At 44.3% G+C, this 56,699-nt stretch carries 66 protein-coding genes and 1 pseudogene (2 of these 67 cut by a window edge); 48 read left to right on the top strand and 19 right to left on the bottom strand.

Annotated elements, in window-relative coordinates:
* From fusA to DC094_RS17755, 32 genes are all read left to right on the top strand, one after another.
* Positions 1-699, top strand: the final stretch of a protein-coding gene (gene fusA / locus DC094_RS17910; protein ID WP_116688495.1) for an elongation factor G. The gene continues 1,398 nt to the left of window position 1, outside the view; the window shows 699 of its 2,097 coding nt (coding positions 1,399-2,097); its start codon lies beyond the left edge, outside the window; it ends in the stop codon at positions 697-699.
* A 26-nt stretch (positions 700-725) separates the two neighbouring features.
* The gene (gene tuf / locus DC094_RS17905; protein WP_116688494.1) at positions 726-1,949 is read left to right on the top strand and encodes an elongation factor Tu; all 1,224 of its coding nucleotides are present in this window, start codon (positions 726-728) and stop codon (positions 1,947-1,949) included.
* A gap of 200 nt (positions 1,950-2,149) precedes the next feature.
* Positions 2,150-2,461, top strand: coding sequence for a 30S ribosomal protein S10 (rpsJ, locus tag DC094_RS17900; RefSeq protein ID WP_116688519.1), 312 nt, complete (start codon positions 2,150-2,152; stop codon positions 2,459-2,461).
* A gap of 48 nt (positions 2,462-2,509) precedes the next feature.
* Entirely contained in the window at positions 2,510-3,154 is a 645-nt protein-coding gene (gene rplC / locus DC094_RS17895) for a 50S ribosomal protein L3 (RefSeq protein ID WP_116688493.1), read from the top strand.
* Positions 3,155-3,167: 13 nt separating this feature from the next.
* The gene (rplD, locus tag DC094_RS17890) at positions 3,168-3,788 is read left to right on the top strand and encodes a 50S ribosomal protein L4 (RefSeq protein WP_116688492.1); all 621 of its coding nucleotides are present in this window, start codon (positions 3,168-3,170) and stop codon (positions 3,786-3,788) included.
* On the top strand, positions 3,785-4,078 hold the full coding sequence (gene rplW, locus DC094_RS17885; protein WP_116688491.1) for a 50S ribosomal protein L23: 294 nt from the start codon (positions 3,785-3,787) through the stop codon (positions 4,076-4,078). Before rplD ends, rplW begins: the two co-directional genes overlap by 4 nt.
* Before the next feature lie 14 nt (positions 4,079-4,092).
* Positions 4,093-4,920, top strand: a complete 828-nt coding sequence (rplB, locus tag DC094_RS17880) for a 50S ribosomal protein L2 (RefSeq protein ID WP_116688490.1) — start codon at positions 4,093-4,095, stop codon at positions 4,918-4,920.
* Between the two features lie 13 nt (positions 4,921-4,933).
* Positions 4,934-5,212 (top strand): 30S ribosomal protein S19, encoded by a 279-nt coding sequence (gene rpsS, locus DC094_RS17875; protein WP_116688489.1) that lies wholly within the window; start codon positions 4,934-4,936, stop codon positions 5,210-5,212.
* Between the two features lie 13 nt (positions 5,213-5,225).
* A complete protein-coding gene (gene rplV, locus DC094_RS17870) occupies positions 5,226-5,558 on the top strand; it encodes a 50S ribosomal protein L22 (RefSeq protein WP_116688488.1) in 333 nt (110 codons plus the stop codon).
* Positions 5,559-5,569: 11 nt separating this feature from the next.
* Positions 5,570-6,280 carry a 30S ribosomal protein S3 gene (gene rpsC, locus DC094_RS17865; RefSeq protein WP_116688487.1) on the top strand — a complete coding sequence of 237 codons (711 nt, stop codon included), beginning with the start codon at positions 5,570-5,572 and terminating at the stop codon, positions 6,278-6,280.
* A 13-nt stretch (positions 6,281-6,293) separates the two neighbouring features.
* On the top strand, positions 6,294-6,707 hold the full coding sequence (gene rplP / locus DC094_RS17860; protein ID WP_116688486.1) for a 50S ribosomal protein L16: 414 nt from the start codon (positions 6,294-6,296) through the stop codon (positions 6,705-6,707).
* On the top strand, positions 6,707-6,898 hold the full coding sequence (gene rpmC / locus DC094_RS17855) for a 50S ribosomal protein L29 (RefSeq protein ID WP_116688485.1): 192 nt from the start codon (positions 6,707-6,709) through the stop codon (positions 6,896-6,898). Before rplP ends, rpmC begins: the two co-directional genes overlap by 1 nt.
* Positions 6,898-7,158 (top strand): 30S ribosomal protein S17, encoded by a 261-nt coding sequence (gene rpsQ, locus DC094_RS17850; protein WP_116688484.1) that lies wholly within the window; start codon positions 6,898-6,900, stop codon positions 7,156-7,158. The genes rpmC and rpsQ overlap by 1 nt, the downstream gene beginning before the upstream one ends.
* Positions 7,159-7,275: 117 nt before the next feature.
* Positions 7,276-7,644 (top strand): 50S ribosomal protein L14, encoded by a 369-nt coding sequence (gene rplN / locus DC094_RS17845; RefSeq protein ID WP_116688483.1) that lies wholly within the window; start codon positions 7,276-7,278, stop codon positions 7,642-7,644.
* A gap of 14 nt (positions 7,645-7,658) precedes the next feature.
* The gene (gene rplX / locus DC094_RS17840; protein ID WP_116688482.1) at positions 7,659-7,970 is read left to right on the top strand and encodes a 50S ribosomal protein L24; all 312 of its coding nucleotides are present in this window, start codon (positions 7,659-7,661) and stop codon (positions 7,968-7,970) included.
* Between the two features lie 12 nt (positions 7,971-7,982).
* Complete coding sequence (rplE, locus tag DC094_RS17835) at positions 7,983-8,522, top strand: 50S ribosomal protein L5 (RefSeq protein WP_116688481.1); 540 nt, start codon at positions 7,983-7,985, stop codon at positions 8,520-8,522.
* Between the two features lie 9 nt (positions 8,523-8,531).
* Entirely contained in the window at positions 8,532-8,837 is a 306-nt protein-coding gene (rpsN, locus tag DC094_RS17830; protein WP_116688480.1) for a 30S ribosomal protein S14, read from the top strand.
* Positions 8,838-8,855: 18 nt separating this feature from the next.
* On the top strand, positions 8,856-9,248 hold the full coding sequence (gene rpsH, locus DC094_RS17825) for a 30S ribosomal protein S8 (RefSeq protein WP_116688479.1): 393 nt from the start codon (positions 8,856-8,858) through the stop codon (positions 9,246-9,248).
* 13 nt (positions 9,249-9,261) lie between these two features.
* Positions 9,262-9,795 carry a 50S ribosomal protein L6 gene (rplF, locus tag DC094_RS17820; RefSeq protein ID WP_116688478.1) on the top strand — a complete coding sequence of 178 codons (534 nt, stop codon included), beginning with the start codon at positions 9,262-9,264 and terminating at the stop codon, positions 9,793-9,795.
* Positions 9,796-9,804: 9 nt separating this feature from the next.
* Entirely contained in the window at positions 9,805-10,158 is a 354-nt protein-coding gene (gene rplR, locus DC094_RS17815; protein WP_116688477.1) for a 50S ribosomal protein L18, read from the top strand.
* Between the two features lie 11 nt (positions 10,159-10,169).
* Positions 10,170-10,673 (top strand): 30S ribosomal protein S5, encoded by a 504-nt coding sequence (rpsE, locus tag DC094_RS17810; RefSeq protein WP_116688476.1) that lies wholly within the window; start codon positions 10,170-10,172, stop codon positions 10,671-10,673.
* Positions 10,674-10,677: 4 nt separating this feature from the next.
* Entirely contained in the window at positions 10,678-10,863 is a 186-nt protein-coding gene (gene rpmD, locus DC094_RS17805) for a 50S ribosomal protein L30 (RefSeq protein ID WP_116688475.1), read from the top strand.
* Between the two features lies 1 nt (position 10,864).
* Positions 10,865-11,299, top strand: coding sequence for a 50S ribosomal protein L15 (gene rplO, locus DC094_RS17800; RefSeq protein ID WP_116688474.1), 435 nt, complete (start codon positions 10,865-10,867; stop codon positions 11,297-11,299).
* Positions 11,299-12,624 carry a preprotein translocase subunit SecY gene (gene secY / locus DC094_RS17795; RefSeq protein WP_116688473.1) on the top strand — a complete coding sequence of 442 codons (1,326 nt, stop codon included), beginning with the start codon at positions 11,299-11,301 and terminating at the stop codon, positions 12,622-12,624. Before rplO ends, secY begins: the two co-directional genes overlap by 1 nt.
* Before the next feature lie 25 nt (positions 12,625-12,649).
* Positions 12,650-12,766, top strand: a complete 117-nt coding sequence (gene rpmJ, locus DC094_RS17790; protein WP_116688472.1) for a 50S ribosomal protein L36 — start codon at positions 12,650-12,652, stop codon at positions 12,764-12,766.
* Positions 12,767-12,861: 95 nt separating this feature from the next.
* On the top strand, positions 12,862-13,218 hold the full coding sequence (gene rpsM / locus DC094_RS17785; RefSeq protein ID WP_116688471.1) for a 30S ribosomal protein S13: 357 nt from the start codon (positions 12,862-12,864) through the stop codon (positions 13,216-13,218).
* 15 nt (positions 13,219-13,233) lie between these two features.
* Positions 13,234-13,623 carry a 30S ribosomal protein S11 gene (rpsK, locus tag DC094_RS17780; protein ID WP_116688470.1) on the top strand — a complete coding sequence of 130 codons (390 nt, stop codon included), beginning with the start codon at positions 13,234-13,236 and terminating at the stop codon, positions 13,621-13,623.
* Positions 13,624-13,640: 17 nt separating this feature from the next.
* Positions 13,641-14,261: a 30S ribosomal protein S4 gene (rpsD, locus tag DC094_RS17775; RefSeq protein ID WP_116688469.1), complete on the top strand. Its 621-nt coding sequence runs from the start codon at positions 13,641-13,643 to the stop codon at positions 14,259-14,261.
* A 24-nt stretch (positions 14,262-14,285) separates the two neighbouring features.
* On the top strand, positions 14,286-15,278 hold the full coding sequence (locus DC094_RS17770; RefSeq protein ID WP_116688468.1) for a DNA-directed RNA polymerase subunit alpha: 993 nt from the start codon (positions 14,286-14,288) through the stop codon (positions 15,276-15,278).
* 36 nt (positions 15,279-15,314) lie between these two features.
* Positions 15,315-15,710, top strand: a complete 396-nt coding sequence (gene rplQ, locus DC094_RS17765; protein ID WP_116688467.1) for a 50S ribosomal protein L17 — start codon at positions 15,315-15,317, stop codon at positions 15,708-15,710.
* A 140-nt stretch (positions 15,711-15,850) separates the two neighbouring features.
* Positions 15,851-16,498 carry a tRNA (adenine(22)-N(1))-methyltransferase TrmK gene (locus DC094_RS17760; protein WP_133245608.1) on the top strand — a complete coding sequence of 216 codons (648 nt, stop codon included), beginning with the start codon at positions 15,851-15,853 and terminating at the stop codon, positions 16,496-16,498.
* A gap of 81 nt (positions 16,499-16,579) precedes the next feature.
* Entirely contained in the window at positions 16,580-17,266 is a 687-nt protein-coding gene (locus DC094_RS17755) for an E3 ubiquitin protein ligase (protein ID WP_116688465.1), read from the top strand.
* Positions 17,267-17,412: 146 nt separating this feature from the next.
* Here the strand turns inward: DC094_RS17755 and DC094_RS17750 are convergent, their stop codons facing one another.
* From DC094_RS17750 to DC094_RS17700, 10 genes are all read right to left on the bottom strand, one after another.
* Positions 17,413-17,874, bottom strand: coding sequence for a YehS family protein (locus DC094_RS17750; RefSeq protein ID WP_116688518.1), 462 nt, complete (start codon positions 17,872-17,874; stop codon positions 17,413-17,415).
* Between the two features lie 126 nt (positions 17,875-18,000).
* Positions 18,001-18,471 (bottom strand): hypothetical protein, encoded by a 471-nt coding sequence (locus DC094_RS17745; protein ID WP_116688464.1) that lies wholly within the window; start codon positions 18,469-18,471, stop codon positions 18,001-18,003.
* 557 nt (positions 18,472-19,028) lie between these two features.
* Complete coding sequence (uvrA, locus tag DC094_RS17735) at positions 19,029-21,854, bottom strand: excinuclease ABC subunit UvrA (protein WP_116688462.1); 2,826 nt, start codon at positions 21,852-21,854, stop codon at positions 19,029-19,031.
* A gap of 149 nt (positions 21,855-22,003) precedes the next feature.
* Complete coding sequence (locus DC094_RS17730; RefSeq protein ID WP_158527382.1) at positions 22,004-23,587, bottom strand: S53 family peptidase; 1,584 nt, start codon at positions 23,585-23,587, stop codon at positions 22,004-22,006.
* A gap of 333 nt (positions 23,588-23,920) precedes the next feature.
* Entirely contained in the window at positions 23,921-25,567 is a 1,647-nt protein-coding gene (locus DC094_RS17725) for a hypothetical protein (protein ID WP_158527381.1), read from the bottom strand.
* Between the two features lie 31 nt (positions 25,568-25,598).
* Positions 25,599-26,141 (bottom strand): hypothetical protein, encoded by a 543-nt coding sequence (locus DC094_RS17720; RefSeq protein WP_116688459.1) that lies wholly within the window; start codon positions 26,139-26,141, stop codon positions 25,599-25,601.
* 231 nt (positions 26,142-26,372) lie between these two features.
* Positions 26,373-27,218 (bottom strand): CsgG/HfaB family protein, encoded by an 846-nt coding sequence (locus DC094_RS17715; protein ID WP_116688458.1) that lies wholly within the window; start codon positions 27,216-27,218, stop codon positions 26,373-26,375.
* A 21-nt stretch (positions 27,219-27,239) separates the two neighbouring features.
* Positions 27,240-27,665: a curli assembly protein CsgF gene (locus DC094_RS17710; RefSeq protein WP_116688457.1), complete on the bottom strand. Its 426-nt coding sequence runs from the start codon at positions 27,663-27,665 to the stop codon at positions 27,240-27,242.
* Positions 27,666-27,683: 18 nt separating this feature from the next.
* On the bottom strand, positions 27,684-28,103 hold the full coding sequence (locus DC094_RS17705; RefSeq protein ID WP_116688456.1) for a CsgE family curli-type amyloid fiber assembly protein: 420 nt from the start codon (positions 28,101-28,103) through the stop codon (positions 27,684-27,686).
* A 32-nt stretch (positions 28,104-28,135) separates the two neighbouring features.
* On the bottom strand, positions 28,136-28,945 hold the full coding sequence (locus tag DC094_RS17700) for a helix-turn-helix transcriptional regulator (protein ID WP_116688455.1): 810 nt from the start codon (positions 28,943-28,945) through the stop codon (positions 28,136-28,138).
* 365 nt (positions 28,946-29,310) lie between these two features.
* On the opposite strand from DC094_RS17700, the gene DC094_RS17695 reads away from it, so the two are divergent.
* The 3 genes from DC094_RS17695 (at position 29,311) to DC094_RS22735 (ending at position 31,975) form a co-directional block, all read left to right on the top strand.
* On the top strand, positions 29,311-30,669 hold the full coding sequence (locus DC094_RS17695) for an MFS transporter (protein ID WP_116688517.1): 1,359 nt from the start codon (positions 29,311-29,313) through the stop codon (positions 30,667-30,669).
* A 140-nt stretch (positions 30,670-30,809) separates the two neighbouring features.
* Positions 30,810-31,523: a single-stranded DNA-binding protein gene (ssb, locus tag DC094_RS17690; protein WP_116688454.1), complete on the top strand. Its 714-nt coding sequence runs from the start codon at positions 30,810-30,812 to the stop codon at positions 31,521-31,523.
* A 329-nt stretch (positions 31,524-31,852) separates the two neighbouring features.
* Entirely contained in the window at positions 31,853-31,975 is a 123-nt protein-coding gene (locus tag DC094_RS22735; RefSeq protein ID WP_255420945.1) for a hypothetical protein, read from the top strand.
* Positions 31,976-31,990: 15 nt separating this feature from the next.
* Here DC094_RS22735 and DC094_RS22905 read toward each other — a convergent pair.
* Positions 31,991-32,035 (bottom strand): annotated as a pseudogene (locus DC094_RS22905) (hypothetical protein); the annotation flags it as partial.
* Positions 32,036-32,456: 421 nt separating this feature from the next.
* Between DC094_RS22905 and DC094_RS17685 the strand changes: the two are divergent.
* Positions 32,457-35,483, top strand: coding sequence for an Ig-like domain-containing protein (locus DC094_RS17685; protein ID WP_116688453.1), 3,027 nt, complete (start codon positions 32,457-32,459; stop codon positions 35,481-35,483).
* A 270-nt stretch (positions 35,484-35,753) separates the two neighbouring features.
* The gene (locus DC094_RS17680) at positions 35,754-36,092 is read left to right on the top strand and encodes a Fic family protein (RefSeq protein WP_206605695.1); all 339 of its coding nucleotides are present in this window, start codon (positions 35,754-35,756) and stop codon (positions 36,090-36,092) included.
* A 103-nt stretch (positions 36,093-36,195) separates the two neighbouring features.
* Here the strand turns inward: DC094_RS17680 and DC094_RS17675 are convergent, their stop codons facing one another.
* Positions 36,196-36,789 carry a hypothetical protein gene (locus DC094_RS17675; RefSeq protein WP_116688452.1) on the bottom strand — a complete coding sequence of 198 codons (594 nt, stop codon included), beginning with the start codon at positions 36,787-36,789 and terminating at the stop codon, positions 36,196-36,198.
* Positions 36,790-37,185: 396 nt separating this feature from the next.
* Between DC094_RS17675 and DC094_RS17670 the strand changes: the two genes are divergently transcribed.
* Entirely contained in the window at positions 37,186-38,382 is a 1,197-nt protein-coding gene (locus DC094_RS17670) for a hypothetical protein (protein WP_158527380.1), read from the top strand.
* 471 nt (positions 38,383-38,853) lie between these two features.
* Here the strand turns inward: DC094_RS17670 and DC094_RS17665 are convergent, their stop codons facing one another.
* The gene (locus DC094_RS17665) at positions 38,854-39,360 is read right to left on the bottom strand and encodes a hypothetical protein (RefSeq protein ID WP_116688450.1); all 507 of its coding nucleotides are present in this window, start codon (positions 39,358-39,360) and stop codon (positions 38,854-38,856) included.
* A 321-nt stretch (positions 39,361-39,681) separates the two neighbouring features.
* On the opposite strand from DC094_RS17665, the gene DC094_RS17660 reads away from it, so the two are divergent.
* Entirely contained in the window at positions 39,682-39,990 is a 309-nt protein-coding gene (locus DC094_RS17660; RefSeq protein ID WP_116688449.1) for a DUF1272 domain-containing protein, read from the top strand.
* 94 nt (positions 39,991-40,084) lie between these two features.
* On the opposite strand, the gene DC094_RS17655 is transcribed toward DC094_RS17660, so the two are convergent.
* On the bottom strand, positions 40,085-42,463 hold the full coding sequence (locus DC094_RS17655) for a YgiQ family radical SAM protein (RefSeq protein WP_116688448.1): 2,379 nt from the start codon (positions 42,461-42,463) through the stop codon (positions 40,085-40,087).
* Between the two features lie 222 nt (positions 42,464-42,685).
* Here DC094_RS17655 and DC094_RS17650 point away from each other — a divergent pair, with 222 nt between their 5' ends.
* A complete protein-coding gene (locus DC094_RS17650) occupies positions 42,686-43,438 on the top strand; it encodes a type 1 glutamine amidotransferase (RefSeq protein ID WP_241504089.1) in 753 nt (250 codons plus the stop codon).
* Positions 43,439-43,488: 50 nt separating this feature from the next.
* Here DC094_RS17650 and DC094_RS17645 read toward each other — a convergent pair whose 3' ends face one another.
* Positions 43,489-44,232 carry a hypothetical protein gene (locus DC094_RS17645; protein WP_116688447.1) on the bottom strand — a complete coding sequence of 248 codons (744 nt, stop codon included), beginning with the start codon at positions 44,230-44,232 and terminating at the stop codon, positions 43,489-43,491.
* Positions 44,233-44,866: 634 nt separating this feature from the next.
* Here DC094_RS17645 and DC094_RS17640 point away from each other — a divergent pair.
* The 3 genes from DC094_RS17640 to DC094_RS17630 all read left to right on the top strand — a co-directional run bounded on the left by DC094_RS17640 (position 44,867) and on the right by DC094_RS17630 (position 48,186).
* On the top strand, positions 44,867-45,628 hold the full coding sequence (locus DC094_RS17640) for a DNA/RNA non-specific endonuclease (RefSeq protein WP_206605694.1): 762 nt from the start codon (positions 44,867-44,869) through the stop codon (positions 45,626-45,628).
* 404 nt (positions 45,629-46,032) lie between these two features.
* A complete protein-coding gene (locus DC094_RS17635; RefSeq protein WP_116688445.1) occupies positions 46,033-46,536 on the top strand; it encodes a TDE2712 family protein in 504 nt (167 codons plus the stop codon).
* A gap of 159 nt (positions 46,537-46,695) precedes the next feature.
* A complete protein-coding gene (locus DC094_RS17630; protein ID WP_116688444.1) occupies positions 46,696-48,186 on the top strand; it encodes a carboxypeptidase M32 in 1,491 nt (496 codons plus the stop codon).
* A gap of 55 nt (positions 48,187-48,241) precedes the next feature.
* Here the strand turns inward: DC094_RS17630 and DC094_RS17625 are convergent, their stop codons facing one another.
* Positions 48,242-49,330, bottom strand: a complete 1,089-nt coding sequence (locus DC094_RS17625; protein ID WP_116688443.1) for an FAD-binding oxidoreductase — start codon at positions 49,328-49,330, stop codon at positions 48,242-48,244.
* A 190-nt stretch (positions 49,331-49,520) separates the two neighbouring features.
* A complete protein-coding gene (gene hcp, locus DC094_RS17620) occupies positions 49,521-51,173 on the bottom strand; it encodes a hydroxylamine reductase (RefSeq protein ID WP_116688442.1) in 1,653 nt (550 codons plus the stop codon).
* A 254-nt stretch (positions 51,174-51,427) separates the two neighbouring features.
* On the opposite strand from hcp, the gene DC094_RS17615 reads away from it, so the two are divergent.
* Positions 51,428-52,138, top strand: a complete 711-nt coding sequence (locus DC094_RS17615; protein WP_116688441.1) for a GAF domain-containing protein — start codon at positions 51,428-51,430, stop codon at positions 52,136-52,138.
* Here the strand turns inward: DC094_RS17615 and DC094_RS17610 are convergent.
* Positions 52,135-53,541 (bottom strand): hypothetical protein, encoded by a 1,407-nt coding sequence (locus DC094_RS17610; RefSeq protein ID WP_116688440.1) that lies wholly within the window; start codon positions 53,539-53,541, stop codon positions 52,135-52,137. The genes DC094_RS17615 and DC094_RS17610 overlap by 4 nt on opposite strands.
* Before the next feature lie 112 nt (positions 53,542-53,653).
* On the opposite strand from DC094_RS17610, the gene DC094_RS22185 reads away from it, so the two are divergent.
* Together DC094_RS22185 and DC094_RS17605 are read left to right on the top strand one after the other, a co-directional pair.
* Entirely contained in the window at positions 53,654-53,815 is a 162-nt protein-coding gene (locus tag DC094_RS22185; RefSeq protein ID WP_158527379.1) for a hypothetical protein, read from the top strand.
* On the top strand, positions 53,785-54,003 hold the full coding sequence (locus DC094_RS17605; RefSeq protein WP_206605693.1) for a hypothetical protein: 219 nt from the start codon (positions 53,785-53,787) through the stop codon (positions 54,001-54,003). Before DC094_RS22185 ends, DC094_RS17605 begins: the two co-directional genes overlap by 31 nt.
* A 232-nt stretch (positions 54,004-54,235) precedes the next feature.
* Here DC094_RS17605 and DC094_RS17600 read toward each other — a convergent pair whose 3' ends face one another.
* Positions 54,236-54,859 carry a LysE family translocator gene (locus DC094_RS17600; RefSeq protein WP_116688439.1) on the bottom strand — a complete coding sequence of 208 codons (624 nt, stop codon included), beginning with the start codon at positions 54,857-54,859 and terminating at the stop codon, positions 54,236-54,238.
* Between the two features lie 183 nt (positions 54,860-55,042).
* Here DC094_RS17600 and DC094_RS17595 point away from each other — a divergent pair, with 183 nt between their 5' ends.
* Both DC094_RS17595 and cuyB read left to right on the top strand, forming a co-directional pair.
* Positions 55,043-55,978, top strand: a complete 936-nt coding sequence (locus DC094_RS17595; RefSeq protein WP_116688438.1) for a LysR family transcriptional regulator — start codon at positions 55,043-55,045, stop codon at positions 55,976-55,978.
* A gap of 175 nt (positions 55,979-56,153) precedes the next feature.
* Positions 56,154-56,699: the 5' portion of a cysteate racemase gene (gene cuyB, locus DC094_RS17590; RefSeq protein ID WP_206605692.1), read on the top strand. It continues 168 nt past the right edge of the window; the window shows 546 of its 714 coding nt (coding positions 1-546); its start codon is at positions 56,154-56,156; the stop codon falls past the right edge of the window.

Genomic DNA, 56,699 nt, shown 5'->3' with positions numbered 1-56,699 from the left:
ATCTTGGTTGATCGCATGCGTCGTGAGTTCAACGTTGAATGTAACGTTGGTAAGCCTCAGGTTGCCTACCGCGAAACTATCCGTAAGGCAGTTGAGTGTGAAGGCAAGTTTGTACGTCAGTCTGGTGGTCGTGGTCAGTATGGTCACGTTGTCCTGAAGATTGAGCCAAACGAGCAAGGCGCTGGTTTCGAGTTCATCAACCAGATCGTTGGTGGTTCTGTTCCTCGTGAATATATCCCAGCGGTCGCTAAGGGTTGTGAAGAGCAGTTGGAGAACGGTGTTATCGCCGGTTACCCAGTGCTTGACGTTAAAGTAACCCTGATTGACGGTTCTTACCACGATGTTGACTCTAACGAAATGGCATTTAAAGTTGCCGGCTCTTTAGGTATCAAGAATGGTTGTAGCCAGGCGAGCCCAGTACTGCTTGAGCCAATGATGAAGGTTGAAGCGGTTACCCCTGAAGATTACATGGGTGACGTAATGGGCGACCTGAACCGTCGTCGCGGCATCGTTCAAGGCATGGAAGATACTCCATCCGGTAAAACGATTGATGCCGAAGTACCGCTGTCCGAAATGTTCGGATATGCAACTGATTTGCGTTCCATGAGTCAAGGCCGTGCCAGCTACTCAATGGAATTCAGCAAGTATGCCGAGGCGCCTAACAGCGTGGCCGAAGCAATTATCAAGAAAGACTCATAAGTAGTCGATTGTAGAGGTTTTGAACCGTGTCTAAACAAACATTTGAACGTAACAAGCCCCATGTAAACGTGGGCACCATCGGCCACGTTGACCATGGTAAAACCACCTTAACTGCAGCCCTTACTCGCGTTTGTGCTGAAGTTTGGGGCGGCGACGCTGTAGCATTTGACGGTATCGATAATGCTCCAGAAGAGCGTGAGCGCGGTATTACTATCGCTACTGCTCACGTTGAGTATGAATCAGAAGTTCGTCACTACGCACACGTAGACTGCCCAGGTCACGCCGATTATGTTAAAAACATGATCACTGGTGCTGCGCAGATGGACGGCGCAATTTTGGTATGTGGCGCGACTGACGGCCCAATGCCTCAGACTCGTGAACACATCCTGCTTTCTCGTCAGGTTGGTGTTCCATACATCGTAGTATTCCTGAATAAAGCTGACTTGCTGGCAGAAGATTGCGGCGGAGCGGACAGCGAAGAATATGCTGAAATGCTTGAGCTGGTTGAAATGGAATTGCGTGAGCTGTTGGGTGAGTATGACTTCCCAGGCGACGACACTCCAATCATTGCAGGTTCTGCATTGATGGCGTTGAACGGCGACGATGCTAACGAAATGGGTACTACCGCTGTTAAGAAGCTGGTAGAAACTCTGGATACTTATATCCCAGAGCCAGAGCGTGCAATCGACGGCGCATTCATCATGCCAATCGAAGACGTATTCTCAATCCAGGGTCGTGGTACTGTTGTTACCGGCCGTGTTGAGCGTGGTATCGTTAAGATGGGTGAAGAAGTTGAAATCATCGGTATCAAAGATACTGTGAAGACAACTTGTACTGGTGTTGAAATGTTCCGCAAGCTGCTTGACGAAGGTCGTGCAGGTGAGAACGTTGGTGTGTTGTTGCGTGGTACTAAGCGTGAAGACGTTGAGCGTGGTCAGGTATTGGCTAAGCCAGGTTCTATCAACCCACACACTACATTCCAGTCTGAAATCTATGTATTAGGTAAAGACGAAGGTGGTCGCCATACTCCTTTCTTCAAAGGATATCGTCCACAGTTCTACTTCCGTACTACTGACGTGACCGGTACTATCGAATTGCCAGAAGGCGTTGAGATGGTAATGCCAGGTGACAACATTCAGATGACGGTTGAGCTGATTGCACCAATCGCTATGGATGAAGGCCTGCGTTTCGCTATTCGCGAAGGCGGCCGTACCGTAGGTGCAGGTGTTGTAGCTAAGATTCTGAAGTAATAGCTAACACATCTGAAAAAGCTGTGTTATAGTCGCCGCCTCTGCTGATTAGGCAGGGTGGCGACGCAGCTTTTAAGTTGCATAGCTAAATCATACAGCTGCCCCGATTTGGGTGCGGAATGTTTTTAAAAATGTCGCTCCTTTACCAGCAAGGTGAAGTGATGCGATGGTTTTTTTTATTTGTTTGGAGTGCGGTAGACATGTCCAACCAACGGATTCGGATTCGTCTTAAGGCATTTGATCATCGCCTGTTAGATGCTTCCACCATGGAAATCGTGGAAACGGCAAAGCGTACTGGCGCACAGGTTCGCGGTCCAATTCCGCTGCCTACTCGTAAAGAGCGTTTTACGGTGTTGGTTTCCCCGCATGTTAACAAAGACGCGCGGGACCAGTATGAGATTCGCACACATAAACGTGTAGTGGATATCGTTGAGCCAACTGATAAAACAGTTGATGCGTTGATGAAACTGGACCTGGCAGCAGGTGTTGACGTGCAAATTAGCCTTGGCTGATTGCAGAATCACTGCTCTATATACAGTGAAAGATAAGAGGTTTCGATAATGGCTATTGGACTGATCGGTAAGAAATGCGGCATGACCCGTGTGTTTACCGATGAAGGCGTATCTATCCCTGTTTCTGTCATCGAGGTCGAGCCTAACCGGATTACTCAGATCAAGACTGAAGAGACTGATGGATATCGCTCTGTTCAGGTAACTACTGGCAGCCGTAAGGCAAGCCGTGTTACGAAGCCTGCTGCGGGTCATTTTGCGAAAGCAGGTGTCGAAGCAGGACGTGGTTTGTGGGAATTCCGTCTCGATGCGGAAGAGGGTCAAGACCTTGAAGTAGGCGCTGAACTAACAGTTGGGCGTTTAGAAGCAGGTCAGAAAGTTGACGTAACGGGTACATCTAAAGGTAAAGGTTTCGCTGGTGTTATTAAGCGTCACAACTTTGCTATGCAGGATGCAACTCACGGTAACTCTCTGTCTCACCGTGCCCATGGTTCTACAGGTCAGAACCAAACTCCGGGTCGTGTATTCAAGGGTAAGAAAATGGCTGGCCAGATGGGTAATGCTCGCGTAACCGTGCACACTTTAGAAGTTGTACGTGTAGATGCTGAGCGTAATCTTGTGCTGGTTAAAGGTGCGGTTCCTGGTGCTACTGGTTCAGACGTAATTGTCAAACCAGCAGTCAAGGCTCGTGGCTAATAGGAGATAGATTGTGGAACTGAATCTGGTTGCTCCAGCAGATGGCGCTGCTCAAGGCACAATCGAAGTATCCGAAGCGTCATTCGGCCGCGACTTTAATGAAGCTCTGGTTCATCAGGTAGTCGTGGCGTATTTGGCTGGCGCTCGTCAGGGTACTCGTGCCCAGAAGAATCGCGCTGCTGTTAGCGGTGGCGGCATTAAGCCGTGGCGACAGAAAGGTACTGGCCGAGCACGTGCTGGTACTATTCGTAGCCCGCTATGGCGTAAAGGTGGTGTGACTTTCGCGGCTCAGCCGCAAGATCACAGCCAAAAAGTTAACCGCAAGATGTATCGCGGCGCAATCCGCTCCATCCTGTCTGAATTGATTCGTCAAGATCGTCTGGTAGTAGTACCAGAGTTCACGATTGAGTCACACAAGACTAAGGATCTGGTAGCGAACTTAAAGGCCCTAGGCCTGAAAGAAGTGCTGATCGTTACTGAAGCAGTTGACGAGAACTTGTTCTTGGCATCCCGTAACCTGCATAAGGTTGAAGTATTGGATGTTGAAGGCGTTGACCCGGTAAGCCTGGTTAACTTCGACAAGGTGGTGATGACTGTAGCTGCTGTTAAGCAGTTCGAGGAGAAATTGGCATGAATCAAGAGCGTCTTTTAAAGGTTCTTCTTGGTCCACATATTTCCGAGAAAGCTACCGTCATAGCTGAGAAGAATAACCAAGTTGTCTTCAAAGTCGTCAAAGATGCAACCAAGCTTGAAATTAAAAAAGCTGTGGAATCACTCTTTGATGTGAAGGTGAAGTCTGTCCGAACTCTAGTAGCGAAGGGCAAGACCAAGCGTACTGGCGCGATCATGGGACGCCGCAAGGACTACAAGAAAGCATATGTAGCTCTAGCGGAAGGTTCTGAGATCGAATTCGCCGGCGAATAACAGGGGTTTAAAGCATGGCTCTGGTTAAATGCAAACCGACGTCCGCTGGTCGTCGATTTGTTGTCAAGGTGGTCAATCCCGAGCTCCATAAAGGAGCTCCGCATGCGCCACTGCTGGCAACCAAGAAGAAGAGTGGAGGTCGTAACCATAACGGTCGCATCACTACTCGTCACATCGGTGGTGGCCACAAGCAGCACTACCGTATGATTGATTTCAAGCGGAATAAAGATGCTATCCCAGCACGCGTTGAGCGTCTGGAATATGATCCTAACCGTAGCGCATTCATTGCTCTGGTTCTGTATGCAGACGGCGAACGTCGTTATGTCATTGCAGAAAAGAACATGACCGCAGGTACTGAATTGATGAACGGCGTAACTGCCCCAATCAAGCCAGGTAACTGCATGCCGCTGCGTAATATTCCGGTTGGTAGTCAGATTCATTGCATCGAGATGAAGCCTGGTAAAGGCGCTCAGCTCGCTCGTTCTGCAGGTGCCACCGTGCAGCTGTTAGCGAAAGATGGTGCATATGTCACTTTACGTTTACGCTCTGGCGAAATGCGTAAGGTGTTGGCAGATTGTCGCGCAACCATTGGCGAAGTATCCAATTCCGAGCATAGCTTACGCTCACTCGGTAAAGCAGGTGCTTCTCGCTGGCGCGGTATCCGCCCAACTGTTCGCGGTGTAGCTATGAACCCGATCGATCACCCACATGGTGGTGGTGAAGGGCGTACATCTGGTGGCCGTCATCCGGTTTCACCATGGGGTACTCCTACTAAGGGTTACAAGACTCGCAGCAACAAGCGTACGGATAAGCTAATCGTACGTCGTCGCAACCGGAAATAGGTAGAGGGTCGACATGCCTCGTTCACTGAAAAAAGGACCGTTTGTAGACCTTCACCTGATTCAGAAGGTTGAAGCAGCGGTTGAAAGTAAAAACCGTCGTCCTATCAAAACCTGGTCACGCCGTTCCATGATCCTACCGGAAATGGTTGGTCTGACTATCGCTGTACACAATGGTCGTCAGCATATCCCAGTACTTGTTACTGAAGATATGGTAGGCCATAAGCTTGGCGAATTTGCTCCTACCCGTACTTATCGTGGCCATGCCGCCGATAAGAAGGCCAAGAAGCGATAAGGCGGAGATGACGATGGAAACTGTAGCCAAGTTAAAAGGCGCGCAGATCTCTGCGCAAAAAGTTCGTCTCGTTGCAGACCAGGTCCGCGGCTTACCAGTGGATCGCGCTTTGGAACTTCTGACATTCAGCACCAAAAAGGCTGCTGTATTGATTAAGAAGACTCTAGAGTCAGCGATTGCTAACGCCGAGCACAATGATGGTGTAGACATTGACGAACTCCGTGTCAGCACTATTTTTGTTGACGAAGGATCGACGCTGAAGCGTATTCGTCCTCGTGCCAAAGGCCGTGCGAATCGCATCCTGAAGCGCTCCAGTCACATCACTGTGACAGTGTCTGATAGCTAGGGGATAACGAGATGGGTCAAAAAGTACATCCGACGGGTATCCGCCTGGGTATCGTCAAGGACTGGGCCGCTCGCTGGTATGCTGACAGCAAGGATTACGCGAATTTTCTGGCGCAAGATCACCAGATTCGTGAATTCCTGACTAAGGAGCTGAAAAATGCTTCTGTTGGTCGCATTCAGATCGAACGTCCAGCTCGCGCACTGCGTATCACGATTTTCACTGCTCGCCCCGGTATTGTTATCGGTAAGAAAGGTGAAGATGTTGAGAAGCTGCGCAAAAAGGTTACTGCACTGACTGGCATCCCAGCCAACCTGAGCATTGAAGAGATCCGCAAGCCGGAACTCGACGCAATGTTGGTTGCTGAAGGTGTAGGTCAACAGTTGCAGCGCCGTGTAATGTTCCGTCGCGCTATGAAGCGTGCGGTTCAGAATGCCATGCGTTTGGGCGCTAAGGGTATCAAAATCGAAGTATCTGGCCGTTTGGGCGGAGCTGAGATTGCTCGTAGCGAATGGTATCGCGAAGGTCGCGTACCTCTGCATACCTTACGTGCTGACATCGACTATGGCACTTACGAAGCTCTGACCACATACGGAATTATCGGTATTAAGGTTTGGATCTTCAAAGGTGAAGTATTGGGTGGCCAACTTCCTGTAGCTGAAGAAAAGCAGCAACAGCCGAAGAAGCCTGCACGCAACCGGAAGAAGTCCGGTGGCGGTAAGTAAGGGGTAGCCAAGCATGTTGCAACCAAAACGGATGAAATTCCGCAAGATGCATAAAGGTCGTAACCGCGGAACAGCAATTGCCGGTGGCAGTGTTAGTTTTGGTGAGTTCGGTCTGAAGGCGACTGGCCGTGGTCGTATGACTGCACGTCAGATTGAAGCCGCGCGTCGTGTAATTACTCGTCACGTTAAGCGTCAAGGTCAATTGTGGATTCGGGTATTCCCTGATAAGCCAATTACTGAAAAGCCGCTGGAAGTTCGTCAGGGTAAAGGTAAAGGTAATGTTGAATACTGGGTTGCCCAGATTCAGCCTGGCCGTATGCTCTACGAAATTGAAGGTGTGTCGGAAGAAGTAGCTCGCGAGGCGTTCCGCCTAGCATCAAACAAGCTGCCGATTTCAACAATTTTCGTGACTCGGACGGTGATGTGATGAAAGCAGAAGAACTTCGTCAGAAAAGCTCCGATGAGCTGAAGACCGAGCGTCTTGAGCTGCTGAAAGAGCAGTTCAATCTGCGCATGCAGAAGGCGACTGGCCAACTGGCTAAGTCCCACCTTCTGAAAGGTGTGCGCAGAAATATTGCGCGGATCGAAACCGTGCTGAAGCAAAAGGCAGGTGAGTGATGACTGAGCAAGCAAAATTGGTTCGTCACGTGACTGGCCGCGTTGTCAGCGACAAGATGGATAAAACCGTTGTTGTCATGACCGAGCGTAAGGTGAAGCACCCGATCTACGGCAAGTTCGTAACTCGCTCAACCAAGCTGCACGCGAACGATCCCGAGAATACTTGTAAGATCGGCGATCTAGTCACAGTGAAAGAATCCCGTCCTTTGTCTAAGACAAAGAGCTGGGAACTGGTTGAGGTTGTCGAGCAAGCTCGATAACTCTTGTTACCAGCACCGGGTCTGGTGAGATGCCGGAACTGGTGTTACAATCCTGCGCCATTTGAGGCTCGTCGTGTTGGCGAGCCTCTGCGTGGGTACTAGCGGAGATTTCCCAAAATGATTCAGATGCAGTCTGTGCTTGACGTTGCAGACAACAGTGGTGCACGTCGAGTTATGTGTATCAAGGTATTAGGCGGTTCTCACCGTCGTTATGCCGGCGTCGGAGACGTAATCAAAGTCAGCGTAAAGGAAGCGATCCCGCGCGGTAAGGTTAAGAAAGGTGACGTGCATAACGCAGTAGTTGTGCGCACTCGCAAGGGTGTTCGTCGTCCTGACGGTTCCGTGATTCGCTTCGATGGTAACGCGGCGGTACTGCTGAATAAGCAGAACCAGCCTATTGGTACTCGTATTTTTGGCCCAGTGACTCGTGAATTGCGTACAGAACAATTCATGAAAATCGTTTCACTGGCACCAGAAGTGCTTTAAGCGGGTGAAGGTTCATGCGTAAATTACAGAAAGGCGACGAGGTAATCGTCATCAACGGTAAAGACAACGGAAAGCGTGGCACTATTAAAAAAGTGGGCGAAGACCGTGTTTTAGTTGAAGGCATTAACCTGGTCAAAAAGCATGTCAAGCCTAACCCGAACGCGGGTGTGGCAGGTGGCATTGTTGAAAAAGAGGCCGCCCTGCACATCTCTAACGTTGCAATTTTTAATGCAGCGACAGGTAAGGCAGACCGCGTTGGTATCAAGATCGAAGACGACAAAAAGGTTCGTGTGTTTAAATCAAACGGCGAACCAGTCGGTGCCTGATAGGTAATGATGATGGCAAGATTGCAACAAGAATACCGCGATCGCGTAGTCAGTGAGCTCGTAGAGCAATTTGGTTACAAGAGCGTTATGCAAACGCCTCGCATCACCAAGATCACCCTAAACATGGGTGTTGGTGAAGCCTTAGGCGATAAAAAGATTCTCGAACATGCCGTTCGCGATATGACCGCTATTGCTGGTCAAAAGCCAGTTGTGACCCGCGCTCGCCGGTCTGTAGCTGGTTTTAAAGTTCGTGAAGGTTGGCCAATCGGCTGTAAGGTAACTCTACGTCGCGATCAGATGTGGGAATTCCTGGACCGTTTGATCACTATCGCAATTCCACGTGTTCGTGACTTCCGTGGCCTCAATCCTAAATCGTTTGATGGTCGTGGCAACTACTCCATGGGTGTGCGTGAGCAAATCATTTTCCCAGAGATTGACTATGACAAAATAGACACTCTGCGTGGTATGGATATTACCATCACCACCTCTGCGAATAATGATGAAGAAGCTCGTGCGCTGCTCAAGGCGTTCAACTTCCCACTTAAGGGCTAGGAGTAGCAGATGGCAAAGAAAAGCATGATTGCACGCGAAACAAAGCGTACAAAGACTGTGGCCAAATACGCTGAAAAGCGCGCTGCACTCAAGGCCATTATTAACAATCCAGAGACTAGTTTTGAAGAGCGTATGGACGCCGTGAATGCTTTGCAGAAGCTGCCACGTGACGCCAGCCCTTCACGCCAACAGCGCCGCTGTAGCATTACTGGTCGTCCGCACGCGGTTTACCGCAAGTTCGGCCTGTGCCGTAACAAGATCCGTGAAATGGCCATGTTAGGTCAGTTACCGGGTCTTAAAAAGGCCAGCTGGTAACCGGGAGGAAATGAACCAATGAGCATGCAAGATCCCATCGCGGATATGCTGACCCGCATTCGTAACGGCCAGTTAGCTGGTCACGCGAATGTAAGTATGCCTTCTTCTAAAGAGAAGGTAGCAATTGCCGCAGTACTGAAGGCAGAAGGTTTCATCGTTGATTTCGCTGCAAACAGCGAAACCAAGCCAGAACTGACTGTTGAATTGAAGTACTACAATGGCAAGCGGGTTATAGAGCGTCTAGATCGGGCTTCCCGTCCTGGACTGCGTATCTACAAATCTGCAGGCGAGTTGCCTCGGGTCCAAAATGGCCTAGGCATTGCAATTATCTCTACCTCCAAAGGCGTGATGTCGGACCGTAAGGCCCGTGCAGCAGGTCAAGGTGGAGAAGTAATCTGCTACGTCGCCTAAGGAGTTAGCCGGAATGTCCCGAGTAGCCAAGAATCCGGTAGTTCTGCCTGCAGGCGTTGAAATCACACTGAACGGACAAGAAGTTTCCGTTAAGGGCCCTAAGGGTTCTTTACAGCGCGATGTTCACGCCCTGGTTGAATTACGTCAGGAAGAAAATGTAGTCACGTTTATACCTCGTGAAGAGTCGATCAATGCCAAGGCGCAAGCCGGTACGACTCGAGCGCTGGTAAATAACATGGTTAAGGGTGTAAGCAACGGCTTTGAAAAGAAGCTGCAATTAGTTGGTGTTGGTTATCGTGCCCAGTTAGCTGGCAAGAAACTGACTCTACAATTGGGCTTTTCACACCCAGTAGAATACACCGCACCAGAAGGTATTACCTTCGAGCTTCCAGGTCAGACTGATGTCCTGGTTAAGGGTGTGGATAAACAACGCGTTGGTCAGGTTGCGGCTGAAATCCGTAGCTATCGTCCGCCAGAGCCTTACAAAGGTAAAGGTGTGCGTTACTCCGACGAGGTCATCATTCGCAAAGAAGCGAAGAAGAAGTAAGGTCGCAAAATGGATAAGAAAACTTCCCGTTTGCGCCGTGCTCGTCGCACTCGCGCAAAGATTAGTGAGCTGGCCGTGGCACGGTTGTGCGTTCATCGCACCCCGCGTCATATCTACGCTCAGGTGATCAACGCTGAAGGCAACCAAATTTTGGCTGCAGCAGCAACCGTAGAAAAAGACGCCCTGGAAGCAGGTAAGTACTCTGGTAATTCCGATGCTGCAGCAGTAATCGGTAAGCTAGTTGCTGAACGTGCTATCAAAGCTGGCGTTGAAAAGGTTGCCTTTGACCGCTCCGGTTTCATGTATCATGGCCGTGTCAAGGCTCTGGCTGACGCCGCGCGCGAAGCCGGCTTACAGTTCTAAGGGGTCCTAGCATGGCAATGAACGAAACTAAGAACACTGAAGGCTTCGTTGAGAAGCTGGTTCAAATCAACCGAGTAGCCAAGGTTGTTAAAGGTGGCCGTATCTTCGGTTTCACCGCATTGTCCGTAATTGGCGATGGCAATGGCAAGGTTGGCTTTGGTCGCGGTAAGGCACGTGAAGTGCCTGCAGCTATTCAGAAATCTCTGGAAGCAGCACGCCGCAATATGGTACAGGTTTCACTGAAGGGCACTACCCTGCAGCACGAAATCAAATCCGCTCACGGTGGTTCCAAGATCTTCATGAAGCCTGCTTCAGAAGGTACTGGTATTATCGCTGGTGGTGCGATGCGTGCAGTATTGGAAGTAGTTGGCGTTCAGAATGTACTGGCTAAGAGCTATGGTTCTACCAATCCAGCAAACGTGGTTCGCGCTACTGTTAAGGGTTTAGCCAACATGGCTTCACCTGAAAGCGTAGCCGAGAAACGCGGTTTGACTGTGAAAGAGATCCTGGGGTAAGGCAATGGCAGATAACAAGCTGAAGGTTACCCTGGTGAAAAGCACCATCGGTCGCCTTAAAAATCACCAGGCCTGTGTCCGTGGTTTAGGCCTGCGTCGCATCAACCACAGTGTTGAAGTGATCGATACGCCTGAAAATCGCGGAATGATCAACAAGGTTCAATACCTGTTGAAGGTTGAGGAGGCTTAAGATGCGTCTAAATACTCTCAAGCCTGCTGAAGGCTCCAAAACTAATGCTAAACGCGCTGGTCGCGGTATTGGTTCTGGCTTGGGCAAAACTGCTGGCCGCGGTCACAAAGGTCAGAAGTCTCGCTCAGGTGGTTCTACCAAAATTGGATTTGAAGGCGGTCAGATGCCTTTGCAGCGTCGTCTGCCTAAGTTTGGTTTCACTTCTCGCAAATCTTTGGTTAGTGCTGAGGTTCGTTTACACGAGCTGAACCTGATCGAAGGCGACGAAGTAAACCTAGACACGCTAAAGAAAGCCAATTTAATCACTCGCAACATCAAGTTCGCCAAGATTGTATTATCTGGTGAGTTGACTAAAGCAGTGATTGTAAAAGGAATTCGTGCAACGAAAGGCGCACGTCAGGCAATTGAAGCAGCAGGCGGCAAGGTCGAGGACTAATGGCTAATAAACAGATCGAGAGTGCGATGGCGTCTGGCAGCTCAGAGCTTGCCAGTCGCGTCATGTTCCTTCTGGGAGCGATTATCGTTTTCCGGATTGGTAGCTTTATCCCTATTCCGGGTCTGGACTCATCAGTTTTGGCTGATTTGTTCGAGCAACAGAAGAACGGCATTCTTGGTTTGTTTAACATGTTCTCGGGTGGCGCGCTTTCGCGCGCCAGTCTGTTTGCCCTGGGAATCATGCCGTACATTTCTGCATCGATTATTATGCAGTTAATGACGGTCATGCACCCAAAAATGGAGCAGCTGAAGAAAGAAGGTGAATCCGGACGACGCAAAATTAATCAATATACCCGCTACGGTACATTGTTACTGGCTAGCTTCCAGGCGACCGGTATTGCGTTGAACCTGCCTAATTTTGCTCAGGGTCTCGTTTTGAACCCGGGCTTCAGCTTCTATTTTACTGCGATCATTACTTTAGTGACCGGCACCATGTTCCTTATGTGGCTTGGTGAGCAGGTAACTGAAAGAGGTATCGGCAACGGTATTTCAATGATCATCTTTGCGGGTATCGTCGCTGGTTTGCCAAGTGCTATTGGTCAGACTATTGAAAGTGCGCGTCAAGGTGAGATCTCTACCTTTGTAGTTTTACTGCTGGGTGTGATCGGGATCGCAATAACCGCTTTTGTGGTGTTCGTAGAGCGCGGGCAGCGGCGTATCGTAATTAATTACGCACGTCGCCAGCAGGGCCGTAAGGTGTTTGCTGCCCAATCGAGCCATCTGCCTCTGAAAGTGAACATGGCTGGTGTAATACCACCCATTTTTGCTTCCAGTATCATTCTGTTCCCGGGCACAATTGCTCAATGGTTCAGTCAGACAGAAGGCTTTGGTTGGTTGCAAGATATCGCATTAAGTCTGTCCCCTGGGCAGCCGTTATATGTCCTGCTCTACGGAATTGCCATTGTGTTCTTCTGCTTTTTCTACACTGCGATGGTATTCCAGCCAAGGGATATTGCGGATAACCTGAAACGGTCTGGCGCATTTATTCCTGGCATCCGTCCGGGCGAGCAGACAGCCCGTTATGTTGATTCCATTATGGGTCGTTTGACTCTAGTGGGCGCAGTGTATATCACTCTGGTGTCTCTGTTACCTGAATTCATGATTCTATGGTGGCAGGTTCCTTTCTACTTTGGCGGTACATCTTTGCTGATTATCGTTGTGGTTGTGATGGACTTTATGTCTCAAGCACAAGCGCATTTGATGTCCAAGCAATATGACTCACTGCTAAAGAAGGCGAACCTTAAAAACGGTCGCCAGGGTATTTGATCGCATATTGCTTCGAGGTTTAGAAATGAAAGTTCGCGCTTCTGTGAAAAAGATGTGCCGGAACTGCAAGATCGTTAAACGCAATGGCGCTATCCGCGTTATCTGCAAAACCGATCCTCGGCACAAGCAACGTCAAGGTTAATTTACCTTCGTTGTTTGATTTGCAAAAATCATCCAAGTATACTTCCGCCCTCCCTTTTTGAGGGTGGAGCTTTTTCCTAACCAGGAGTTTTTGGAATGGCCCGTATTGCTGGCATTAACATTCCGGTACACAAGCATGCCTGGGTTGGCTTAACATCTGTATATGGTGTAGGTCGGACCCGTGCTTTCCAAATTTTGGAAGCAGCTGGTATTGCACCGGAAACCAAAATCAAGGACCTGTCCGAAGAACAATTGGAGACGGTTCGTGGTGAAGTAGCCAAGTTCACTGTTGAAGGTGACTTGCGTCGTGAAATATCCATGAACATCAAACGACTGATGGATTTAGGCTGCTATCGCGGTCTGCGTCATCGTCGTGGTCTTCCGCTTCGAGGTCAGCGTACCAAAACTAACGCTCGCACCCGTAAGGGTCCGCGTAAGCCGATTCGTAAGTAATTCAGGATAACCTATATGGCAAAGCCAGGTAAGTCTACACGCAAGCGCGTGAAAAAGACTGTAGTTGATGGTGTGGCGCATGTGCATGCGTCGTTCAATAATACGATCATCACCATCAGCGACCGACAGGGCAACGCCCTGTGCTGGGCAACCGCTGGTGGCTCAGGTTTCCGTGGTTCTCGTAAGAGCACACCATTCGCCGCGCAGGTAGCTGCTGAGCGTTGTGGTAACATGGCTCTAGAATTCGGGATGAAGAACCTCGAAGTATTCGTAAAAGGTCCAGGACCTGGACGTGAATCTTCTGTGCGTGCCCTGAACAATGTTGGTTTTAAAATCACCAACATTACTGACGTCACCCCCATTCCCCACAATGGGTGCCGTCCTCCGAAGAAGCGCCGTGTGTAAGCAGGAGAGACACTAGAATGGCAAGGTATTTAGGACCTAAATGTAAGCTGGCACGTCGCGAAGGCACTGATCTTTTCTTAAAAAGTGGTGTACGCGCGTTAGACAGCAAATGTAAGCTGGAGAACATCCCTGGTGTTCACGCCCAGCGTCGTAGTCGTCTTTCTGACTACGGTGTTCAGTTGCGTGAAAAGCAGAAAGTTCGTCGCATCTATGGTGTACTAGAGAAGCAATTCCGTAGGTACTACAAAGAAGCAGCACGCCTTAAAGGCAATACGGGTGCAAACCTGCTGGTTCAATTAGAGCGTCGACTGGACAATGTGGTTTACCGCATGGGCTTTGGTTCAACTCGTGCTGAAGCACGTCAGTTGGTTAGCCACAAGTCAATCCAGGTTAATGGACGCACCGTTAACGTTGCTTCTTTCAAAGTCAGCGAAAACGATGTAATCAGCATTCGCGAGCGCGCTAAGGGTCAGGCACGTATTAAAGTCGCCCTAGAATTAGCGGGACAACGTGAAGCTGCTAGTTGGTTGGAAGTAGATTCCGGTAAATTTACTGGTAATTTCAAACGCTCTCCAGAGCGTGAAGAACTTTCCGCCGACATCAATGAGCAGCTGATTGTCGAGCTCTACTCTAAGTAACCGGACAGTTTGGGGACTACTTGCATGCAAGGTTCAGTTACAGAATTTCTTAAGCCAAGGCTGGCTGACGTCCAGGTTGACGGCCAGAACGCAAAAATCACTCTCGAGCCACTAGAGAGAGGCTTCGGACACACGTTGGGTAATGCCCTGCGTCGTATCCTGCTTTCCTCTATGCCGGGTTGTGCTGTTTGCGAAGCCGAAATCGAAGGCGTAGTACATGAGTACATGACCATTGAGGGTGTTCAGGAGGACGTAATCGAAATCCTGCTCAACCTTAAAGGTCTGGCAATCCAGCTGGATGGGCGTGATGAAGTAGTTCTCTCTCTCAGAAAGACTGGTGCTGGTGCGGTTACCGCAGCGGATATCACGCCTGAGCATGACGTGACCATTGTAAACCCGGACCACGTGTTGGCCCACCTGACAGATAAGGGTGTGTTGAACATGCAGGTTCGCGTTAAGCGCGGTCGTGGATATGATCCAGCGAATACCCGTTTTACCGGCGATGAGGACGAACGTCCAATCGGTCGACTGCAGGTGGACTCCTCCTACAGCCCGATTCTTCGTGTTGCTTACAATGTGGACAACGCTCGTGTAGATCAACGTACCGATTTGGATAAGTTGATCATCGAATTGCACACCAATGGCACCATCGATCCAGAAGATGCTATTCGTCGTGCAGCTACGATTTTACAAGAGCAGCTGACTCACTTTGTTGAACTGAAGAGTGAAACTCATGTTGAGCCTGAGCGCGAAGAGCCGGAAGTTGATCCGATTCTACTGCGTCCAGTTGATGACCTTGAGTTGACCGTACGTTCGGCTAACTGTCTGAAAGCTGAAAATATCTACTACATCGGCGACCTGATTCAGCGCACCGAGGTTGAGCTACTGAAGACCCCTAACTTGGGTAAGAAGTCTCTCACCGAGATTAAAGATGTGCTGGCCTCTCGTGGTTTGACTCTGGGCATGCGCCTAGAGAACTGGCCACCAAAAGGTATGGTCGACAAAGAGTCAGCTTGATCTTGTATCAAGCTGCTGACTTGAAGGAATTCGAAGATGCGCCATCGTAAAAGCGGTCGCCAGTTAAACCGCAACAGCAGTCATCGCAAGGCGATGTTCCGCAACATGTCAGCTTCTTTGTTTGAGCATGAAGTCATCAAGACTACTCTGCCTAAAGCAAAAGAACTGCGTCGTGTTGCTGAGCCGCTGATCACTCTTGCAAAGAGTGATAGCGTTGCAAACCGCCGCTTAGCATTTGCCCGTCTGCGCGATAAAGCAGCAGTTGGTAAATTGTTCAGCGATCTGGGCCCTCATTACATGAGCCGTCCAGGTGGATACATCCGCATTCTGAAGTGTGGCTACCGTAAAGCTGACTCAGCGCCAATGGCGTTTGTACAGCTGGTAGATCGCCCAGTTGCTGGTGAAGTTGAAGCAGAATCTGCAGAAGCATAATTCTGGTTCAACAATAAAAAAGCCGCGTTAATCGCGGTTTTTTTATGCCTGAAGAAAAGATTCCGTTTTAAAAAATTGGCTGGGGTCAATTTTTTAGCTCTTTTTTATATTTGTTATTGGCCAATCCGGCCAGGCCGCTGATGAAAAAACTCTCTCTCCGACTGCAAACCATTTTTGAGCTTGTTCCATTCGGTTACGATGTAATTTGGGATCTTTGCTGTGACCATGGTTATCTTGGATTAATGCTTGCAAAAGAAAAAATTTCCGAGCAAGTTTTTCTAATTGATTGCGTTCCGAGCATTATTGAAAACCTGCAAGCAAGATTAAAAAAATTGCCACAGATAAAAAATGTCGCGCAAGCTGGTTTGCAAGATGCAGGAACAATTCAATTAGTAGAGAAGAAAAAGCAGCTGCTGATCATTTCCGGTGTCGGCGGCTTGGCAACCATCGAATTGCTGCAGCAAATTTTTTCTAACAATCCCAGCCAAGAAAAACCAGATCTATTGTTATCACCCAAGCATCACTTATTTGCAGTGCGAAAATTTTTGATTAGCCAAGGTTATCAACTGATCAATGAAACGCTGAGTTTTGAAAATAGCCGAAGCTATGAAAATTTGCTGGTGAGTCAGGATGGAGAATTGCCGCTGGTTGATACTGGCTCAATCCAATGGAATATTGATGATAGCCAACATCTAGATTACTTGAACATTCAGATTGAGCACAATCGAAGAAAGCAAGCGCATGCTATTGTAGAAAAATATTGCGCTTTGCAAGTTAGCCTTGACTGATTGATATTCGAGACGGTTTAATTAATTAATTAGTTCTTTTGACTATGATTGACAAAGTGCTTACATCTTGAGGTATCTAATTTGGATTTCTTTTGTCCAGTTTGCTACGAAACGATTGGTAGGTATAGAATTAAGCAGAGAGCTGCAATTTCAGGGTCGATTTCCGGTAGAGAAGAGCAGGCTGAAATCGTATCAAATACAGAGAACAATTTAGATATTCCTGCAGCGATTGTTGAGGTTTGGACTTATCTACAATTTGAAACAGACTCTAAGGTGATGAGACTAGAACCTGAAGTGTCAGATGTTGATCAAGCGCTCGGTATATTTTCTTGTGGGCATATATTTCATTTCGATTGTGCTATCAGCTCGATTGGATTAAATAGCGAAAATTCATTGCATTACAGGTTTTCAGTGACTAGGGGTGGCTGTCCCTATTGTCGTAATGAATCCGCTTTATTTTTCAATCCGTCATTCTTTTTTAAACAGGATTCACTCGTTGCATCACAATTTAAAAAATATTTATTTGAATCAATATTGCAGCGTCGAGTTTTACACCAGTGGAAGCTACATGTTAAAAAGAAGCGTGCTATTAGGTCAATTCTTCAGCTTCGAGACAAGTGTGATAATTTATTTATGCCACAAAATCAGTTGAATACCATGCTTTTTGTTTCTCAGGCAGCGGTGCCAGTAGTGGTATTTATTTTAGTTGGGAAATCTATAGTTGATAATATTTCTGCAGTAATCAGAATTTCACTTTCAGGAAGCTAGCAGGGTTAACTGTGAGTAGTTAATACCATAGTGCTGGAAAAGTATCGTTTAATTGATCCTTGTCTTTGAAAATTACCCAGCGATACCAAGCATTGTTGATACCGTCTGGATAATTGAATTCTTTTAAAGCGATTTTAAAGATTAAATTATTTTTTGCGAATCTTTGCTTGTAAGCCTTTCAAGAATAAACGTAGTACTTGGTTTTTCATTACTCGATAATGCTTGTGCTCAGGTTTTCTGAAAAAAGCACTTAGTTCATGCTTGCTCAGAGTGAACTCTTCCGATGCCAGCGTTTCTAAAATATCAATATCGGTATAATTAAGCGCAATTTTCAATTTACGCATAATAATGTTTTTAGTTAGTTTTTCTTCAACAATTGGCTTTTTGCCTTCCTGCTTTCCACGATGTTCATTGATAAAACCGTTAAGGAAGTGCGCCAGCTCGATATCCATGCAAGGCTCGAAGTCAGCATGGTCATCTTTCTTCAGCCAGTTGCTTAGAGTTTCACGAGAAACAGCCGATTCGCCGGATTTGAAAATCGCGATCATCTTGTCATCGCCATAGTCATAGATATAGCGGATACGGCGGAGTACATCGTTATTAGTCACGGGCATTACCTAAAATTGAAGGGAGTTGGTGTAAAGGTCGGCAGCGATTTTAACATGAATGTTGATCGGTTGTGCCGGGATGAGTTGCATGCAGCAGAACAAACTAGGGCACAACCGAAAGAAATTTTAGCGTAAGTGATGACGATTGTTCTGCTTCTTACTATTTTCAGGAGGCTCTGGATCAGGGTACTTCTCATCAATTGTTTTCAATGAGCGTAAAAATAAACCCAAGCCACCAAAAGACAGTAGTAAAATGGTGATCAGTTCAAAGCCCGTCATACTGCGGAATGAGAACTTGATTGAAGCGATAACACCAAAAATCAACGCAGTCAGCGAACCTAAAGTCAGTAACCAACCAATAAACTTGCGGCTATCGTAGAACAGAAAAGCAATACCAAAGATAAACGGAATCATCACCATGCCGCTGGTCACGCCAAACTGGCTACCAAAAGCACCAAAACCATACAATCGAGAACCCAGGCCAAAGCTGGACGTAACATTAATCGCATTTAGCAGCATATAACCGCCGCCACACAACATCACTAAGCCAAGAAAAAACTGACCGATTCCGCCTGATGTTCCACCTGCGCCTCTCATATTCTCTCCGCTGTTAGCTCAATCAATTGGCGTATTCAAAGTAGCTTGTTTTGACATTATATGTCAAAGGTTCTTGTCGATTCTTAGTCTAAAGTAATGGGGCGCATATTTTAGGGATATAACTATGTCAAAATCATGGTCACAGCTGCCGCATTGGATGCAGTGGCTGCTTTACTTTCCAGCAGTAATAATTGCCTCTTTCCTGATTTCATCTTTAGCCACATTACTTATACCCAGCAAGGTATTGTTTCTTTCATATGGAAACCATATTGTTATGTTTGTATATTATTTGGTTTTTTCTATCGTTTTCGTTTGGCTTTCTTTTAGTCTTGCACCTAAGAATAAGATGCTATTTTCATTGGTAATGTTCTTATTGTTTTCTGCCTACATTTTAATATCTGATTTTGAATTAGTATTTTCAAGACCGGGAGAAGAGTTCGATTATTCTTTAGTGGTTTTGTATAACTGCATTTGGTTTTTTGTATCGATTTCCATGTTGTATTTTTTGAATAAAAAAAGCGCGATTTAATCGCGCCTTTTTATTTCGTCATTAAAAGCTATTTCAACATTGGCTTTAAAAATTTACCAGTATAGGATTTTTTGCTTTTGGCAATGGTGTTTGGTGTGCCGGTGGCGATAATCATGCCGCCGCCGTCTCCGCCTTCTGGGCCAAGGTCGACCACCCAATCAGCAGTTTTCACCACATCCAGATTATGCTCAATCACCACAATGGTATTACCGCGATCACGCAATTTATGTAACACGCCAAGCAGCTGGCGAATATCATGAAAATGCAAGCCAGTGGTGGGTTCATCAAGAATATATAAGGTTTTCCCGGTGTCCCGTTTAGATAGCTCGCGAGATAATTTAATCCGCTGGGCCTCACCGCCAGAAAGAGTGGTCGCGCTTTGACCGAGCTTGATATAAGAAAGCCCAACATCCATTAAGGTTTGTAATTTTCGTGCTAGTGCCGGAATGGCATCAAAGAATTGCCGGGCATCTTCAACCGTCATTTCCAGCACTTCATGAATGCTCTTGCCTTTATAGCGAACTTCCAGCGTTTCCCGGTTATAACGTTTGCCTTTACAGGTGTCGCATGGCACATAAACATCGGGTAAAAAGTGCATTTCAACTTTAATTAAACCGTCGCCCTGGCAAGCTTCGCAGCGGCCACCGCGAACATTAAAACTAAAGCGCCCTAATTTATAACCACGTGAACGGGCTTCCTGACTTTTGGCAAATAATTCACGAATCGGCGTAAATAAACCGGTGTAGGTAGCCGGGTTGGAGCGAGGGGTGCGGCCAATTGGGCTTTGGTCGATATCAACTACCTTGTCTAGCAGTTCTAGCCCGCTAATGCCCTTATTCGGTGCGACTTGCAATGTGGTTGCCCGGTTTAGCTCGATGGCGGCTAACGGATAAAGGGTGTTATTAATTAAGGTCGATTTACCCGAACCAGAAACACCGGTAATGCAGGTCATTAAGCCCAGTGGGATTTTTAGATCGACATTTTTTAAGTTATTGCCGCTGGCACCTTTTAATACTAATTGATGTTTCGGGTCAGCAATGACAAATTCTTTGGGTATTTCTATTTTTTCTTTGCCAGAAAGAAACTTTCCGGTCATCGAGTTTTTATTATTCAAAATATCCGGTAATTTCCCTTCAGCGACAATTTCACCACCATGAACACCAGCGCCGGGGCCAATGTCGACAATATAATCTGCCTGGCGAATCGCATCTTCATCGTGCTCGACCACGATTACGGTATTGCCCAAATCGCGTAAGCGGGTAAGGGTTTTTAATAAGCGTTCGTTGTCTCGCTGGTGTAAACCAATTGAAGGTTCGTCCAGTACATACATCACGCCGACTAGGCCAGCACCAATTTGACTGGCAAGGCGAATTCGTTGTGCTTCACCGCCCGATAAGGTATCAGCGCCGCGATCTAGGGTTAAGTATTCTAGTCCGACATTAACTAAGAATCCGAGTCGTTCATTAATTTCTTTAAGAATTTTATCGGCTATTTCGCCACGCTGCCCGGTTAAATGTAAATTAGCAAAAAAATCACCGGCTTTGCCAATCGGCAATTCGGTAATGTTATGCAATGCTTTTTTCTCGATAAAAACATTGCGAGCTTCAACCCGTAAGCGGCTGCCATCACAATGGTCACAAGAGTGGTTGCTTTGGTATTTACTCAACTCTTCCCGTACCGAGTTAGATTCAGTATCTCGGTAGCGGCGCTCTAAGTTGGGAATGATACCTTCAAATGGATGACAGCGATTAATAATGTCACCACGATCATTTAGATATTTGAATTTAATTTCTTCGCCTTCAGAGCCATAAAGTATTTTTTTCTGAATATCATCTGGCAGGCTGTTAAATGGCTTTTCAACATCAAATTTAAAATGTGTCGCCAGGGCTTTTAGCATTTGGAAATAATAGGTGGTTTTCCGATCCCAGCCGCGAATTGCGCCATCACCTAGCGATAAGCTTGCATCTTGAACCACTCGCGATGGGTCAAAGACTTGTTTTATTCCTAGGCCGTCACAAGTTGGGCAAGCGCCTGCCGGATTGTTAAAAGAGAATAACCTTGGCTCAAGTTCAGTCAGGCTGTAACCACATTTCGGGCAAGAGAAGCGTGCTGAAAATAGCAAATGTTCTTTGCTGTCATCGTCCATAAAGGCGACTTGTAATAAACCATCGGAAAGCTCCAATGCAGTTTCAATAGATTCTGCTAGTCGTATTTCCATGCCCGGCTTAACTTTCAAACGATCGACCACTGCTTCAATGGTGTGCTTGCGTTTTTTATCTAGCGTGACCGGTTCTGCTAGATCAACCACTAAACCATCAATACGGGCGCGAATAAAACCGCGGCTTTGTAGGTCGCGCAGAATATGCTGGTGCTCGCCTTTTCGATCACGAATCACCGGAGCTAGCAGCATAATTTTTTCTCCCTGGGGGAGTTGCATTAGCTGGTCAACCATTTGCGAAATGGTTTGTGCTTTTAGCTCGATGTTATGGTCTGGGCAGCTGGGAATACCGACTCTGGCGTATAACAGCCGTAAATAATCGTAAATCTCGGTAATCGTGCCCACAGTGGAGCGCGGGTTGTGCGAAGTGGATTTTTGCTCAATCGAGATCGCCGGAGACAAACCTTCGATATGGTCAACATCGGGTTTTTCCATCAACGACAAAAACTGGCGTGCGTAGGCCGACAATGATTCGACGTAGCGACGTTGTCCTTCAGCATATAGCGTGTCGAAAGCCAGTGAAGACTTGCCTGAGCCTGACAGGCCGGTGATCACGATTAGCTGATCGCGAGGCAACTCGATATTAATGTTCTTCAGATTGTGGGTGCGTGCGCCGCGAACCAGTATTTTTTCCACTGCGATATCCTGGGGGTGAAGCTCGGGTACTGATTATATATCCAGTAGGCTTAAAATTGAATGCTTAACCGTACATTAGCTATCTGTAATGAGCCCGCTAGTAAGGTTTATTTCTAGCGAGTTCAAGTGCGAAATGTATCAATGTTGGCTTAATTTAATTGTTCAATTAATCGGTTAATTTTAACTGCGCCAAGTCCGGTTGCTTGATTATAACCATAGCAAGCGCCACCAATGTTTGGGTCTAGATCACCATGTATATTGCTGGTTCCCTGTGTCACAGAATAAAAAATATCATCATATAAATAAGAGTTAGCCAGTTGGTATAGCAGAGGATTTAATGCGCCTAATGGCTTTTTGTTTTTTGATATTAATTGCTGATTAACCAGAGATATTGCACCGGCAAAAAATGGTGCAGAGGCACTAGTGCCGCCGTTAGTTAACCAATGACCGCCGTTAAAGTAGATATAACTATTACTTGCGATATAAGCAATGTCAGGAGTGAGACGCTGCTCGCCGGGAAATGCCCCAAGACCTTTCTGCCAATTTGGTCGCTTAAATATTGATGATGGCCCACCGCCGCTACCGTCGTTATTTGTCTTTTGCCATACCGCAACCGATGTGATTTGATCTTGATTGTTGAGTTGAGCTTCTATGCCGCCAACAGAAGTTGTCCATGGTGAAGATGCTGGGTAAACCGCGCCTAACGCAGGAGTAAAGTTTTGGTTGAGATAGCCAAAATCGCCACTGGCTGCGATTAAAGTGCTGCCTGTTACTGCGACTAATTGAGCGTATGACTCGGCTAATGATATTTCGTCAGCAGAATTATCAGATTCTCTAGAACCTTGGCTAATACTAATGACTTGCGGTAAGCCATGTTGAAAATTTACCGGATTAGTTGCTTTGCTTAGCAGCCATACTTGGTCGCCACCACCAACAATGACACCTGTACCAATAAAAGTTAATTCCTCAATCTCAGGTGCAATGGATAATATGGTTTGAATATCTATTTGTGCTTCTATGTTATTGCTAAGTGGTAATCCATAGGGCGTTTCTGTTAATTCTCGATAATCTGCTGTAATGGAAAAACAATCACGGTAAGTGTCGTTGTCTGCCCGAGATGGTATGACTTCACTTAATAAAATGGCAGCACGCATGCCTTGACCTTTAAAACCCTGCTGATGTAATTGATCGATACCAAAAGCAGTCATCATTTGTTTGGGTAAGAAAACGTTATCTGACTGCAAGTTTTTAGCTTCATCGCATGTTGGTTTATTGATGATGCTTTGAAGTTTCGCTGTTGTCGTTATATTGTTTTTTTCTTCATTGCTTGGGTCTGAAAGTAAAAAATAATTTAATACAATTTCTTTGATGTACGGGGCTAATGACTCAGGTGTGCAAGTTTTTTGCGTAGGTTTTTTACTGGAGTCGACACATAAATGCTGTTGCATTTGTGCGGTATTAAATTCAGCCGAGATACTAATTTTTGATGGGTGGATTTCAATATTTTTTGCAGCAATCGATTCTAAGTAATTAACGACTTGTTGAATGTTTTGGCTACTGCTACCGAATTTTTGAGCCGTTTGTCCAGTTGTTAAATAGTCTTGATACTGATTAGATTGTGGAGAAGAAATTGCGTGAGCATTTGTTTCAAGACCTACGCTGTCTCGTAATAATCCAAAATGAACGATGTGTTTGTAATTATAAGCGGGTGTCGGAATAGACTTGTTTGACACTGCGCTGCTCGCGAATGAAACAATTGCTAATGATATTAATGTAAATAAATTACTTATAATAAGAAATGGTTTTTTATCCATACGATCAGTGACTTTTTTTGATTAACTTATAAGTTACCTTAGTCGCTTTTTCATGTTCATTTGAAAATATGCAGTCATATTTTAGTTTAACTGTATGATTTTTATAGTGAGTGGTGCTGGAAGGTGGTTGGTTGACTTATTTGTTGGTAATTATATTTATTGTTTTAATTGTTAATTATTGTCATCTGTAAAATAAAACAGGCTAGCAATTGCTAGCCTGTTTTTTTAATAAACTGTTATTTCAACAGGTTATTAGTTGCTGCCTTGATTGATTGTCGCAGTGTTATCACTACCTTGCTGCAAGCTGTAGATATAGTTGCTGCTATCGTTTTGCGTTGCAGTCACTAAGTGACCGGTTCCAGCTTGGTCCAAATGGGCAAAGTTAGAGAAGCCTGACTGAGTCAGAGCAACTTCACTTTCAAAGCTAGCGCCAGGCCATGAATGCACGACTGCTTCGTTTAACTCACCGCTTTGCGAAACATTCACTAGGTTATCATCACCAACGGTGTAACCGGTCATGATGTTTTCAGAACCCGTTTGATCGATATTCGCAGTGTTTGTATCGCCGGCTTGACTGTAATCGACGCTGTTGTCGTTTCCAGCTTGCGTTACAGTTGCAAGGTTATCGCTGCCGCTTTGAGCCAAAATAGCTGACTGGGTTGATCCGCCTTGGCCTAAATCTGCTTCGTTGTTTAAACCAGTTTGCGTAATTCTAGCTGAATGATCGTTTCCAGCTTGATCAAGCGTAATCAAGTTTGCATCACCATCTTGGAAAGAAATTGCAGCATTTCTTTCGCCAGTTTGAGTGGCAGTGACGCTGTTAAGATTGCCATATTGAGTCAGGCTTGCTGTTTGATCCGTGCCGTTTTGTGATGAGGTTACAGCATTTTGGTTGCCAATTTGGTTGGTAACTGCTGTGTTATTAACACCATCTTGAGTGACGCCAGCAGTGTTCAAATCACCGGTTTGGTTTACATCGGCAAGCATTAAATCGCCAGATTGCTGCAAATTCAGAGCGTTGTTATTACCAATCTGATTAGTGATTGCTTCAGCATTCGTACCAGATTGATTGACGGTGGCATTATTTTGAACGCCGTTTTGAGACAATGTAGCATCGTTAGCACTGCCGCTTTGCTCTGCCAACATGTCGTTACTGTTACCGGTTTGAGATACCGTCAGGTTTTGTAAATTACCTTCTTGTTTGAAGCGAAGCTCATTCTCATTACCGGTTTGTGTGATGAGTGCTTGCTGATCACGCCCCAGCTGTCCACCAGAATAAGTATCTTGCCAAGTGCTGCTATAAATTCTGTTTTGGTCGCCAGTTTGAGTCGCTTGCAAATTCAGATCGCTACCTTCTTGCTGGGTATGCGAAGTGTTGCCATCACCCAACTGAGTCACAGTACCAACACTGTTGTAAGTACCATTGTACTGATCAAGATGCAGGTCGTTATTATTACCTGTTTGGCTAGCGGTAGCGGTATTTTCAGCACCATCCCACTGATGAATTGTGTTGAGGTTGTTATCACCGACGGTGGTAGCTGTCGCGTTACTATCGTTCTGGTTAGTTTGAGAAATACTGCCAGAGTTGCTAGCACCATTTTGATTGACAGAAGCGCCGTTATTTATAGCACTGGTTTGTACGATGTCGCCGTTATTGGATTCGCCATCTTGGTCAATATTGGCATTGTTGTTTGATGCTGATTGCTGAATAACAACAGCGCGACTGCGACTACCAGCCTGATTGACTACCGCGCTGTTATCATTTGCTTCATAAACTTGAGTGATGATAGTGGTATGGTCAGAGCCATTTTGATCGACATTGGCACTGTTATTATCTGAAGCAGCTTGTGCTGAAGTTGCGAGTAAAATTGCCGAAGCAACTGCGGTAAGTCTAATCATGGTGATTCTCCATTGTATTATCGAGGGATTTTTAGTTGTATTGCCAAACTGATGCGGTCTGTGCATATCCGGTCTGAATAACCACTGCTTGCAGGCCATAACCTTCTTGATGAATCGAAGTAAGGTTTTCATTTCCATGCTGCATGACCTGAGCGCTATTGTTTTGCCCAAGTTGGTAAATATTGGTGTTGTTTGCATAGCCTTGTTGAATCAAAAGAATTTGGTTCTCAAGTCCATTTTGATAAAGCTCTGCGTATTGACTTTCCCCAAATTGCTGCACCGCTATTGCATTATTTATTCCGTCCATTGAGGCAATAATTTGATGGTTATTGCCATTTTGAAAGCTTTGTAAATGATTGCTTTGAAAATTTTGTTGGACCTGAAGAATATGGTTACTACCAAATTGTCCAGATTGAATAAAATGGTCATTTCCAGATTGAGACAGCTCAGCAAAATTAGAGCTGCCTAATTCGCTTCCCGCGTCGATATCTTGAGCATATGCTGACATCATGCAATTTAGTAACAGCAGTATTGCAATGAAATTTCGCAAAATTACTGGTGATTGGCGCGTCATTTTTTTACAGCGTGGGTGGCTGGGAATATGAATATTTTCGGCGCATTAATTGTGTGTGTATATCGAACTAGATGCTTAAAATTAAAATCAAAGTACTAGGCGGGCTGGTACCAAAGTACCAGAGTTTTGATGTTTGATTACAAAGGTTTTTCAATTTATTTAAAGAATGAATATTTATGCTTTTTAAAAATTAACGCACCCCTCATTTGGGGGTGCGTTTTTTGATTTAAGTTATGAGTTTTCGAGGTAGGAAGTCAGTGTTGGGTGATTGCTATCTTGAGAATTTTTCAAAGACCAAAGATTTTTTTGAATACCATCAGCAACCAGTTCTATAACGGCTCGTTCGATTGCTTGTGTCAAGCAAGCCAAAATGGGTTCGTTAGTGGTGTAGCCGGTTTCTGCTTCGAGCAGTCTTTTATAGTCAATAAAGCGATAAACGCCGGCAGATAGCTCTCGGGACAAAATAGTCTTACTGGTCGTTACGCTGCTGAGTATTTGCCCCGAACGAATATCAATTGCACGAATATTTACCGTTACTTGATCTAACTGGTATTTTTCAAAGCCGCCAATTCCAAAGTATCGAGCACCTATTCCGCCGGTTTTGGTATTAGACTCATAACCAATAATTCCGCCTTCGAGTAAAACATTGGCGGCTAATAGCGGCGCAAGAGTATCTGAATGATTATTAGGTGTATCAGGCTTTTTTTGTGATGCACGGATTATTTTTCTTTCAGTTAATAAATTCTGTAACCCTTCGCGCTCTAATGGAATAAACCAACCAGAATCTTGTAATGCAGATGCTAAAATAGCTGCGCCACCTTGAGGTACTGCCGTGGAAAAATTACTAGCGGGAGAAGGCCGGTACTGCCCGGTTTGGTCGCGAAAACTGTAAATTGCAGCAACGATTTTCCCGCGAGGCGAAGGCAGTTGTTGTAAGTTTTTTCTAGTCTCACTAAATTCTGCTCGCTGGGGGCCAGTTATTGGAGGGCCAACCAAGCTTTTAACGGGTTGAAAACTACAGCCTGCAAGTAGCAATACTAAAGCCAAACTGATAATGGTTATTGTTTTATTTTTCATCGGTAGTATTTCCGTACCTGATTAATCTGAAATCAGGCCGTTGACTTCAATAATGGTTGTTTCGTCGGTGGCTAGGTCTGTGACGACAACTTGCAGCACGCCATCAATTTCTTCAATTGCGACTAAAAAATCGTCGGTAGATAGACTGCCCGTTTTACCATCACCGACGCCAGTTAATAGCTGGCTAAGTAGTCTAGATTCTAATGAATCGGTAAATCGATCCAGCGCAGATCGTTGTTTATAGCCACTGCTGCTAGGAGATTTGTGGCGACTTTGCGCTTGAGCATTACTTAATAGCTGGGAGCCATTTAAAGGACTGCCGCCAAAGTTCGGGTTGACCGGATGCCAGGTTAATTGGCCTGCTTGAGCACTAGCCAAAAAGCCTAGTAGCGAAATGCCCAATAAAGGTGTAACGAACCTTTGTTTAATCTGAGATCTATTTTTCATTGTTATCATCTCTTAATTTTACCATTCGTCTTGGGCGAGATCTTGCTGTTGAATATCTCGGCCGAGTAATAATTGTTGGATTTTGTGTTTCTTAATCGCTTGTTGAGCCTGTTTGAGTAGCTGTAATGCGCTGGCTTCGGTTTTACTGGAGGGAAATACTAGCGTTTGCACTAGCCTTTTGTGCTGCCATTCCACCCAAATTAAATTGCCTCGACGCGCAGAAGGCCGCTCTTTAATTACTAATCCCGCTTGCGCCTGTGGAAAGTAGAAGCTGCGATGCATAGAAAAAGCCTCAGCAAATCGGTGGCCAGATACCGTGATAGTCTGGTCGACTACAATGCCGGGGATTTCATCAAGTAGCTTGTCGCTTGCATAAGCGCTCAGTGGAAAAAGCAAAGCTAAGAATAAAAAGCGCTTAAATATAAAAAAAATGCGCATGATTCTGATTTCCAATTGGCTTGTTTGTTGTCTTAATTAAGAGATTGTGTTTTTTGATTGAGGTTGCGTTCTGCCCAAATAGCGGCGCGCATTCTGCTTTTAACCCCAATTTTTTTATACAGATTATAGATGTGGGTCTTGACGGTGTGGTTGCTGATATAGAGTGCCGAGGCGATTTCTTGGTTCGAACGACCGTCGGTAATTAATAGCAGTATTTGAATTTCTCGGTTAGTGAGAGTGCGCAGGCCTGCGCTTTGGCGGTTTTTATTCTCAAGCATTTTTCCAAAGAGATCACGGGGAATCCAATACTCTTGATCTTGTATGGCTTTCACGCCGCGAATAACCGTTTCAAGCGGATCATCTTCAAAGAAAATTCCATACAAGTGCATGCTAGGTAAGTGAGTTTTTTGAGCTTGCTTGCGAGAGACGTTAAATAAAGCAACGCATGTTTGAGTGTTATTCTGGTCTGCCAACTCCATTAAGCATTTTACAGCGGTGTCATCTAGCAGTTCTGCATCTACCAGATACAAATAATCCTCTGTTGGAATATGGTGCTGATCACTATATAGGCTGAATTGATTGAACTGGCCCGAGAGTTCTTGCTCGAGTACCGAAAGCAGCGCAATGTTTTGCGTCACGGGTCGACCAACAAGTACCAGCTCTTTTATGGCCATTTTTATATCTCTTATTATTTTTATGGTTAATTTTTTGTCATTCTCAACATTTTTTCGTGTGAGTACAATAGTTATTGCTAAATATTTATTTGTTTTATGCTTTAAATGATTTTTTATTGGTGTTACATGTTTATTACAGTGGTTTAAATTTTTACAATTGAGTTTCATTTGATTTTTTTATTTTAAAAAATCAAAGTTGTTCTATCAAAGGGTGTCGTTTCAACCCAAAAAAACCGTGACTCATTATGTTAGGGAATACTGATATTCCTACTGATGTATTTTGTCAGTTAGAGATATGAAGCGGAAGTATCGATCAGAATTTTTGAATTGAAGGTGTTTCAACAAACCAAAGGCAGCTTTGAAATCGAATCTATATATAAGTCATTTCTAATTTGATCTGAATTGTGCACTTCCACACTTTTAATAAGTAGCTTGGATATCTAGCGTTTCGATATCACTTAGTGGCAATAGGGTTAGTCAAAGCTGTGATAAGATGCGCCCCTTCGTAGATGACTGTTGTTTCGATAATCAAAATGAGTGCTTCCAGTCTCAGTGTTGCTGAGAAAAAAGCCACCGCATCGCTTGCCGCAATCTATGGCCTGCGCATGCTTGGGCTATTTATGATCCTTCCCGTATTTGCAGTTGAAGGTGCCCGTCTTGAAGGGGCAACTCCTGCGCTACTGGGCCTGGCGATTGGTGTTTATGGCCTATCACAGGCATTTCTACAGATTCCATTTGGCATAGCGTCCGATAAGGTCGGTCGCAAACCCATGATCATTGCCGGTTTGTTAGTGTTCGCTTTGGGTAGTTTATTAGCAGCATCTAGCGAGCATATTTATGGCGTGATCGCCGGGCGAGCTTTGCAGGGTGCCGGTGCAGTTGCTGCAGTATTAATGGCATTACTTGCCGACCTCACTCGTGAGAGTCGTCGCTTACGTGCCATGGCCACTGTTGGCATCAGTATTGGGTTATCTTTTGCTGCGGCGATGGTGGCAGGCCCACTATTAAGTGGTTGGTTTGGCCTGTCAGGTTTATTCGCGATCACTGGTGTTTTAGCATTGTGTGGTGTGGCGGTGGTGGCTTTTATTACCCCAACGCCAGAAAAACTGCAGCACCATAGTGACGCCGAAGCTTCTCCCGGCCAGCTACTGTCGATGTTAAAACACCCAGAACTAGTTCGGCTCGATTTAGGTGTAATGATTTTGCATTGCATCGTCACTGCATTGTTTGTCATGTTGCCTGGCCAAATGGTCAAGGTGCTTGACTTGCAAGTGGGTGATCACTGGATGGTTTGGTTGCCATTAATGGTGGTGGCTTTTGTCGCGATGGTCCCGTTTATTATCATTGCCGAGAAAGGCCGTAAGATGAAACAAGTTTTCTGCGGCGCGATTGCAGCTTTGGTGGTGGTTGAGTTGTTACTGGCGACTTCAATTGAAAGTAGTTGGGCATTAATCGCAGTAGTGGCATTGTTCTTTATTGCCTTTAATCTACTCGAAGCCAGCTTGCCGTCATTGGTGAGTAAGTTAGCGCCCGCTGCTTCTCGTGGTAGCGCGATGGGCGTTTATGCTTCTTCCCAGTTTTTTGGTGCATTTTTAGGTGGCAGTTTGGGCGGTTGGTTGTTAGGTCATTACGGTCAAACCACCGTGTTTTTATTCTGCGCAGCACTGTTGGTTGTTTGGTTATTATTAGCAGCGACCATGGCACCCTTAACCCACCTGACTAGAATGTTGCTAGCCGTTGGCGAAGCCAATCCAGCAGATTTGATTAATGATTTGCGCAGCAGAAAAGGCATTGCTGAAGCTGAATTATCTGAAACCGCATCGGTGGTTTATCTCAAGGTAGATAAAGACCTGCTGGATTCCGATACATTGGCACTGCTTGAAGGGGCGTGATACCGATAGTAATTTATCGTTTGTCATGCTTCGTTTGAAGCAAGTTACATTCTATTTGAATATGATATCCTTGACCGGATATACAGATCATCTACATCTTGCCAGCTGGGTACCAGCCCCTGGCGTTCAGGAGAAAGTTCATGGCCGCACGTGGCGTCAACAAAGTAATTCTGGTTGGTAATGTGGGCAAAGACCCAGAGGTTCGTTACTCGGGCAATGGCAGCGCAATTGCCAATCTGACTTTGGCGACTTCCGATAGCTGGACTGATCAATCAGGCCAGAAGCAGGAAAAAACTGAATGGCACCGCGTGGTGTTTTTCGGCAAGTTAGCTGAAGTGGTAGAAAAATATATTAAGAAAGGCTCCAAGCTTTACGTTGAAGGCAAGTTGCAAACGCGTAAATGGCAAGGCCAAGATGGCCAGGATAAATACACTACAGAAGTTGTGATTGACGGCTTTAGCGGTCAAATGCAAATGCTCGATAGCCGTGGTGGCGATCAGCAAGGTGGTGGTTACCAGCAACAGCAGCAACAAGGCGGTTATCAGCAGCCTGCGCAACAGCCACAAGCGCAACCTGCTTACCAACAACAGCCACAAGCTCAGCAGCCAGCTTATCAACAGCCAGCCGCTCAACAACAACAAGCTGCACCTGCTTACCAGCAACCTGCGCCGCAAGCTCAACAGCCTGCCGCCCAACCTGCATACCAGCAACCAGCCGCTCAGCCACAACAAGCCGCACCTGCTTACCAGCAACCGGCTCAACAGCAGCGCCCTGCAGCACAGCCGCAGCAAGCGCCAGCGGTTCAGCAGCCACCAGCAGGATTTGACGACTTTGATGACGATATTCCGTTTTAGGGAATAACTCAGAAAATAGATGACTCCTAAAACGGAATGTCATCGTCGAAATCATAAAAAAGCCAGCATTTAATGCTGGCTTTTTTGTGTGTAAAAAGCAGTTTTTAGTTGTATTGCTTTGAAATAACATTTGTTTTTATGGGTGTCGGTTGGTGTTTGTTATTTGGAATGCATGTAAAAAAATGCGTCAGTTATGTGCAATAGAATTTGTCGCTATCGTGTTTTTTGTTACTATGGCGTTTCTAATTCTAGCTCAGCAATAAATTGCTAGTTTGGTTGTGAAAGCTTGAATTGTTTCAAGCATAAGTATTCATATTAATGGAATAGAAATGATTAAGAAGTTTGCTGTTGTGGCGGTTGCTGCAACGATTTTTGCTGGTTGTGCGTCAGTACCAATGGAGAGTAAAGAAGCATCTCAAGTAGCCAAGCAGTTTAATTCCTTCTTGCATTGAATGCTGACTAAATTTAACAAGAAAATTCAGTTCATCTACAACGCTGTCGTGATATGGCATGTTGATTCCTATACGTTTTATGGTTTATTCAGGCTACTCCTGCCCCTTTTAAGACGCAAGGGTCAAATAGCGGGTTTTGTATAAGAAAAAGCTCTAGATATCAGATGCTTAGTTATTTTTGCTGAACGTTTAATCTAAATCAAGTTTTTACTAATTAACAGACTCTAGTTTGCGAATAGAGGACATAACCCTTTTGATTGCAATTTAGATGGCTAATTCGGGTAAAACTTAAGCTTCAGAGGATGAGTAGTTACAAAAAGAAATTTAAGCTGCTCCATTATCGATTAATATAAATCCTCATAAAGTATTAGATCATTGGAATATAATGGAATTTTTTGGCAAGTTAATAAGAATTTTTAACAAGTTAATATATGCGGCTTATTAGGCCAATTGGCAGCATTTTTTATAGAGATAATTTGTAATGAAAAATATACGATTATGTTTGAGTTTTTTGCTGTCTGGCATGCTATTAAGTGGCTTAAGTTATGCTGCCGAGCGACCTTTACCCGTTAGTGGTGATGCTTTTTCTTGGGTTGATGGTGAGTTGATTTATCCCAGTATTAGCCTTGATGATATTGATATATCTAGCTCTAACCGATTAAAACGCCTCCCTTTTCCTGCTGAAACAACTTTTAAGCTGCACAGTAACCCTGGTGCTAATGTAACCATTTACATTGATGTTAATGGCTACGAAGAAGGCCTCGGCAGCCATGCTATTCAAGACCCTCTTTCAGGTTATCAGCCTGCCGATGAGGCCATTAGTACGCCTTTTGATCTAGACGGTGACCCATCCAGCTTCAATGATGATGAACGTAAGCGCATTCAACAAATATGGCTTGAGCTAGCCGCTTTCTATTCTAGCTTTGATATTAACGTTACGACTGAAGAGCCTGCCGCTGATGCGTTTATTCGCACCTCGGCTGACGACTTACAGTTTGGTATTAGAGTACTTGCCGGCGGTGAACTGTTTAGCCCTTTGGTTAATTCGGGTAGCCGTGATTTTGAAAATTTAAGCGTTCAAATAAAAAATAGACGCAAAGATTTAAACCCTGCTGAATTTATTTTATCGGATCATAATCCGACTTACGGATCGGAATCTATTCCAGACAGGCGTGGGGCCGGGCACGTTCTTCTGCATGAAGTTGGCCATACTATGGGGCTGGCTCATTTGATCTCGTCTCGGGTCCATGGCGATATTGATGGTCGTGAAATTATAGGTTCAACTGGCACCGCCTCAGAAACAGCCTGGCGCACTGCTATGGGTAGTGGCGGCAGCATTCGCTTAACGCAAAATTTACTATGGGATATTCGTGATCACTTAGAAACAGGATTAACTTTTCGCCAAGATGATCACGCGAACGAATTAGCCGATGCATCAGCATTGCGTACAGAAAATGGTGAGCAGCGCGAATACGGTATTATTGAGCAACAAGCAGATCGTGATGTTTTTCAATTCACCTTGACCGAAGACAGCTATATCGACTTAACGGTTACTCCGCCAAGTTGGTCTGCCAGCCTTGATGTTTATGCAAAACTTCACGACGTTAACGGCAAAACCCTCGCCAGTAGTAATCCTGAAGCGCACATAGAAGCGTATTTTCATCAATCGCTGCCTGCCGGAACTTATTATGTATCGGTACAAGGTGCAGGCAAAAAAGGCCGGGCAATGCCAGGTACTCAAGGGGTCAATCTTGGCTATGATGACTACGCCAGTATCGGCGAATACGTTATTGCACTGTCATCTAGAGCAGACGATAACCAATCTCCAATCGCGCCAGATCTCTATGGTGTCGTTGTTGGCAGTCGCCATTCATCGATATCATTTCAGCCGCTAGATCTTGCTACTGATCCTCAGAATCAAACCTTGTCAGTGACGAGTGTCGGTCATACTGGTGCCGATTTTTATATCGCCGATATTCAAGAAAATAGAACAATTATTTATCATTCCAATAATAATTTTGGGCGTTTTTTTGGTGATGAAAGCTTCAATTATTCAATAACCGATACTGACGGTAATAGCTCAACTGCAACTGTTTTTATTGATGTATTGCCTTCAGCGCCAGCGAATGGATTAGTCGCTCAAGCAGACGAGATTAATGTTATTACCGGGCAATCTATACAATTTAATCCACGCCGTAATGACCTGCCCAGTATTAGCCAGTTAGCGATTACTACTGCCCCTACGAATGGTACGTTACAGCTATTAGATTCGGGCAATGGAAATTTTGAATACCACTCAGCGCCTGGTTTTGTCGGCACCGATACTTTCCAATATCACATTATTGATAATGCCGAAGTGAGCGCTGCAACAACGGTGACCATCACGGTATTGCCTAATCATGGTTTGCTAGCAAACGATGACCAAAAAACGGTATTAGAAGACGTTCCACACCGCGTTGATGTATTAGCTAACGACATAATGTTGACTGACGATTGGCAACTCACCATCGTTAAACTTCCGAATAATGGCAACCTAAATGTTGGATTTGATAACACATTTACCTATACCCCAAATCCAAATTTCCATGGCTCTGATACTGTTATTTATAAAATAACCAATGATACTGGATTCAGCCAAGCGACGTTGACGTATAAAGTCGAATCGGTAGAAGACCTTCCGATGGGCAAAGCTGATACTTTTGCAACGCCGTTTGAAACACCGCTAAGCATAAGAACGCGCAACGTAGTGGACAATGACGAAGATGCTGATAGCACTTCCGTCAGAGTCAACGGTGTATCAGCGGCGCAAAATGGTACAACTCACTTTGATATCAACCAGCCGATTACCTATACGCCTAACCCAGGCTTCTGCGGACAAGATACCTTCAGCTACAGCTTGGTAGGATACCCAGGAGAAGGCGCTGGTGATGTATTCGTTAGCGTCGAATGCCCTGATATCATTCTTGATGACACGACTCCAACAGCTTTTGTATTCGCGACTCAAACAAATCTTCCGTCATTGCAAAGCGTCACCAGTAACATCATTACGCTGAGCGGTATTAATACTGGTATTACTGTATCGGCGAACCAAGGCGCTAAGATACTGGTCAACGGGCAGCAGCACGACAGCATCGTTTTAAATAACGGCGATCGTTTTTCTGTAGTAGCGGAGTCTGCTGCTGAATCAACCACCGAGGCGGTGAATAAAATTATAACCGTCACCGCTGGTGCTCAAACGGTGACATGGCAGATTCAAACTGCTATCGCTGTAATTCCTGATGTCACGCCAGAACCTGATGTCACGCCAGAGCCTGATGTCACTCCAGAACCTGATGTTACGCCGACAACTACTGACGAAGGCTCGTCTAGCAGTGGCGGTGGTGGTATTCACCTTGCCTGGTTAGCATGGTTATTTTTATTAGTTGCGTTTACCAGGCGTCCGCTATTAAAAAGTATCAAAAGCAGACATGTCCATCGCGTAGTTCACGGAAAACACTTTTACTTTTAGGTGTTTGCCAATGGCCTTCAACTTGGCGATCATTGTAATCCAACTAAACCTTAGCATTGCCGTTTTTAATTGCTTTCAAGTCTTGGTTATCTTTGCTTTGAGTTATCGGCTCGTGCAAATCTAAGTCGCGCTGTGCTTGCAAAACTTTACCAGCCCACTGGCAGTAAACTCACATTAATGCTCCTTCTGAAGGTCAAGCAGGGCTATACATTGATCGCGATCCAATTGTAGGCGGCGCCCTGAAAAAAGATATTTGGGTGGATGGCGACTGTGTCGGTGAATCTGCGCCACAGATTTTCTTTTATCAGGGCAGTAGTGACGCTAGATGAAACATTGCAATATACGCTAGATAATATTGAGCAGGTGGTGGCTAAAACTAATTTTTGGCGGCGAATCGAACAGGCTCAATTAACCAGTGAGCAGATGAAAGCATTAGATAGATTATTAGATGGTGATTTTGAACAAGGCATTAGCAGTAGCCAGTATCAAAAAGTAGTTAAAGTCAGCCGTGCAACTGCAACGCGGTATTTGGCTCAACTGGTTGAATTAAAATGTCTGCAGAAAACGGCTGCAGGCGGACGTAGCACTCGGTATGTAGTTGCTTCCTAGAGCGGAATGTCGTCATTGATGTTATAAAAAGCCCAGCATTTAATGCTGGGCTTTTATAGAGTTAATTGGCTCGCTAGTTTGAGTCAAGTTAGTGATGCGTTGATTACAGTTGAAAGAAAAAATTTCCAGCTATTGAAAAATAAGTGTTGTTGTATTTCAAGCCTACTGTTTTTTCAGTGTATTTTACTGATCCAACCTGAAATTGCATCCAATACCAGCGATATTCTGCAATTAATCCCGTTGCATTTTCGTATTGTTCTTTATAATTGTCGACATAAGAGCCTTGCGTCGTATACACATCATTTGCAGTGAGTTCTGGTGAAATATGGTAGGTCAAGCCAAGGCCAAACCGATGATCACCGGTTTGATAGTATGGGATGACGTTAATAATATTAGCTTTGTGCTCGATATCTGCAGCGTTAGTTTTGTAGGCTAATGTGCTTTTGATTCCGAAAGGGCTCTCTGGGAGTTGATAAGCGAGTCCTCCACCAAAGCCAAAGCCTTCCATCATGCCAATGCTAGAGCTTGAGTCGTTGTTCTCGTAGCTGCGTGTTCCAACGCTATCGCCGCCTAAAAATACACTTGCTTCCAATACAATGTTTAGGCCAGGTTCAATGTTACCTTGCACACCAGAAGACCCTGCAAACACTGCATTGCTAGATATTAACAGCATTGCAGATGTGATTATTTTGTACATGTTTTTACTTCTTTTAGGAAAAAACGCGGCATATTATATCTTATATGAATCTGTGTGAGCTACAAAAAATATCTAACGGATAGTTAAGTGGATATTTCCGATATTGGTAAATGAAGTATCAGAACAGCTTTGCTATCAGATGACCAAATCAAACCGAAGCGGCTATACTGCGAAATATCATTTCTTGCGTTGAAACTATTGCCTATGCCTTTCGGTTATCACAGAAAAAAAATTTTACCTCAAACAGAAAGTATGTCTTGGTTGCTTTCTTTGATGCAGATCTTTATTCAAAAGTTTTCATCGACAATTAATAGTTGTACAGAAATTAATTTTCTTAAGAGATTTGAGGAGGAATTCCAAGGTTTTTTGAAGAAAAATAATTTTCATGATGCATATATGATGATATACCAGTTGCGTCTATTTTGTAGTGATAATAGCGGTGAACTCACGCTTCGTTGTTTAGATGGCAGTATTTCAGATGAACCGATTTTAATTGATGGTTCTGCTAAAGAAAAAATAAAATTGCAGTGTGATAGTTTCTTTATGGAATATTTTAATAAAAAAACAATTGAAAGTGAATCGGTTGATTCGGCAGCAGGTGTGGCAATCATTCACCGAATTTGGCTCGGTAAATTTCCGGATGAACAACAGTTGCTGCTGGTCGCTATGGCCAATCGACGCATTGCAGCTCAGTGGAAAAATAAAAAAAGTGTGACGCATTACTTATGGACTAATAACCCAGGGCTTTTAGCGCTGTCTGATAAAAAGCTACACGGTGTTTTTCAAATTATGGATATTCGTGTATTACTTGAACAAGCTGACTTGGTTTGTGATGTTGGACACCGAGCGATGTCATTTTTAGCGTGGCGGCAATATGCTTATTGTAGTGATATGTTAAGAGTGTTGCTAATGTACTTTTATGGCGGACTATATCTCGATTTTAGCTGGGTTAATTCTGAAACAAATGCATTGGAAGACTTTAACCCTAAAGAGTCTTCAGTAAAACTCTATCAAAAAGCTATCGATAAACCAGAGTTAGCCACTTTTTATAAAAAGCCTTTTGTTCTTGGGGGTGATAGTAAAGAAATAGATTATTTTTTTAATAATTATAGAACAAAAAATAATCAGAGCCAACCTTCAGGGTTCTTTCGTCCAAGTCATTATATAGATAATAATGTTCTCTATGCTGGTCGAGCGAGAAGTGCTTTTTTTAGCGATGCACTACATAGTATGAATGATGCGCTATCAAGCAACGATTTTTTAAAAGAATATGGAGGGTTGTTAAAAACAGTGCATAAAAGCCATGCTGTAATCGGCGCTGATATTTATCATGAGATAGCAAAAAATGTAAACCCAGGAGTGGTGAGTTTGTTTTTTGGTTTGATTTTTCCATCGATGCGACATTTTTATCAAGCACGAGATAATGCACCGTTATCATTAGAGCTTCCTGAAGAAAATTGTTTTTATATTGGTCAAGGGCCTAAGTATTTAAAATTATTACCACAATTTGGTTTGATGAAGCTAGAACAACGAAGCTGGAATAAGATGAACCCAGCGTTGCAGGGAAGTGTTGAAGCGCCGGGTTGGCTCTAATTAGATAGAACAATAAACTATACTGGCTATGCTAGAAAAAATTTATGATTTATATCGCTGCATATCGAAATAGAATTATCGGCCAGCTATTTTATTAAAATTAAAAAACAATTTTAATGTTTGTTTTTTTATGCTCTTAAGTATTTTTCTGGTTCTAAGTTATCATCTTTAGCACATGGGTTTCGGTTTATCGGGTTTAGCATGACCTCCACGGATGGAGGAAATGCAGAAAAATGCCGGAAACATTTTCTGTCGGCGTCGCCCTAATCAGTACGTCAATGCGTTTCTTCTCCGAAATAACGGCTCGGAGTAAGTGGCTATCACATGGCCACTTACTCCGTTATATTCGTCAAGTAAGGCGGATTCCATATGCAGTGAGAGTGGGGCTCTAAAGCTTACTCAGATGTTCAGAGATAAACTGGAATATGATTTAATGCCGACTTCCTTATTTAAAATTGCTAATGATGACTATTAACCTTGGCTAGATAGATCATTCAACAACCTTAAAATTTCATTGATGTCGTGTTCTTTAAAAGCAAAGAACCCATCAATGCTGCCCATCGAAATGACGCGTTCATCTTTAATAAATTTGGTTTGAATCATAAATTTCAGATGATTGAGCATCAAGCTAATCTGTTGATCTTTTGTTTCAGATGTCACTCGCATTTTCAAATTTAATAATTGCTTGAATTTAGCTGCATCTTTTTCATAAATTTTTAGATGGTTTTCATTGTCGGTGCCAGGATCAGTCGTCAATAATAAATATAAGTTAGTTGTGCCTGCATCTTGGTCGCTTTCTGTGACAATAGTTGTATGAACCATGTCTGTCTTTTTAAGTTTATATTTCTTATTAAATGGATTTTGATCATATTCATAGCTAGTAATATCAGCTTGAACACTTTTTTGGCTAACAGTAACACAGCCTGAGATTGCCAGCGTTAAACCTAATAAAATGGAAATGATCGAAGTCTTATTCATCAATTGGCCTGCTATTTTTGAGGTGGTTGATATTAGATTGTTGAAATGATGTTTCGCCGATATGTCGGCATTAAACGGTATTTATTGTTACTTCTCAAGCGAGGATGGTGATTTTGTGAGCATGTAGTGAATTTGATAACACAGCGAAACCACGATTGCGGCTATGACTTGATCTGGTAAGCCATTGGGTTGTATAAAGATGCGGTGAACTAGGCACTCGAATACGAGTGCTTCAGTGCTAGATATATCAATCGCGATAGCGATTCAACTGAAGTCCTTGTGTATAAGGCACCATCATTCTGAGATAACGGGGAGCCTGTAATGCTGCAATTACGTCCAAACTGTGAACACTGCGATAAAGATCTGCCTGCGGACTCAACTGAAGCGATGATCTGCACTTATGAATGTACTTTCTGTAAGAGTTGCGTTGAGCAGGTGCTTAAAAATGTTTGCCCTAACTGTGGTGGTGGTTTTTGCCAACGTCCGGTTCGCCCGCTGACTGAGCGGCGCAAAGGCCTGAGCCGATTGCATCAGCCTGCTTCTGATGTTCGAATCTTAACCAAATACTCTGAAACGCAATTAAGAGCATTTGCTGATGAGTTCTGTCGGGTTTTGCCTGAGAAGCGCTGATCAAAAATGATGGATAAAAAAATGCCAGAGTCACTTATATTTAGCGACCCTGGCATTCACATAAAACTTTTAAAACTATCTAGCAGTGGTTTATCTATCTGGATTTACGCTGCTGTCTACTTTTCGCAGCGGTGGGTCCATTCGTCCTTTGGCCGTTATTTCTTGATCCGGTCGACTGGGAAGGTTTTGCCTTCTTACTCTGGCCTGAATTACCACCTCTATTGGCGCTATCGGCTGAAGCAGCGGATTTTTTCCCAGCTGTTTTTTGACCGTTGGATTGCTCAAACATCTTCTGGCGGCTGAAGTGATCTTTGCTGCCAGCAGCGGTACGGCCCTTACCTGATTTTCTGCCAACGCCGCCTTGATGATAGCTAGTGTTTTGTTCCGGCTGTTCATCAATTAACTGGCTTGCACCATCGCCAATCAGATCCTTGCGATGCATTTTAATTAATGCATCTTTAATTAACTGGTGGTTTGCTGGATCGTGATAACGCAAGATTGCTTTGTGAAAGGTGCGCTGCTCTTTTTCCCGAGGGATATAAAGTTGCTCGCCTTTTTTATATTTTAAAGCTTTTAGCGGATTGCGATGGGAATGGTACATGGCGGTGGCTAAAGACATTGGTGATGGGTAAAAGGTTTGCACCTGATCGACTTTTAAATCATTACGCTTTAACCAAAGCGCCAGATTTACCATGTCTTCATCTTCACAGCCTGGATGTGCTGCAATAAAGTAAGGAATTAAATACTGCTTTTTACCGGCGGCTTTGGAATATTTATCAAACATTTGCTTAAAGGCATAATAGGTATCCATGCCCGGCTTCATCATTTTATTTAATGTGTCGCCTTCGGTATGTTCTGGTGCAATTTTTAAATAACCGCCAACATGGTGAGTTACCAATTCTTTAACATATTCTGGGTCGCGCACTGCCAAGTCGTAACGAAGGCCCGATGCAATTGAAACCGTATGCACGCCATCAACCTTACGTGCTTTGCGATATAGTTCGGTCGTGGGCTTTTGGTTGGTGATTAGGTTTTCGCAAATCGTCGGATAAACACAAGATAATTTACGGCAGTGGGATTGAATTTCATCACTTTTACAATTCAAGTGATACATATTCGCCGTCGGCCCACCTAAGTCGGAAATATGCCCGGTAAAGCCTGGGGTTTTATCTCGGATTTGTTCAATTTCCCGCACTACAGATTCTTGCGAACGACTTTGAATAATTCGCCCTTCGTGCTCGGTAATTGAACAGAAAGTACAACCGCCAAAACAGCCGCGCATAATGTTGACTGAGAAACGAATCATATCAAATGCAGGAATTTTCGCCTGACCGTAACTTGGGTGAGGCTGGCGCTGGTAGGGCAGTTCGAATACCCGGTCTAATTCGCTGGTTTCGAGTGGGATGGGTGGCGGGTTAACCCATAATTCTTGCTTGTCGTGCTTTTGCACTAATACATGGGCATTGTGCGGATTTGATTCTAGGTGCAATACCCGTGAAGCATGGGCGTAGAGCACAGGATCTTTATTCACCTTGGCAAATGAAGGCAGTCGAACCCAGGTTTTATCGTGATTGAGTCGTTGCTTGCCAGCAATCGGTGCTGGAATTATTCGAATTGGTTGTGCGACATCTTGATCGGCGTTGGTACCACTGGTGGCATTACCGACGACATCATCATTCTGTTCTGGGTAGTAAGGGTTGGAGATTGCGTCGATATGACCGGGCCAATCGATGCGGCTGGAATCAATTTCGGTCCAACCTTCTGGTAAGGCGGAGCGCATAATGGCGCTACCACGAATATCAGTCATTTCAGATATTTTTTTGCCGCTAGCCAAGCCGTGAGCCACTTCAGCCAGCGAGCGTTCGCCATTGCCATACAGCAGCATATCAGCAGTCGAATCGACCAATACCGAACGGCGTACCTGGTCACTCCAATAATCATATTGGGCAATTCGGCGTAAGCTGGCTTCAATACCACCAATCACAACCGGAATGTCACCAGCAATTTGCTTACAGCGCTGTGAATAAACGGTAACAGCGCGGTCTGGGCGTTTGCCGCCTTCTCCGCCAGCTGTGTAGGCATCGTCATTACGACGTTTCTTTTCGGCGGTGTAGTGGTTGATCATCGAATCCATATTGCCAGCAGCAACGGCAAAGAACAGATTCGGTAAACCCAGTTTTAAAAAGTCATCGGTGTTACGCCAGTTCGGCTGGGAAATAATCCCAACTCGAAAGCCTTGGGCTTCCAGAAAGCGGCCGCAAACGCCCATTGCAAAGCTAGGGTGATCAACATAAGCATCTCCGGTGACAAAGATAATGTCGCAACTATCCCAGCCCATATCATCCATCTCACGACGAGACATCGGCAGATAAGGTGCTGGGGTTAGGCATTCAGCCCAATATTTTGGGTAACTGAAAATATCCTTGGCAGTTTTGCGGGATATAGCGGGTGACTTGGCTGGCAGGGCGGACATAACTGAAAGACTTCAACTACAAAAATCAGCCGACTAGTATAACGGAATTCGATCGCATTGTATTGGCAGCTGTTTTAGTGCGAGATCAGCGGTAATTTTTTTGAAAATATTGCTTATGCATATGATAATGCTCAAAAGCTGCATCGCTTGCTGTGCCTTTGGCTGGGTAGCGGTTGTAAATAAATAGCCAACAAAACTGGCAAAGTAGTCGTGAGGTCGCTTGTGGATCAAAAACCATCGTTGCAAAAGTCTCAGTTAAAAATCCTATTGTTACAGATTCGAAATGAAACCCTAACCCGCCAAGAAGAGCACGTTAGCTTCGCTCGGTATAGTGGTTTAAGGCTAGATCAAATCGACATTCTCAATGTGTTTGATACCCCGCAATTCTCCCCGCAAGTGCTTGATGGTTACGATGCATTAATGGTGGGTGGTTCCAGTGAAGCCAATGTACTCAAGCCTGAAACCAATCCTTTTTTAGAATCGTGCCGGGCATTAATGCGTTCCGCAGTTACCAGGCAATTGCCGACTTTTGCTTCGTGCTTTGGTCATCAATTGGCCGTGCAGGCACTGGGCGGTGAAGTAGTTCACGATGAGACGGATTTTGAAATGGGTACGGTGCCGATTGGCTTGCGCCCGGCGGCAGCGAGTGATCTTTTGTACCACGACACGCCAGACCAGTTTTTAGCAATTTCAGTCCATCAGCAGCGTTCGGCCACTGCGCCTGAAGGCTGTACAGAATTGGCTTGGACCGATAACTGCTGTCATTCATTTAAAGTAGACCGTGCGCCATTTTGGACTTTTCAGTTCCACCCAGAAGTTGATAAACAAACCTTAATTGACCGGCTAACTTTGTTCCGCGAGAAATACACCCGTGACAGTGATCACTTACAGCAGGTATTAGATAACGCGGTCGAAACCCCGGAATCTAATGTGCTGGTGGGTAAGTTTATTGATCGGGCGGTTTTACGATTATAAGGTTTTTAACCTGCCTAATTTCTATCAGTTACCACGCTTGTTCGAATGCTCTAGATGGTGTAACTAACTGGTGTATCATCGATGTTTTTAAATATTGAAATGGTATGCCGGTCACTTAACGCACCTTGATAAACTAGTCGTAAATAGGCATCCATAAACTTACATATTTTAGCGGAGTCTCGTATGCTTTTTATTGGAAAAACAGCAACGCCTAAATTAGGGTCAAAGAATAGAAAGAAGTCTTTAGACTTTATTGCGCACTGAGCATGTGAGCTGGTTCCAAATGTTCCAATTTCAAAATAATGATTGTTGTATTTTTGAAAAGTTCCTGCTGAACTTATAAATTTTCCGCTATTGCGGATTTCTTCGCAAAATACCATTTCTTTTTGCAATATTAATTTTGACAAGTCGCTTGATGAAGAAAACAAAGAGATGTGACCTTCATTTAAAGTACGGCGTGTATCATCTCCAGAATAATAACCTTTCCCTAATTTTGTTGTTCCTCCCAATGTTTGCATGTGCATGTATCCACGAATTTTCCCTATCCCTTCGGCTGATGTGATATCACTGGTAAAGTTAGAGAAATCAAACTTTTTCTCCATTAACAGCATATTTAATCCAAAGCATACGCCTCTTGTTATGTCAGTATTGCTTGAAACAGAAACGGATTCTGCAGAGCCTATTTTTTTTGCTGAGAATCCGCTGTAAAGAGATAATATCTCTTTCTGATCAAAGATTAGTGGATTGGTTCCATTGTGTTGTTCAGTAACTTTGGTAAAAAAATGACGGTTCATTATTTATTCAACATAAAAAATAAATTGAATGGAAAAGTATCAGGTATGTTGTTAAATGAAAGTGGTCATTTACGAATGGTAGAGCAAGCTATCTAACTGGTTTACATTAAATTATCCTTAATTAAAGAGTTGTTGGTTTTCAAATGGTTAAATTTAAAAATTAGAAAGATAAATGTGTGTTTTCTGTGGAGGCGTAGAAGTTTGTTGCCTGTGAGTTAAGCTATATTTGTTGTTGGCAACAAACCATTGAAGGTTGTCAGGTGAATAGTTGAAAAGGCTGGTGCAATTCAAGAGGCGTGCGCTGAAGGATCGTGTCGATATAACATTACTGCTTATCTCTATTTGTTAGAGCAAGCCGTCGACTAGGCTATGGTGGCTGAATTTATTCAGTTTTGATAAGAAAACTCATTGTCTGTAAAATAAAACATTAACCTGTCATTTTATTTAATATGAATTTCTCTATAGAAAATTATCAAATTTGACCTAAAGCAACGCAAGCTTGATTGCTGCCAATTCCCAGTGCTCCCACGCTTAATAAATTAATCAATACGCTTAATATCTCTTCCCATCATTAGTGTTCAGCCATTAGCTGATTACTTATCCCAATTATATAGGAAAGGGAGAGGTGAGAGAGGTGAAGTTAAGAAGTATCTTGTCGCTGGGTGTAATTTGGGGGCTAGGAATGAGTGCAGGCCTGCAGGCTGAAGACTTTACCTGTAATGGCCATGTTGAGTTTGGTATTCCTGCTCAAGCCGATCAATACCTCTGCCGTGATGGCTATGCAGTGGGTTATGACTACCAAACCAAAAACCCAGCTTGGGTGGCCTACCATATTACTGGTGATGGTGTTTCTATTCGTAATCGCCGTAGCAATAGCTTTAAACCTGACAAAACAATCCCTTCCCAGTATCGTGCTAATTTAAGTGATTACAGTAAGTCTGGTTACGATCGTGGCCATATGGCACCTTCAGCAACGATGGATTACACGCCTAAAGCAGGAAAAGAAAGTTTCTTATTAACCAATATGGCACCGCAGTTACCAGGTTTGAATCGCAATGGTTGGCGTTTTCTGGAAAAAGAAATTCGTGAATGGGCAGTTGATCATTCCGAGCTGTATGTTGTAACGGGTCCAATTTATTACGGTGGGCCAAGCAAATATATTGGTGACGGCGTTGCAGTGCCCGATGCTTTCTTCAAGGTTGTATTTGACCCGCTAGCATTTAATGCAATTGCTTTTATCTCACCGCATCAAAAGATCAGTAAGGCGGATTTAACTAGTTTTATCACTACGGTTGATCATGTTGAGCAAGTGACTGATATGGATTTTAACCAGTTGCTGAGCAAGAACTACGAAAATACCATGGAATCGACTCAATGGAGTTTGAGCGATTGGTAAGTTGAGCAGCTGAAATGATTAATCAATCAACTAAGCACAATCAGTCATTTATAAGGTCACGATCTTATTTTTCTGGCGGGGGCTATGACTTTTTTATAACCAATTGGTCATACAAATAAATAGTGAAATTTCAATCGACTAAAGGTCGGTTTCGATAAATGGTTAACAAAAAAAACCAAGAGTTCCTGAGCGTATCAGCTTGACATGGCGGTTAGTGGTTGCCAGACATAGATTCTGTTGCCCCTGATCAATCTCGGCAGGGCTACCTCTATTTACTCTAAGCAGTATTAGAGAATTTGTTTTGGGTACTTGCTGGGCGCTGTTGAGTGCAGGCAAGGCTTGGGTTATTTAACAGCAGCACTGCCAGGCTTTAGTAGCTATCGGTAGATGCGGGAGTTAGCGTTATGTCGATTAAATTAAACATGGAAGTAATGGAGCTGATCCACTTCTTCTGGCAGTCCAGTGTTGACCGTGAAAAATTATCTGATTTGTACATCAACACCATTGCTGGCCACCCTACCATGAAGCCTGTGTATAAAGACGGGTTGTTTACTCATGAAACGGTACGCCGTGCACTGAGCGCTATCAGCAATAAAGAGCGTTTCCACCCAGAGTGTGTTGCAGAAGGTCGTTTCTGGAACAACACCATGTGGGCTGTGGAAGATATGAAGCTGATGAACGCTATGATGCAGCCATTAAAAATCATGAATCTGAGTGAGCTGGAAGGTGAACTTGAAGGCGATTTTGAAGTTGTGATTCTGCCAATGCACCTTGATGAATACATTTTGAAAGGCAATACGCTGATGATTAATTTCTTCTGTATCGAAGGCGATAAAGAAGGTAGCCCTTTGAAGATGGAAGACGTTTTACTGAAAGAATGGATCAAGAGCAAGCTGGCTGCAGCTTAATTTGATCGCTAGATTCAACCGCGTTCTGCAGTGATTCAGAGCGCGGTTTTTTTGTGCCTGAATATTTATTCCTGCACCTTTTTACTTTACTGATTTTCTCTCTCTTTTTTATCAGTGTCGGTATAATTGGTTATCTTTTACAAAAAGAGCCAAATATTTATGACTGCCTACCAGCAATTATCTTCCCGTTTTCATCGACTTCACCAATTATCCCATCTGCAAGCAATGGTTAGCTGGGATGGCGCAACTATGATGCCATCTGGCGGCAATCAAGCGCGCGCCAATGCAATGGCTGAACTGGGTGTAATCATCCATCAGCAAATGGCTGCAACAGATCTGAGTGAATTATTTAAGCAAGCCAAAAAAGAATCGCTAGAGCCATGGCAAGCGGCTAATTTGCATGAAATGCACAACAGCTGGCAGAAAACGAATGTACTGCCTGAAGATTTGGTGCGGGAAAAAAGTCTGGCAGGAGCAAAGTGTGAACATGAATGGCGCAGCCAGCGCGGTGAAAATAACTGGGCGGGTTTTGCTGAAAATCTTAAACCGGTGGTAGAGCTCACTCGAAAAGAAGCTGAAATCCGAGCTAAAGCAACTGGCTGCTCTCGCTATGATGCGCTGTTGAATGTATTTGAACCGGGCATGACCACTGAAAAACTGGATAAGATTTTTGGCCAAGTAAAAAGCTGGTTACCTGAACTGATTCAAAAGGTGCAGCAAAAGCAAAAAGCAGAAGCGCTTATTCAACCGCTAATAGTGCCGCAAGGCCCATTTCCTGTAGCAGCACAAGAATCTCTTGGTCGTGATGTAATGGGCTTGCTAGGTTTTGATTTTAATCGAGGCCGGTTGGACATCAGCATGCACCCTTTCTGTGGTGGTGTGCCGGAAGATGTGCGAATAACTACCCGTTATGATGAAGCCGATTTTACCCAGTCATTAATGGGAATTGTTCATGAAACCGGCCATGCACGTTATGAACAAAACTTGCCATTAGAATGGATTAGCCAGCCAGTGGCTCGTGCGCGTTCCATGGGAATTCACGAAAGCCAGTCGCTATTTTTTGAAATGCAATTAGGTCGCCATCCGGGTTTTCTGGAATTAATTTTACCTAAAATAAAGCAGCACTTAACCGATCAGTCAGCATTAAGCTTAGAAAATTTACAGACTTTATATACTCAGGTAAATCCAGGAAATATTCGAGTCGATGCCGATGAAGTAACTTATCCAGCGCATGTGATTTTGCGTTATGAAATTGAAAAAGCATTGATTGAAGGTGAAATGGAAGTCGATGATATTCCAGCTGTTTGGAATCAAAAAATGCAGCAGTATTTAGGGTTAAATACTGAGGGCAACTTTAAAGATGGCCCGATGCAAGATATCCATTGGACTGATGGTGCGATTGGTTATTTTCCAAGCTACACCTTAGGTGCGATGTATGCGGCACAGCAGTTTTCCACCATTCGAAAGCAGTTGCCGAATGTCGATCAGATGATTGCTAAGGGCGACCTAGCGCCAATTTTTGACTGGCTGCAGCAGAATATTTGGTCACAAGCTAGCCGTTATGACACCGATACCTTGATTGAAAAAGCGACTGGCGAAACGTTAAATCCGGAGTACTTTAGACAGCATTTGGAAAATCGGTATTTGTAAAATTAAAAAGGCGAAAACCATTATGGTTTTCGCCTTTTTTTAGTTCAAATTGTTTTTACAAAACCATCTCGCCATCGCTCTTAAGCGTTGAGCAACAAGCTAAAAATGCGCCTTGTTCTTTTTCTGCTGGCGTTAATGAAACATCGCTGGTTGAAGTAACTTCAGCAGTGGAAGATGTAACTTTACAGCTACCGCAAATGCCTTGGCGGCAAGCACCAATAATTGGCAATCCTTCTTTTTCCAATGCTTCTAATATGGTTTGGTCTTCAGAAATCTGAACCAGTTTTCCATGATTGGTTACGTTGAGGCTAAAGCTAGTTGTTTCTTTGGCAGTATCTTCTTCAACAGCAACGGGCGCTGCTTCAAGCTGAGGCCCACCAAAGCTTTCTTCAAAATACTGGCCTTCAGGTAATCCCAAATCACTGGCCATTTTCTTAACGGCTTTCATGTAGCCTTCTGGGCCACAAACAAACCAGTTACGGGTTTTCCAATCTGGGCAGATAGCTTGCAATTTGTCCTGGTCTAGTAAACCGCTCCATGCTGAACAAAGTGCTTCTTGTTCTAGTACAAATTCAGTTTGGAAGTTGGCATGTTTTGCTGCCATGTCGTCTAACAGCCAATGGCAAATAATGTCCATTTCGCTGCGAGCCGAATGAATAAATTGAATGTCGGCATTTTCAGGTGCGGTATCTAACAGCCATTGGCTAATAGATAACATCGGTGTAATGCCGCTACCGGCACTTAACAGCAGGCATTTTTCAGCTGAAGTGTCGATGCAGTTAAACTGGCCTTCTGGGCCCATTGCAGTAATTTTATCGCCTTTCTTCAGGTTTTCAGCCAACCAATTAGATACTACGCCGCCAGGTATTTGCTTGATGGTAATACCGAGTGCGTAAGGGCGAGAAGGCGACGAAGAAATGGTATAACTGCGATAAACCGGCTTGCCGTCAATCTCTAGTTTTAGCGTGACAAACTGGCCTGGTTTGAAATGGAACCGAGTCGCTTCAATGCCACGGAACCAATAGGTATTCACATCATGAGTCTGACTATCTATGCGACTGCAAACCAGTTCAATTTCACCTTTTTCCCAAGGTGTCGCTGAAAATAAATCTGCGCTAACGATCTGTTTGCTGTTGGTGCTCATAATGCATGTTGTCCGATAAAGTGAATATGTTATTTTTTATCTTATTGACCAATAAAAAATGTTTTTATATTTTCTACTAATTAATTGCGTTGAAGAGTTGCGTCAAAAATAGTCGCGTCGAATGTTAAAACGCATCATAACCTAAAACTAAAAAAACGCCCCCGGAATATTCCGGGGGCGTTTTCATTGATTAAGCCGCGTTAAGAATGCGATCTAAATCAGCTTCTGCTGAAGTCGTTGTGCGCAAACCAAATTCTTTTTCAAGAATCGCGATCAGGTTTGGCGTCAGGAAGCCTGGTGCTTCTGGGCCAGTCAGAATGTTCTTCACACCCAGTGACAGCAGCGTTAACAATACTACGATGGCTTTTTGCTCGAACCAGCTCAGTACGATCGACAATGGCAAGTCATTAACACCGCAATCCAGTGCTTCAGATAATGCCAGCGCCAGCTGAATAGCAGAGTAAGAGTCGTTGCACTGGCCAATGTCTAACAGACGTGGAATGCCTTCGATATCGCCAAAGTTCAGTTTGTTGAACTTGTACTTACCGCAACCCAAGGTCAGAATCAGGCTATCTTTTGGTGCCTTTTGAGTGATTTCTGTGTAGTAATCACGACCGGCTTTAGCGCCGTCACAGCCGCCAACCAAGAAGAAGTGGCTGATTTTGCCTTCTTTAACTTTTTCCAACACGGTCGGTGCAGCAGCCATTAAAGCGTTGCGACCAAAACCGATAGTAATCATGTGCTCGATTTCGTCTGCTTCAAAGCCAGGCAATTCCAGTGCGCGCTCGACAACTGCAGAGAAATCTTCGCCTTCCAAGTGAACTACGCCCGGCCAGCCAACAATGCTGCGAGTGTATAAACGGTCTGCGTAACTGCCGACATTTGGATCGATGATGCAGTTAGAAGTCATTACGATAGCGCCTGGGAAGCTAGCAAATTCACTTTGCTGCTCTTGCCATGCGTTACCATAGTTGCCTACCAAGTGCTTGTATTTCTTCAGTTCTGGGTAAGCGAGGCCTGGCAACATTTCACCGTGGGTGTAAACGTTAATGCCTTTGCCTTCAGTTTGCTTAAGGATTAATTCTAAATCGACCATGTCGTGGCCAGAAACCAGAATTGCCTTACCTTTAATAGTTTTGGTGTTGACCTGAGTTGGCTCTGGATGACCGAAAGCTTCAGTCTCGCCAGCGTCTAACATGGCCATCACACGGTAGTTCAGCTGACCGATGTCCATAGAACATTTAACCAGATCACCCATTTCTTCAGGGTCAGTCGCTAACCAGCTCATGATGTGGTGGTATTCACCGGCAATTTCATCATCAGTTTTACCCAGAACATAAGCATGCTCCATGTAAGCAGCTGCGCCTTTCAGGCCGTATAAAGCCAGTAAACGGAGGCCGATGATATCTTCAGAAACTTGGCCGTTACCGCGATTTGGCAGCGCGATAGAAGCTTGTGCCAACATGCCTTCTTGATCGCCAGCCAGCTTGAAGTTAGCAGAAGGATTTTCCAGCTCACCGTCAAAACCTTTTTCACGGCACTCTACTTTTAATGCTTCGCGGAAAGATTCTGCCTGACGGGCGTAACCAATGATCCGCTCTGGAACAAAGTTAACGTTAGTCAAAGTGGCAAAGAATGCTTTAGGTGCGAAAACATCTATATCCTGGCGAATAATGCCCAGCTCACGCGCCTTGATTGCCCAGGCTGACAGGCCTTGCAGGCTGTAAATCAGTACGTCTTGCAGATCCGAAGTCTCTGCTGTTTTGCCGCACATGCCCTGTGCAAAAGAACAGCCGTTACCAGCAGGAGTACGAATCGTTTGCTCACATTGTACGCAGAACATGTAGGGTGCCCTCAGATTGCTTATTCGCTCTGTCAAAATGACAGTAATTGCAGCTAGTCTATGTCCCTAAAAAAATTTATGGAAGCGATTTATTAACTTATCATTCTGTCTTAATGACACAGGTCAGAAAACACGACTAAAAGGGTCAGCCTGTCAGATCAAGATTGGTATTTTTTGGCTGGCAACAGATAGAATGGTCGAGCAATACACTTTCTTTAAATCACGCGACACAACTCAGGCTTAAAAGCACCGTTATGGACCTAACCCAATTAAATCAACAACAACTGGCGATGACGCTGGATTTGCTCAGTAGCTTGCCAGCAGAAGACCGCTTCGAACGTTTGTTGACTATGGTGCGGGAAATATTACCGTGTGATGCGGCAGCGCTGTTGCGTTATCGAAAAAACGTTTTTATTCCGATGGCCACTAATGGTTTAAAGCGTCAAGTGCGCTCGATGCAGTTTCCTGCTGCACAGCATCCTAGGTTGAGTGCCTTGCTTCATTCTGAAGCGCCGGTCAGATTTGATATGGATTCAGACCTACCGGATCCGTATGACGGTTTAGTCAGTGGAGAAGATGGGTTGCTTGATGTTCACGACTGTATCGGCATTCCCCTACGACAGAATAATCGTTTAATCGGTGCACTTACCCTGGATTCAATCGAACCGCGTTTTGATGGCATTACCGATGAACAATTACGCACTGTCAGCGAGCTAGCATCGGTTGCGATGGATACTGCAGTTCGCATGGCAGATCTGGAACAAAAAGCCGCTTCAGCCGCAGATAAACTATGGAAAGAGTTTTCTGGCTTGCCATTGCGTGAAGCTACTGATGCATTTCAACATCGGTTACTAGAGCTAGCGCTGGAAGATTCAGATAAAAACTGGTCAGCCGCCGCCCGCAAACTGGGTATTGATAATGGCAACTTACACCGGTTGGCAAAAAGACTGGGGATGAAGGATTAAGGCCATTCGACATAAGGTAAATCTTTTAAATCTAGCTTTTGCCAGCTAAGCCCCCAGTTTTTAGCAATTCCAATGGATGATTTGTAGGTATACTTTCTAGTGGAATCGATAAGCATATGTAATTCATCTGGTTGTTGATGGCTTAAAATTAATCCTTCATTTGAACAGGCTACGCTATAGATCTCTAAGTCGATTAAGGCTTTTTCGAAAGGTGTTTGAGCCAACCATTGAATAAATTCCATTGCTTGATGGCGGGGCTCAAAAGGGATGTTATTGCTCCAACAATCTATTAGTTTTTTATGTTTGCTAAAGCGATATTCTGCAATTCTTTTCTGAATGTTTAGTAAATAGGAGTGCTGCATTAAATTGCACATGTTCTGTAGAGTTTTTAAATGCAGCAAATGCTCAGATTTTCCGGTATACATTAGCATGCTACCTGAAGACTTCATTTTACCTTTAGTATTTGTGAATGAACTGTCTTCATGTTTTATAAAATCTAAGTAATTATCTTTGCTACTACTAATTCCTAAAGGTATTTTGCTAAGAACTTTAGCATTATGTTCAGAGTTTACTGAACCAAAATAGATTGAAGTATCTCTCGGTGGAGGAGGGCATTCTACCGGAGCTCCGAAAAGAGGAAAGAACCATGTGCAATCTAAATATAGTCCTCCAAATCTGTACATCACAATATGCCTAAGTACATCGCAGGCAAAAGAAAATTCTCGCCATTGTATAAATGATAAAGCAAGACCAAGAGATCGATTTATAACCTGAAAATTATTCTCTGTTGTTGAAGAGTGCAGCTCTGCAATAGATTTAACTTTGAAGTATTTTAAGCTAGGTGTCGATTCCGAAAGATTAAGAAGCATCGGATTATCTGTCCAGAGATAATGAGTCATGGGTCTTTTAAACCAATTATGTTCAATCACTTTGTTGGTAGCAGCCCAGCTAATTATTTTACGTTTGCCAGGGTTTTTTCCAACCCAAATTCGGTGGGTGGAAGCTTGCCCAGGTCCTTTCGATACTTCACTGGTTGCTGGCGTTGTATAGTGCGCTTGAAGGGCGATGTAAAAATTCAATAGTGCACGTATAAATGCTGAAACTATCTGGTTTTTTTGTACGGATGAACTGATATGTAGCTTTTGAAATTTATTTACAGATTCAGCTGGGGTAAATTGATCTGGTAGTGTCGAGCTAAGGTTTCGAGTGAGTCGGATAATTTCATAAAAATGCATTTGAAAATCTTTTTTTAATTTTGTTCCAACTCTTATTTGATAACCAGTCATTGATCTTATGTAGTTATAAAAAGGCGTCGCATAGTAATGCTCAGTTTTTTCTTGGCTGATCTGGCTGGCTTGCAAAATTTCTGTTTGCAGCTTTTCAATGAGTTGGCAAATATACATCTTCGTTTATTTCTCTGGCTGGTTTGATAATCAAGCAACTTGATGATGGTAATTATAGTGACTATCTCACGAACGCAAGAAGTATTAGATTTGTCTCTAGGCAGGGCTTTGATTGAAGGTAGTTAATCGTTTAATAGGTGCATTAACGCTGGATTCAATCGAACCGCGCTTTGATAGCATTGCCGATGAACAATTGCGCACCGTCAGCGAGCTGGCATCGGTTGCAATGGATACTGCGTTCGTGTGGCAGATCTGGAACAAAAAGCCGCCTTAGCCGCAGATAAATTATGGAAAGAGTTTTTCGGCTTGCTATTACGTGAGGCTACCGATGCATTTCAACATCGGTTACTAGAGCTGGCGCTGGAAGATTCAGATAAAAGCTGGTCAGCTGCCGCTCGTAAACTGGGTATTGATAATGGCAACTTACACCGGTTGGCAAAAAGACTGGGTATGAAAGATTAGTTTATTATCGGTTTTATATAAGGGTCTCGGAATCTATAAATTATTCTGAGCTCTGTAAGTTGTGTCGAGGCTATGACGAGCCACGACAAGTTTATTTAAGCTAAAACCGCACATTGTAGTTCGCTGACGCTCAACACAACCTACCAATACTTTACAAACCCAATGTGGGTAATTATTTAACGGCAGCATCCTGAAAAAGAAACTTTAGCAAGTTGTCTATAGTCTGCTTAATCTAGCTGTGTCGCATAGTCGAAGTAATCACACCTGCACCAATCAGTGCCCCACCACCAATTCTATTTAATCTTTTTCGCGCCTGACAGCTTTGTATTTTATGGCGAACTACGCCAGCAAATATTGCGAAAGAGGTAATCGTAATTGAAATAACTGCCAGGAAGGTAAACATTAAAATCAGCAGCTGAGGTAGTGCTGCAGAATTTGAATTAACAAATTGTGGAAGGAACGCTACAAAAAATACAATATCTTTTGGATTAAGTGCAGTGACCAAAAAGGATGATTTAAACATGTTGAGTTTAGATTGACTGCTGCCTTTAAAAGTTGTGCTTTCTAGTTGAGGTTCTTCACGCCAAGTTTTTATTCCAAGATATATTAAATAGCCAACGCCGAACCATTTTAAAATCATAAATAATGTTGCTGAAGCTGCCAAAATTGCACCAAGACCAATAAGAGAGAGTGCCATCGCAACAAAATCACCCAATAGCACACCGGCAACCAATGGCATAACTGATTTTTTACCGTGGCTGATAGCCTGACCGACTACCAAAATTACGGTTGGCCCCGGGATAATGGCAAAAACAAAAACTACCGCCACAAAAGCGCTCCATATTTCTAATGTCATGTTGTTTCCTCGTGTGTTGTGTCTTATTGGTTAGATTCTAAGTTAGTTATTTGATTGTTATTGTGTTTTATTACTATATCAGCTTTATAAAAATCTGAAAATACCATTGGGCTGTCTGTATCAACATACCTCTTTGCATAATCTTTATACTGCCAACAACTTTTTGCATTCTGAGTCTCAGTTGTGGATACCAAGTGGCTGGAAGATTTTCTTACCCTGGCGGAAACCGGAAATTTTGGCCGGGCAGCGGCTGCCAGAAATATTACCCAGCCAGCGTTTAGTCGCCGGATTCAGTCGTTAGAGCAATCGGTGGGGAAAACCCTGATTGATCGATCGGCTTCTCCGATTCAGTTGACGGCAGAAGGGCTGCTATTTCGAACCACTGCGCGTAATTTGCTCAAGCATATGCAAGATGGTTTGGCGCGGTTACATGGGTTATCGGATCTTGGCCATCAGGCGATAGATTTTGCTGCGGCGCATTCGTTGACCCATCCACTATTGCCAGATTTATTACAGAAATTTGGTGATGCCGGACAACTGCAGCCCAGTCGGGTTGAAGCGATTAATGTTGATGATTCCATTCAGCTGTTGCGTAAAGGCAAGTGTGATTTGTTGCTGGCTTTTTCAATTGAACAGTTAATGCAGCCGCCGTTTTTATCGCTCAATTTGGGTCAATCACGGGTGATCCCGGTCTGTGCCGCTGAAGCTTTGCCGGTTAGGAAAGGTCGCAAACCTGCGCTGAAAAAACTCAAGCCGAAGTTCTCACTAGAGCAGCAAAAAATTCCCTGGCTGAGTTATATCTCCAATAATTATTTAGGCCGCGCAATTAATCATCATTTATCCGCCGTTAAGCCGACATTGAATCTACAACCGGTGGTGGTTTCGTCATTAACTTCATTATTAAGAGATTTAGCAGTTCGCGGTGAAGGCGTTGCTTGGTTGCCGGAATACACGATTGCCGAAGAGTTACAAAATGGTTTGTTAGTGCCGTTACAGCCTAAAAAACATGCAATTGAACTGGATATTGTGCTGTATCGAAGCGATGTCAGATTGCATCCGGCTGCAGAGCAATTCTGGCAAAGGGTCAATAAAGCCGTTGAAGCAGGCTGGCAGATCTAGTTGCTGATTTATTTTAGCCATTTATTCACTGAGCCAGATCACACCTGTTAACAACTCTGCAGCTAACCTTGATGCAAATTTTGCATCGCCCGCTGTAGATTAGCATTTCCGCTTCAAGGCTGAATTTCCTAGCATCCTGTCTATTGACAGCACAAATTCAGTACAGGTAAATCCGGTGGATCAGCAAGCGACTTTGGGTGTTTTAGGCGGCATGGGGCCATTGGCTACGGTTGATTTTATGAATAAATTAATCGAGCAAACGCAGGCGACGTCTGATCAGCAGCATATTCCGCTAATGGTCTGCTCAGTGCCGCAAATTCCTGATAGAACTCGGTTTCTAACTTCGGGTGGTGAAGACCCATTTCCTGCCATGTTACAGGGGCTTAAAATGCTCAAGCGTGCCGGTGTCGATTGTTTTGTTATTCCCTGCAATACCGCACACTACTGGCACCAAAAGCTGTTACAACATAGCTATATGAGTAGCATCAGCATTATTGACTGTGTGCTAGATGAAATTGAGTTTCGCAAGTTGAAAAAAATTGGCTTGTTGGCAACTAGTGCCACCATTAAAACCGAGCTTTATCAAAAAAGAATCGCCAGTCTTTCCCGGCAAACCATCATTCCTGACTCGCATGGGCAATCGTTGGTGATGCAAGGGATTCATGACATAAAGGCGGGTAAAATAGATTCAGGATGTGCCAAACTGACCGCACAGTTTCAG

It is taken from the genome of Pelagibaculum spongiae (genome assembly GCF_003097315.1).
Classification (GTDB): Bacteria; Pseudomonadota; Gammaproteobacteria; order Enterobacterales; family Pelagibaculaceae; genus Pelagibaculum; species Pelagibaculum spongiae.
This window is presented reverse-complemented; position numbering and strand designations above follow the sequence as displayed.

Coding starts and splice junctions, on each gene's coding strand:
- rpsJ (WP_116688519.1), top strand. CDS start 2,150: ATGTCCAACCAACGGATTCGGATTCGTCTTAAGGCATTTGATCATCGC.
- rplC (WP_116688493.1), top strand. CDS start 2,510: ATGGCTATTGGACTGATCGGTAAGAAATGCGGCATGACCCGTGTGTTT.
- rplW (WP_116688491.1), top strand. CDS start 3,785: ATGAATCAAGAGCGTCTTTTAAAGGTTCTTCTTGGTCCACATATTTCC.
- rplB (WP_116688490.1), top strand. CDS start 4,093: ATGGCTCTGGTTAAATGCAAACCGACGTCCGCTGGTCGTCGATTTGTT.
- rpsS (WP_116688489.1), top strand. CDS start 4,934: ATGCCTCGTTCACTGAAAAAAGGACCGTTTGTAGACCTTCACCTGATT.
- rplV (WP_116688488.1), top strand. CDS start 5,226: ATGGAAACTGTAGCCAAGTTAAAAGGCGCGCAGATCTCTGCGCAAAAA.
- rpsC (WP_116688487.1), top strand. CDS start 5,570: ATGGGTCAAAAAGTACATCCGACGGGTATCCGCCTGGGTATCGTCAAG.
- rplP (WP_116688486.1), top strand. CDS start 6,294: ATGTTGCAACCAAAACGGATGAAATTCCGCAAGATGCATAAAGGTCGT.
- rpmC (WP_116688485.1), top strand. CDS start 6,707: ATGAAAGCAGAAGAACTTCGTCAGAAAAGCTCCGATGAGCTGAAGACC.
- rpsQ (WP_116688484.1), top strand. CDS start 6,898: ATGACTGAGCAAGCAAAATTGGTTCGTCACGTGACTGGCCGCGTTGTC.
- rplN (WP_116688483.1), top strand. CDS start 7,276: ATGATTCAGATGCAGTCTGTGCTTGACGTTGCAGACAACAGTGGTGCA.
- rplX (WP_116688482.1), top strand. CDS start 7,659: ATGCGTAAATTACAGAAAGGCGACGAGGTAATCGTCATCAACGGTAAA.
- rplE (WP_116688481.1), top strand. CDS start 7,983: ATGGCAAGATTGCAACAAGAATACCGCGATCGCGTAGTCAGTGAGCTC.
- rpsN (WP_116688480.1), top strand. CDS start 8,532: ATGGCAAAGAAAAGCATGATTGCACGCGAAACAAAGCGTACAAAGACT.
- rpsH (WP_116688479.1), top strand. CDS start 8,856: ATGAGCATGCAAGATCCCATCGCGGATATGCTGACCCGCATTCGTAAC.
- rplF (WP_116688478.1), top strand. CDS start 9,262: ATGTCCCGAGTAGCCAAGAATCCGGTAGTTCTGCCTGCAGGCGTTGAA.
- rplR (WP_116688477.1), top strand. CDS start 9,805: ATGGATAAGAAAACTTCCCGTTTGCGCCGTGCTCGTCGCACTCGCGCA.
- rpsE (WP_116688476.1), top strand. CDS start 10,170: ATGGCAATGAACGAAACTAAGAACACTGAAGGCTTCGTTGAGAAGCTG.
- rpmD (WP_116688475.1), top strand. CDS start 10,678: ATGGCAGATAACAAGCTGAAGGTTACCCTGGTGAAAAGCACCATCGGT.
- rplO (WP_116688474.1), top strand. CDS start 10,865: ATGCGTCTAAATACTCTCAAGCCTGCTGAAGGCTCCAAAACTAATGCT.
- secY (WP_116688473.1), top strand. CDS start 11,299: ATGGCTAATAAACAGATCGAGAGTGCGATGGCGTCTGGCAGCTCAGAG.
- rpmJ (WP_116688472.1), top strand. CDS start 12,650: ATGAAAGTTCGCGCTTCTGTGAAAAAGATGTGCCGGAACTGCAAGATC.
- rpsM (WP_116688471.1), top strand. CDS start 12,862: ATGGCCCGTATTGCTGGCATTAACATTCCGGTACACAAGCATGCCTGG.
- rpsK (WP_116688470.1), top strand. CDS start 13,234: ATGGCAAAGCCAGGTAAGTCTACACGCAAGCGCGTGAAAAAGACTGTA.
- rpsD (WP_116688469.1), top strand. CDS start 13,641: ATGGCAAGGTATTTAGGACCTAAATGTAAGCTGGCACGTCGCGAAGGC.
- DC094_RS17770 (WP_116688468.1), top strand. CDS start 14,286: ATGCAAGGTTCAGTTACAGAATTTCTTAAGCCAAGGCTGGCTGACGTC.
- rplQ (WP_116688467.1), top strand. CDS start 15,315: ATGCGCCATCGTAAAAGCGGTCGCCAGTTAAACCGCAACAGCAGTCAT.
- DC094_RS17760 (WP_133245608.1), top strand. CDS start 15,851: ATGAAAAAACTCTCTCTCCGACTGCAAACCATTTTTGAGCTTGTTCCA.
- DC094_RS17745 (WP_116688464.1), bottom strand. CDS start 18,471: ATGAGAGGCGCAGGTGGAACATCAGGCGGAATCGGTCAGTTTTTTCTT.
- DC094_RS17725 (WP_158527381.1), bottom strand. CDS start 25,567: ATGATTAGACTTACCGCAGTTGCTTCGGCAATTTTACTCGCAACTTCA.
- DC094_RS17720 (WP_116688459.1), bottom strand. CDS start 26,141: ATGACGCGCCAATCACCAGTAATTTTGCGAAATTTCATTGCAATACTG.
- DC094_RS17715 (WP_116688458.1), bottom strand. CDS start 27,218: ATGAAAAATAAAACAATAACCATTATCAGTTTGGCTTTAGTATTGCTA.
- DC094_RS17710 (WP_116688457.1), bottom strand. CDS start 27,665: ATGAAAAATAGATCTCAGATTAAACAAAGGTTCGTTACACCTTTATTG.
- DC094_RS17705 (WP_116688456.1), bottom strand. CDS start 28,103: ATGCGCATTTTTTTTATATTTAAGCGCTTTTTATTCTTAGCTTTGCTT.
- DC094_RS17700 (WP_116688455.1), bottom strand. CDS start 28,945: ATGAAACTCAATTGTAAAAATTTAAACCACTGTAATAAACATGTAACA.
- DC094_RS17695 (WP_116688517.1), top strand. CDS start 29,311: ATGAGTGCTTCCAGTCTCAGTGTTGCTGAGAAAAAAGCCACCGCATCG.
- ssb (WP_116688454.1), top strand. CDS start 30,810: ATGGCCGCACGTGGCGTCAACAAAGTAATTCTGGTTGGTAATGTGGGC.
- DC094_RS22735 (WP_255420945.1), top strand. CDS start 31,853: ATGATTAAGAAGTTTGCTGTTGTGGCGGTTGCTGCAACGATTTTTGCT.
- DC094_RS17685 (WP_116688453.1), top strand. CDS start 32,457: ATGAAAAATATACGATTATGTTTGAGTTTTTTGCTGTCTGGCATGCTA.
- DC094_RS17675 (WP_116688452.1), bottom strand. CDS start 36,789: ATGTACAAAATAATCACATCTGCAATGCTGTTAATATCTAGCAATGCA.
- DC094_RS17670 (WP_158527380.1), top strand. CDS start 37,186: ATGATGATATACCAGTTGCGTCTATTTTGTAGTGATAATAGCGGTGAA.
- DC094_RS17665 (WP_116688450.1), bottom strand. CDS start 39,360: ATGAATAAGACTTCGATCATTTCCATTTTATTAGGTTTAACGCTGGCA.
- DC094_RS17660 (WP_116688449.1), top strand. CDS start 39,682: ATGCTGCAATTACGTCCAAACTGTGAACACTGCGATAAAGATCTGCCT.
- DC094_RS17655 (WP_116688448.1), bottom strand. CDS start 42,463: ATGTCCGCCCTGCCAGCCAAGTCACCCGCTATATCCCGCAAAACTGCC.
- DC094_RS17645 (WP_116688447.1), bottom strand. CDS start 44,232: ATGAACCGTCATTTTTTTACCAAAGTTACTGAACAACACAATGGAACC.
- DC094_RS17635 (WP_116688445.1), top strand. CDS start 46,033: ATGTCGATTAAATTAAACATGGAAGTAATGGAGCTGATCCACTTCTTC.
- DC094_RS17630 (WP_116688444.1), top strand. CDS start 46,696: ATGACTGCCTACCAGCAATTATCTTCCCGTTTTCATCGACTTCACCAA.
- DC094_RS17625 (WP_116688443.1), bottom strand. CDS start 49,330: ATGAGCACCAACAGCAAACAGATCGTTAGCGCAGATTTATTTTCAGCG.
- hcp (WP_116688442.1), bottom strand. CDS start 51,173: ATGTTCTGCGTACAATGTGAGCAAACGATTCGTACTCCTGCTGGTAAC.
- DC094_RS17615 (WP_116688441.1), top strand. CDS start 51,428: ATGGACCTAACCCAATTAAATCAACAACAACTGGCGATGACGCTGGAT.
- DC094_RS17610 (WP_116688440.1), bottom strand. CDS start 53,541: ATGTATATTTGCCAACTCATTGAAAAGCTGCAAACAGAAATTTTGCAA.
- DC094_RS17600 (WP_116688439.1), bottom strand. CDS start 54,859: ATGACATTAGAAATATGGAGCGCTTTTGTGGCGGTAGTTTTTGTTTTT.